The sequence below is a fragment of the Paenibacillus marinisediminis genome (assembly GCF_054343325.1).
Map to the genome: position 1 here is coordinate 115,343 of NZ_JBTGUH010000006.1, position 57,671 is coordinate 173,013.

At 44.9% G+C, this 57,671-nt stretch carries 61 protein-coding genes and 1 other annotated feature (1 of these 62 cut by a window edge); of the genes, 31 read left to right on the forward strand and 30 right to left on the reverse strand.

The window, feature by feature from the left end; all coding sequences use genetic code 11:
* The 5 genes from ACXX53_RS14830 to ACXX53_RS14850 all read right to left on the reverse strand — a co-directional run.
* Positions 1-363, reverse strand: partial view of a glycosyltransferase family 2 protein gene (locus ACXX53_RS14830; protein ID WP_458569437.1) — the 5' portion only. Its footprint begins 1,050 nt before the window's first position; only the first 363 of its 1,413 coding nucleotides appear in the window; the start codon lies at positions 361-363; its stop codon lies off the left edge, out of view.
* Positions 364-376: 13 nt separating this feature from the next.
* Positions 377-1,387 carry a HEAT repeat domain-containing protein gene (locus ACXX53_RS14835; protein ID WP_458569438.1) on the reverse strand — a complete coding sequence of 337 codons (1,011 nt, stop codon included), beginning with the start codon at positions 1,385-1,387 and terminating at the stop codon, positions 377-379.
* A complete protein-coding gene (locus ACXX53_RS14840; protein WP_458569439.1) occupies positions 1,381-2,313 on the reverse strand; it encodes a response regulator transcription factor in 933 nt (310 codons plus the stop codon). Before ACXX53_RS14840 ends, ACXX53_RS14835 begins: the two co-directional genes overlap by 7 nt.
* A gap of 289 nt (positions 2,314-2,602) precedes the next feature.
* Entirely contained in the window at positions 2,603-3,580 is a 978-nt protein-coding gene (locus ACXX53_RS14845; protein ID WP_458569440.1) for a ring-cleaving dioxygenase, read from the reverse strand.
* 198 nt (positions 3,581-3,778) lie between these two features.
* Entirely contained in the window at positions 3,779-4,465 is a 687-nt protein-coding gene (locus tag ACXX53_RS14850; RefSeq protein ID WP_458569441.1) for a YdeI/OmpD-associated family protein, read from the reverse strand.
* A gap of 201 nt (positions 4,466-4,666) precedes the next feature.
* On the opposite strand from ACXX53_RS14850, the gene ACXX53_RS14855 reads away from it, so the two are divergent.
* Entirely contained in the window at positions 4,667-5,296 is a 630-nt protein-coding gene (locus ACXX53_RS14855; protein WP_458569442.1) for a uridine kinase family protein, read from the forward strand.
* 68 nt (positions 5,297-5,364) lie between these two features.
* Here the strand turns inward: ACXX53_RS14855 and metG are convergent, their stop codons facing one another.
* From metG to ACXX53_RS14890, 7 genes are all read right to left on the reverse strand, one after another.
* Positions 5,365-7,017, reverse strand: coding sequence for a methionine--tRNA ligase (gene metG / locus ACXX53_RS14860; RefSeq protein WP_458569443.1), 1,653 nt, complete (start codon positions 7,015-7,017; stop codon positions 5,365-5,367).
* Between the two features lie 47 nt (positions 7,018-7,064).
* Positions 7,065-7,327 (reverse strand) — a binding site (T-box leader).
* A 32-nt stretch (positions 7,328-7,359) separates the two neighbouring features.
* Positions 7,360-8,262: a phosphotransferase family protein gene (locus tag ACXX53_RS14865; RefSeq protein ID WP_458569444.1), complete on the reverse strand. Its 903-nt coding sequence runs from the start codon at positions 8,260-8,262 to the stop codon at positions 7,360-7,362.
* Between the two features lie 318 nt (positions 8,263-8,580).
* Positions 8,581-9,420: a TIGR02452 family protein gene (locus ACXX53_RS14870; protein WP_458569445.1), complete on the reverse strand. Its 840-nt coding sequence runs from the start codon at positions 9,418-9,420 to the stop codon at positions 8,581-8,583.
* A 44-nt stretch (positions 9,421-9,464) separates the two neighbouring features.
* The gene (locus ACXX53_RS14875; protein ID WP_458569446.1) at positions 9,465-10,025 is read right to left on the reverse strand and encodes an NADAR family protein; all 561 of its coding nucleotides are present in this window, start codon (positions 10,023-10,025) and stop codon (positions 9,465-9,467) included.
* A 19-nt stretch (positions 10,026-10,044) separates the two neighbouring features.
* Positions 10,045-11,052, reverse strand: coding sequence for an AAA family ATPase (locus ACXX53_RS14880; protein ID WP_458569447.1), 1,008 nt, complete (start codon positions 11,050-11,052; stop codon positions 10,045-10,047).
* A complete protein-coding gene (gene pnuC / locus ACXX53_RS14885) occupies positions 11,049-11,732 on the reverse strand; it encodes a nicotinamide riboside transporter PnuC (protein WP_458569448.1) in 684 nt (227 codons plus the stop codon). The genes ACXX53_RS14880 and pnuC overlap by 4 nt, the downstream gene beginning before the upstream one ends.
* Positions 11,729-12,622: an NUDIX hydrolase gene (locus tag ACXX53_RS14890; protein ID WP_458569449.1), complete on the reverse strand. Its 894-nt coding sequence runs from the start codon at positions 12,620-12,622 to the stop codon at positions 11,729-11,731. The genes pnuC and ACXX53_RS14890 overlap by 4 nt, the downstream gene beginning before the upstream one ends.
* Positions 12,623-12,874: 252 nt before the next feature.
* Here ACXX53_RS14890 and ACXX53_RS14895 point away from each other — a divergent pair, with 252 nt between their 5' ends.
* The 3 genes from ACXX53_RS14895 to ACXX53_RS14905 are packed head-to-tail and all read left to right on the forward strand — an operon-like array spanning position 12,875 to position 16,634.
* Complete coding sequence (locus tag ACXX53_RS14895) at positions 12,875-14,428, forward strand: spore germination protein (protein ID WP_458569450.1); 1,554 nt, start codon at positions 12,875-12,877, stop codon at positions 14,426-14,428.
* The gene (locus ACXX53_RS14900) at positions 14,425-15,525 is read left to right on the forward strand and encodes a GerAB/ArcD/ProY family transporter (protein WP_458569451.1); all 1,101 of its coding nucleotides are present in this window, start codon (positions 14,425-14,427) and stop codon (positions 15,523-15,525) included. Before ACXX53_RS14895 ends, ACXX53_RS14900 begins: the two co-directional genes overlap by 4 nt.
* Entirely contained in the window at positions 15,522-16,634 is a 1,113-nt protein-coding gene (locus ACXX53_RS14905; RefSeq protein WP_458569452.1) for a Ger(x)C family spore germination protein, read from the forward strand. Before ACXX53_RS14900 ends, ACXX53_RS14905 begins: the two co-directional genes overlap by 4 nt.
* Before the next feature lie 452 nt (positions 16,635-17,086).
* On the opposite strand, the gene ACXX53_RS14910 is transcribed toward ACXX53_RS14905, so the two are convergent.
* Positions 17,087-17,428 carry a zinc ribbon domain-containing protein YjdM gene (locus ACXX53_RS14910; protein WP_458569453.1) on the reverse strand — a complete coding sequence of 114 codons (342 nt, stop codon included), beginning with the start codon at positions 17,426-17,428 and terminating at the stop codon, positions 17,087-17,089.
* Between the two features lie 213 nt (positions 17,429-17,641).
* Here ACXX53_RS14910 and ACXX53_RS14915 point away from each other — a divergent pair, with 213 nt between their 5' ends.
* The 3 genes from ACXX53_RS14915 (at position 17,642) to ACXX53_RS14925 (ending at position 20,438) form a co-directional block, all read left to right on the forward strand.
* A complete protein-coding gene (locus ACXX53_RS14915) occupies positions 17,642-18,931 on the forward strand; it encodes an SPFH domain-containing protein (protein ID WP_458569454.1) in 1,290 nt (429 codons plus the stop codon).
* 16 nt (positions 18,932-18,947) lie between these two features.
* A complete protein-coding gene (locus ACXX53_RS14920) occupies positions 18,948-19,691 on the forward strand; it encodes a hypothetical protein (RefSeq protein ID WP_458569455.1) in 744 nt (247 codons plus the stop codon).
* Positions 19,692-19,955: 264 nt separating this feature from the next.
* Positions 19,956-20,438, forward strand: coding sequence for a hypothetical protein (locus tag ACXX53_RS14925; protein ID WP_458569456.1), 483 nt, complete (start codon positions 19,956-19,958; stop codon positions 20,436-20,438).
* Between the two features lie 76 nt (positions 20,439-20,514).
* Here the strand turns inward: ACXX53_RS14925 and ACXX53_RS14930 are convergent, their stop codons facing one another.
* Positions 20,515-21,261, reverse strand: coding sequence for a class I SAM-dependent methyltransferase (locus tag ACXX53_RS14930; RefSeq protein ID WP_458569457.1), 747 nt, complete (start codon positions 21,259-21,261; stop codon positions 20,515-20,517).
* A 394-nt stretch (positions 21,262-21,655) separates the two neighbouring features.
* On the opposite strand from ACXX53_RS14930, the gene ACXX53_RS14935 reads away from it, so the two are divergent.
* The 3 genes from ACXX53_RS14935 (at position 21,656) to ACXX53_RS14945 (ending at position 23,601) form a co-directional block, all read left to right on the forward strand.
* On the forward strand, positions 21,656-22,234 hold the full coding sequence (locus ACXX53_RS14935) for a methyltransferase family protein (RefSeq protein ID WP_458569458.1): 579 nt from the start codon (positions 21,656-21,658) through the stop codon (positions 22,232-22,234).
* Between the two features lie 19 nt (positions 22,235-22,253).
* On the forward strand, positions 22,254-22,769 hold the full coding sequence (locus ACXX53_RS14940) for a hypothetical protein (protein WP_458569459.1): 516 nt from the start codon (positions 22,254-22,256) through the stop codon (positions 22,767-22,769).
* 202 nt (positions 22,770-22,971) lie between these two features.
* Positions 22,972-23,601 carry a GNAT family N-acetyltransferase gene (locus ACXX53_RS14945; protein ID WP_458569460.1) on the forward strand — a complete coding sequence of 210 codons (630 nt, stop codon included), beginning with the start codon at positions 22,972-22,974 and terminating at the stop codon, positions 23,599-23,601.
* A gap of 81 nt (positions 23,602-23,682) precedes the next feature.
* Here ACXX53_RS14945 and ACXX53_RS14950 read toward each other — a convergent pair whose 3' ends face one another.
* On the reverse strand, positions 23,683-23,922 hold the full coding sequence (locus tag ACXX53_RS14950) for a helix-turn-helix domain-containing protein (protein WP_458569461.1): 240 nt from the start codon (positions 23,920-23,922) through the stop codon (positions 23,683-23,685).
* Positions 23,923-23,937: 15 nt separating this feature from the next.
* Positions 23,938-24,426: a DUF2975 domain-containing protein gene (locus ACXX53_RS14955; protein ID WP_458569462.1), complete on the reverse strand. Its 489-nt coding sequence runs from the start codon at positions 24,424-24,426 to the stop codon at positions 23,938-23,940.
* Between the two features lie 152 nt (positions 24,427-24,578).
* Here ACXX53_RS14955 and ACXX53_RS14960 point away from each other — a divergent pair, with 152 nt between their 5' ends.
* Positions 24,579-25,277: a Dph6-related ATP pyrophosphatase gene (locus tag ACXX53_RS14960; protein WP_458569463.1), complete on the forward strand. Its 699-nt coding sequence runs from the start codon at positions 24,579-24,581 to the stop codon at positions 25,275-25,277.
* A 51-nt stretch (positions 25,278-25,328) separates the two neighbouring features.
* On the opposite strand, the gene ACXX53_RS14965 is transcribed toward ACXX53_RS14960, so the two are convergent.
* The 3 genes from ACXX53_RS14965 to ACXX53_RS14975 form a co-directional block, all read right to left on the reverse strand.
* Positions 25,329-26,927, reverse strand: coding sequence for a hypothetical protein (locus tag ACXX53_RS14965; RefSeq protein WP_458569464.1), 1,599 nt, complete (start codon positions 26,925-26,927; stop codon positions 25,329-25,331).
* Positions 26,920-27,633, reverse strand: coding sequence for an ABC transporter ATP-binding protein (locus tag ACXX53_RS14970; RefSeq protein WP_458569465.1), 714 nt, complete (start codon positions 27,631-27,633; stop codon positions 26,920-26,922). The genes ACXX53_RS14965 and ACXX53_RS14970 overlap by 8 nt, the downstream gene beginning before the upstream one ends.
* 248 nt (positions 27,634-27,881) lie before the next feature.
* A complete protein-coding gene (locus ACXX53_RS14975; RefSeq protein ID WP_458569466.1) occupies positions 27,882-28,694 on the reverse strand; it encodes a GNAT family N-acetyltransferase in 813 nt (270 codons plus the stop codon).
* A gap of 143 nt (positions 28,695-28,837) precedes the next feature.
* On the opposite strand from ACXX53_RS14975, the gene ACXX53_RS14980 reads away from it, so the two are divergent.
* Entirely contained in the window at positions 28,838-29,191 is a 354-nt protein-coding gene (locus ACXX53_RS14980) for a VOC family protein (protein WP_458569467.1), read from the forward strand.
* 303 nt (positions 29,192-29,494) lie between these two features.
* On the opposite strand, the gene ACXX53_RS14985 is transcribed toward ACXX53_RS14980, so the two are convergent.
* The 3 genes from ACXX53_RS14985 to ACXX53_RS14995 all read right to left on the reverse strand — a co-directional run bounded on the left by ACXX53_RS14985 (position 29,495) and on the right by ACXX53_RS14995 (position 31,627).
* Positions 29,495-30,448, reverse strand: coding sequence for an aminoglycoside phosphotransferase family protein (locus ACXX53_RS14985; RefSeq protein WP_458569468.1), 954 nt, complete (start codon positions 30,446-30,448; stop codon positions 29,495-29,497).
* 88 nt (positions 30,449-30,536) lie between these two features.
* A complete protein-coding gene (locus ACXX53_RS14990; RefSeq protein WP_458569469.1) occupies positions 30,537-31,169 on the reverse strand; it encodes a hypothetical protein in 633 nt (210 codons plus the stop codon).
* Positions 31,166-31,627 (reverse strand): hypothetical protein, encoded by a 462-nt coding sequence (locus tag ACXX53_RS14995; protein WP_458569470.1) that lies wholly within the window; start codon positions 31,625-31,627, stop codon positions 31,166-31,168. The genes ACXX53_RS14990 and ACXX53_RS14995 overlap by 4 nt, the downstream gene beginning before the upstream one ends.
* A gap of 406 nt (positions 31,628-32,033) precedes the next feature.
* Here ACXX53_RS14995 and ACXX53_RS15000 point away from each other — a divergent pair, with 406 nt between their 5' ends.
* Positions 32,034-32,891, forward strand: coding sequence for a class II fructose-bisphosphate aldolase (locus ACXX53_RS15000; protein ID WP_458569471.1), 858 nt, complete (start codon positions 32,034-32,036; stop codon positions 32,889-32,891).
* Positions 32,892-32,986: 95 nt separating this feature from the next.
* On the opposite strand, the gene ACXX53_RS15005 is transcribed toward ACXX53_RS15000, so the two are convergent.
* A complete protein-coding gene (locus tag ACXX53_RS15005) occupies positions 32,987-34,162 on the reverse strand; it encodes an MFS transporter (RefSeq protein WP_458569472.1) in 1,176 nt (391 codons plus the stop codon).
* A 122-nt stretch (positions 34,163-34,284) separates the two neighbouring features.
* Here ACXX53_RS15005 and ACXX53_RS15010 point away from each other — a divergent pair, with 122 nt between their 5' ends.
* The 6 genes from ACXX53_RS15010 (at position 34,285) to ACXX53_RS15035 (ending at position 40,350) form a co-directional block, all read left to right on the forward strand.
* The gene (locus ACXX53_RS15010; protein ID WP_458569473.1) at positions 34,285-34,974 is read left to right on the forward strand and encodes a response regulator; all 690 of its coding nucleotides are present in this window, start codon (positions 34,285-34,287) and stop codon (positions 34,972-34,974) included.
* Positions 34,971-35,975 carry a sensor histidine kinase gene (locus ACXX53_RS15015; protein WP_458569474.1) on the forward strand — a complete coding sequence of 335 codons (1,005 nt, stop codon included), beginning with the start codon at positions 34,971-34,973 and terminating at the stop codon, positions 35,973-35,975. Before ACXX53_RS15010 ends, ACXX53_RS15015 begins: the two co-directional genes overlap by 4 nt.
* Positions 35,976-36,074: 99 nt before the next feature.
* On the forward strand, positions 36,075-36,836 hold the full coding sequence (locus tag ACXX53_RS15020; protein WP_458569475.1) for an ABC transporter ATP-binding protein: 762 nt from the start codon (positions 36,075-36,077) through the stop codon (positions 36,834-36,836).
* Positions 36,826-38,772 (forward strand): ABC transporter permease, encoded by a 1,947-nt coding sequence (locus tag ACXX53_RS15025; RefSeq protein ID WP_458569476.1) that lies wholly within the window; start codon positions 36,826-36,828, stop codon positions 38,770-38,772. The genes ACXX53_RS15020 and ACXX53_RS15025 overlap by 11 nt, the downstream gene beginning before the upstream one ends.
* Before the next feature lie 117 nt (positions 38,773-38,889).
* Entirely contained in the window at positions 38,890-39,411 is a 522-nt protein-coding gene (locus ACXX53_RS15030; RefSeq protein ID WP_458569477.1) for a GNAT family N-acetyltransferase, read from the forward strand.
* 48 nt (positions 39,412-39,459) lie between these two features.
* Positions 39,460-40,350: a GNAT family N-acetyltransferase gene (locus tag ACXX53_RS15035; RefSeq protein WP_458569478.1), complete on the forward strand. Its 891-nt coding sequence runs from the start codon at positions 39,460-39,462 to the stop codon at positions 40,348-40,350.
* Positions 40,351-40,557: 207 nt separating this feature from the next.
* On the opposite strand, the gene ACXX53_RS15040 is transcribed toward ACXX53_RS15035, so the two are convergent.
* The 3 genes from ACXX53_RS15040 to ACXX53_RS15050 all read right to left on the reverse strand — a co-directional run bounded on the left by ACXX53_RS15040 (position 40,558) and on the right by ACXX53_RS15050 (position 42,178).
* On the reverse strand, positions 40,558-40,710 hold the full coding sequence (locus ACXX53_RS15040) for a hypothetical protein (RefSeq protein ID WP_458569479.1): 153 nt from the start codon (positions 40,708-40,710) through the stop codon (positions 40,558-40,560).
* Positions 40,711-40,872: 162 nt separating this feature from the next.
* A complete protein-coding gene (locus ACXX53_RS15045) occupies positions 40,873-41,028 on the reverse strand; it encodes a hypothetical protein (protein WP_458569480.1) in 156 nt (51 codons plus the stop codon).
* Between the two features lie 136 nt (positions 41,029-41,164).
* Positions 41,165-42,178 carry a hypothetical protein gene (locus ACXX53_RS15050; RefSeq protein ID WP_458569481.1) on the reverse strand — a complete coding sequence of 338 codons (1,014 nt, stop codon included), beginning with the start codon at positions 42,176-42,178 and terminating at the stop codon, positions 41,165-41,167.
* 371 nt (positions 42,179-42,549) lie between these two features.
* On the opposite strand from ACXX53_RS15050, the gene ACXX53_RS15055 reads away from it, so the two are divergent.
* A complete protein-coding gene (locus tag ACXX53_RS15055; RefSeq protein ID WP_458569482.1) occupies positions 42,550-43,740 on the forward strand; it encodes a coenzyme F420-0:L-glutamate ligase in 1,191 nt (396 codons plus the stop codon).
* A 107-nt stretch (positions 43,741-43,847) separates the two neighbouring features.
* Here the strand turns inward: ACXX53_RS15055 and ACXX53_RS15060 are convergent, their stop codons facing one another.
* Positions 43,848-44,153, reverse strand: a complete 306-nt coding sequence (locus ACXX53_RS15060; protein ID WP_458569483.1) for an alpha/beta-type small acid-soluble spore protein — start codon at positions 44,151-44,153, stop codon at positions 43,848-43,850.
* 192 nt (positions 44,154-44,345) lie between these two features.
* Here ACXX53_RS15060 and ACXX53_RS15065 point away from each other — a divergent pair, with 192 nt between their 5' ends.
* Positions 44,346-46,208: a hypothetical protein gene (locus ACXX53_RS15065; protein ID WP_458569484.1), complete on the forward strand. Its 1,863-nt coding sequence runs from the start codon at positions 44,346-44,348 to the stop codon at positions 46,206-46,208.
* Between the two features lie 200 nt (positions 46,209-46,408).
* On the opposite strand, the gene ACXX53_RS15070 is transcribed toward ACXX53_RS15065, so the two are convergent.
* On the reverse strand, positions 46,409-46,963 hold the full coding sequence (locus ACXX53_RS15070) for a hypothetical protein (RefSeq protein WP_458569485.1): 555 nt from the start codon (positions 46,961-46,963) through the stop codon (positions 46,409-46,411).
* Positions 46,964-47,437: 474 nt separating this feature from the next.
* Here ACXX53_RS15070 and ACXX53_RS15075 point away from each other — a divergent pair, with 474 nt between their 5' ends.
* The 5 genes from ACXX53_RS15075 to ACXX53_RS15095 all read left to right on the forward strand — a co-directional run bounded on the left by ACXX53_RS15075 (position 47,438) and on the right by ACXX53_RS15095 (position 51,024).
* Positions 47,438-47,791, forward strand: coding sequence for a DUF4181 domain-containing protein (locus ACXX53_RS15075; protein ID WP_458569486.1), 354 nt, complete (start codon positions 47,438-47,440; stop codon positions 47,789-47,791).
* Positions 47,792-47,906: 115 nt separating this feature from the next.
* Positions 47,907-48,377 (forward strand): DUF523 domain-containing protein, encoded by a 471-nt coding sequence (locus ACXX53_RS15080; protein WP_458569487.1) that lies wholly within the window; start codon positions 47,907-47,909, stop codon positions 48,375-48,377.
* A gap of 237 nt (positions 48,378-48,614) precedes the next feature.
* Positions 48,615-49,148 carry a cupin domain-containing protein gene (locus ACXX53_RS15085; protein ID WP_458569488.1) on the forward strand — a complete coding sequence of 178 codons (534 nt, stop codon included), beginning with the start codon at positions 48,615-48,617 and terminating at the stop codon, positions 49,146-49,148.
* A gap of 281 nt (positions 49,149-49,429) precedes the next feature.
* Entirely contained in the window at positions 49,430-49,837 is a 408-nt protein-coding gene (locus ACXX53_RS15090) for a hypothetical protein (RefSeq protein ID WP_458569489.1), read from the forward strand.
* A gap of 338 nt (positions 49,838-50,175) precedes the next feature.
* Positions 50,176-51,024, forward strand: coding sequence for a GNAT family N-acetyltransferase (locus tag ACXX53_RS15095; protein WP_458569490.1), 849 nt, complete (start codon positions 50,176-50,178; stop codon positions 51,022-51,024).
* 263 nt (positions 51,025-51,287) lie between these two features.
* Here the strand turns inward: ACXX53_RS15095 and ACXX53_RS15100 are convergent, their stop codons facing one another.
* Positions 51,288-51,827, reverse strand: coding sequence for a GNAT family N-acetyltransferase (locus ACXX53_RS15100; protein WP_458569491.1), 540 nt, complete (start codon positions 51,825-51,827; stop codon positions 51,288-51,290).
* 275 nt (positions 51,828-52,102) lie between these two features.
* Here ACXX53_RS15100 and ACXX53_RS15105 point away from each other — a divergent pair, with 275 nt between their 5' ends.
* The 5 genes from ACXX53_RS15105 to ACXX53_RS15125 all read left to right on the forward strand — a co-directional run bounded on the left by ACXX53_RS15105 (position 52,103) and on the right by ACXX53_RS15125 (position 56,094).
* The gene (locus ACXX53_RS15105; protein WP_458569492.1) at positions 52,103-52,507 is read left to right on the forward strand and encodes an iron chaperone; all 405 of its coding nucleotides are present in this window, start codon (positions 52,103-52,105) and stop codon (positions 52,505-52,507) included.
* A gap of 196 nt (positions 52,508-52,703) precedes the next feature.
* Entirely contained in the window at positions 52,704-53,384 is a 681-nt protein-coding gene (locus ACXX53_RS15110) for a response regulator transcription factor (protein WP_458569493.1), read from the forward strand.
* Between the two features lie 91 nt (positions 53,385-53,475).
* Positions 53,476-54,399: an ABC transporter ATP-binding protein gene (locus ACXX53_RS15115; RefSeq protein ID WP_458569494.1), complete on the forward strand. Its 924-nt coding sequence runs from the start codon at positions 53,476-53,478 to the stop codon at positions 54,397-54,399.
* The gene (locus tag ACXX53_RS15120) at positions 54,392-55,189 is read left to right on the forward strand and encodes an ABC transporter permease (RefSeq protein ID WP_458569495.1); all 798 of its coding nucleotides are present in this window, start codon (positions 54,392-54,394) and stop codon (positions 55,187-55,189) included. Before ACXX53_RS15115 ends, ACXX53_RS15120 begins: the two co-directional genes overlap by 8 nt.
* Positions 55,190-55,200: 11 nt before the next feature.
* Positions 55,201-56,094, forward strand: coding sequence for a sensor histidine kinase (locus ACXX53_RS15125; RefSeq protein WP_458569496.1), 894 nt, complete (start codon positions 55,201-55,203; stop codon positions 56,092-56,094).
* Between the two features lie 65 nt (positions 56,095-56,159).
* Here the strand turns inward: ACXX53_RS15125 and ACXX53_RS15130 are convergent, their stop codons facing one another.
* Positions 56,160-57,635: a protein adenylyltransferase SelO gene (locus ACXX53_RS15130; RefSeq protein ID WP_458569497.1), complete on the reverse strand. Its 1,476-nt coding sequence runs from the start codon at positions 57,633-57,635 to the stop codon at positions 56,160-56,162.
* Between the last annotated feature and the right edge of the window lie 36 nt (positions 57,636-57,671).

The following is a 57,671-nucleotide window of genomic DNA, read 5'->3' on the forward strand; positions in this document are numbered from 1 at the left end:
CATCTCTGGATTCACCTGAACCATCTGAAAATGATCCACCATCTTCTCTAACGTGCTGTCTGTTGAGCCATCATTAATCACAATGACCTCGATCTGCGGATAGGTTAAGCTCAGCAGAGATCGAACGCTGCCTATAACCCCTAACTCTTCGTTATACGCTGGGATCAGGATAGACACCGGCTTGGTATACGTAATCTCATTAAGTTCTTTATGCGCAAGATAGCTGTTCAGCTTGTGTTCTCTAAACATAGAGAGTGCCGCGAATAGAATCATGACTAGATAAAACAGGCTGACACCCATTGTATAGACCACGACGAACATGCTGAAAAAATATAAAATAGTTTGCCAAATCGTTTCGATCATAGGTTGTTCACCCTCAACTGTTGAATTCTAGTTGCGTTAGCTCACCCAAGATCTGCTCCCCATCCTTGGAGCTCGACAGCGCTTGAGCCGCTTGATTGCGAACCCACCAAGATGGATCCTTCATAAGCATAGCTAGATATGACATAGCTTCCGACGTTCCTACGGAACCTAGCAGCTTGGCGACCATCATGCGCTCTTCCCATTGAGGAGACGTGACGAATGAGGTATAGCGCATCACATTGTCCGTGTAGCCAAGATTGGCAACGGCCTTGAGTATTCGAATGCGCTGCTCTGCTTGATCCGTATCAGGCTGATCAAACACGAGATTCTCCAGAATCGGTATATACTCATACTTCATCTGAATACTCACCATGTCGATTAAGCTGTATTGAAAGTCAGCAGGCAGGTTGGCAAACTGGTTCATCGTTTCTCGAAACTGAACATCTGACATCATGGCCGTCAGCTGGCGGTATTCAGAAGGAGATACCGCTGCAGGCGACTGCAAGATATAGGATAAATAGTCAGGGTGACGAGTACTTACTACTATTTTGCACATCAGCGCATACTCTTCACTCGATACACGCTTGGGCCGCTCCATCATCTCCGCCAGTTCTGTGGTGAGCGTGTCCATCCTATATTCTAAGATCGAATACAGCGCGTTCATTCGATAGCTCCACTTCTTGCTCTTCAGAAGCCGCCGATAATGCGCGGTAAAGTACATTTCAGTAAATGACTTTACCCTCTGCTGAATCTCTTCCCCCTGTACTACTCTTAAGTAGCGATTCAACAGCTGCTCCATAGCCTGCAAGGAAGCCTTGGAATCCGGAACAATCAGCCGTGATGACTCGCCATGCACCAGATATTGATATAACAGCGTGCTATTACGCTCCGCGAAGGATTGGTTATAGGCATTCTGTCTGTTATCCAACCATTTGAGAACGGTGATGTAACAGAATATAGCAAGTGTCAGGATCAGCAGTGCAGATATGCATACACTTAATATGGCGATCTCTCTGCTTACCATGACGCTAACCTCTTGATCATGCGCTTGACCTTCGCCTGCAGCAGCTTGATGTTAAACGGCTTCGCGATATAATCATCGGCTCCATTTTCAAGCGTATATATGGTTTCATTCTCTGTATTGCGGCTGCCCAGCATAAAGATCAGGTATTTATCTGAATTCGGCATCTGGCGCAGGTCCTTTAGAACCTCCATCCCATCCCGCTGGGGCAATATGTCGCTCAGAAATATAATCTGCGTATGAGATGAATAATAGCGATTGGAGCTAATGAAGCTGCTGCCGTCATTAAAGGTTTGAATATCGAAAGTCGTATTGTCGAGTTGAAGCCCCTCGATGAGATTGGTTACGATATTCTGCGTGATGACATCATCATCAATGATCGTGACCCTGATCTGTCTCGTATCCGGCGCCGCTTCAATAACACCTTGTTCCAGATGAAAGGCTTCTTTCTCCATAGCGAGCTCCAGCGCTCGATTGATGGAGTCCATGATGTCTTTATACGTCGTGTTCGGATTGCGAACGGCGACCATTCCGCCTATACACTGAACTCTCGATAGCGGCTCCTCTTCTCGCAATAATGCCATCTGAATTCTCTTCATAAAATACGCCGCTTCTGTTTCGCCTGTATGCATCAATACTAGAATGAACTGCTGATTATTCTCTGTTTCAAATAGAAGATCCGTCTTCCGAAGCTGACCAGATAAGAATAGTCCTAGGCGGCTGAATACGTCATGATACGCGCTTGGCTGCTCTTGATTCTCACGGACTGCAATACGAATAACCGAGAATGTCTCCCTCGATCTCGGCAAATCTGCTAGATTCCATGCTAGGAACAGCTCTAGAAAGTCCTTATGACAGGCTCCTGTTTGCTCATGGATCAGTATGGATCTGAGGTTATTGTCATTGTTGTTATCAACTGTATGCTTCATGCAAATGCACCACCAAATGTAAGTAAGTGATCGTGATCGTAATCAAATCATTAGTGCCAGTTATTGTTACATTATACATCACGACACATCTCGACACCATTCGTCAAGCGGAAAGAGGCTGTCCCGGAAGTCATGAGAATGACATCGGAACAGCCCCCGTATAATTTCTTGTGAGCATTCAATATACCATGGAGAAACTCTATCTGCCACTGGATATCAAAGGAGATGTTCTAGCCATAACATCCACATATGGGATATGGAACAGCCCCTTCTAATGCTTAAACATTCGTTATTCTTTCACATATTCTTTAGTGCTGCGCACCGTATCGATTGGACGGACCAATTGTTCAATCTGCGCACGCTTCGGCTCTAGGAATGGAGGGAGTGACAGCTTCTCGCCGAGTGTTTCGTAAGGCTCATCTCCCATAAAACCCGGTCCGTCAGTTGCAAATTCAAACAGAATCTGCGGCGCCACCCGCGCGTACAGGGATTCGAAGAAATGACGATTCACATACCCGGAGTTCGGGAATCCGAAGCTGTCGAGACGATCCGTCCACTCATCCAGCACTTGGCGATCCTCTACACGGAATGCCGCATGGTGAACGGTGCCGAAGCCTTGCTGCGCCTGAGGCAGAACCGCATTATGCTCAACGATGACTTGTGCGCCATTTCCCCCTTCGCCTACTTCAAACAGATGGAACGGTCCAGTCTGATCGATTTCTCTAAACAATAGCACTTTCTCCAGCATTTCCTTGAAATATTCGAAGTTCGCGATCCGCACAAAGACGGGTCCCAAGCCAGTAATTGCATGTTCTAGTGGAATCGGCCCCTTCTGCCATGGAGTACCCGAAGGTACGCCCTTGTTGTTCTCGTCTGAAATCAATTGATATTGCTGGTCATCAAAATCAACGAAAGACAGCGTCTTTTTGCCGAATTGCTCTTGAATGCCGTCATGCTTCACACCTAGACGAGTAAAGCGCGCCTCCCAGTAATCTAACGCCGCGTCTGCCGGTACTCGGAAGGAAGTCTTGGAGATCTCGTTCGTGCCATGGACACCCTTCGGAATGCCGGGGAAGTCGAAGAACGTCATGTCCGTACCTGCGCTGCCTTTATCATCCGCGAAAAATAAGTGATACGTCTGGATATCATCCTGGTTGACCGTTTTCTTCACTAACCGCATCCCTAACACATGCGTGAAGAAATCATAGTTCTTCTCTGCGCTGCTCGTGATCGCTGTGACGTGGTGAACACCTTTCAAATGGTTCATAGAACACACCTCCGTTATATAGTTGAGTCTGTATATATGACTTATTATCTCTAAATATAATATCTTTATTTCGAGATAAATATACCACGGTCCTAACTAACTGTCAATAAGTAAGTAACTCAGAGCTTCATGGACGTAAAAAGCTCGCAATAGACGTACTTCGACGTCCATGCGAGCCTGATGTTTAACAACAGCTGATCATTTATTTCTTCTATATAGATCCATGGATTTATATCCTTCGCCCAAAATGGTCTCCATCTCCAGCAGACGTTTCTCCTGCGTCTCTGCCCGCTTCGCGCTGTACACATACCGTGCCCAATCTTTCTGATAGCCGAATGTCAATTCGTTGTACATGCGCAATACTTCCTCATTGCGGCTCAAATACTGCTTAATATCGTCAACATGTACGATATAATCATCCACGCATTGGCTCGCCTTCGAGCTCGCCGCCTTCTTCGCTTTCTTAGGCTCACACTTCAGCCCTATAACCGTAAACACTTCATTAAAGCTCACCATTCGCGAAAACTTAATGCTGCTCTCCAGCACATAGCCTTCATCATCGATCGGTACCTTCTGAAAGAAGCTGTCGCGGTCGATGTACTGCTCATATTGTTTATTATTTTTCTTCGGATAAGCAAAGAATAGATATCCCTTGTCCTTGAGCAACTGGTTGTCCACGACGAAGCGCAATCGTTCCGCATATTCCTCCAGACTAAATATGAACATAAAGATAAGGTCATACTGCTCTTTCTGAATAGATGCGTCAAATTCCATTCCTTCAAAGTCTTGAACATCGTCAGGGAGATTCAGAATCGCCTTCGTTGGATATTTATTTAAACTTAACTTTTCTATGATCGTCTTTGTGTTCGCCTCACTCACGTCCATCACTCCTTGGGTTGACCGTTTCAGATCTGCCGCAATTCATCGTATAACTGCAGAATCCGATAGGTCGTGCTACATTTGTATAGTTGACATCATATCTCATTATTATAAATTCTACATAATCCGCAGTAAACCGCTCGATAGCGGCAACAGGAGATTAGTGGATTGCTTTGCCTCTCTATTAATGAACTAGGAGTGAGACTTGTGAAACCTATAGAGCATGGTCATCGGACACTTGCAGCAGAAAGAGCGGTACAGGACATCCTATTCGCAATCAACCAACGTATTAGTCCCGCTGTTAGCACATTGGTTGTGGCGTTAGATGGAGGAAGCGGCGCAGGAAAATCTACGTTGGCTGCAGCAGTGACCTCCACTATACCTGTCGAGACAACCGTCATCTCATGTGACGACTTCTTCTCAGCCTCTATAACTGATACAGAATGGGATACCTATACTCCCGAGCAAAAATGCAGACGGTGCATCGATTGGCAGCGCCTGCGCAGTGAATTGTTAGTGCCTTTGCTAGCTGGTCAAGCAGCGAAATACCACCCTTATTCAATGGATTCAGAGGATAGCCTGGCATCTCATTGGATAAGAAAATCTCCCGCAAAGGTGATCATTCTCGACGGGATCTACAGCGGCCTCCCTGAACTGTCTGACATCGTTGATCTCTCCATCCTTGTGAATGTGAGACCCGAAGTCCGATATGAGAGACATAACCTGCGAGAAGGCAGTGATGATGCGGCATGGCATGCAAGATGGGACCCAGCTGAGGACTACTATTTCGCCATGATACGCCCTTCCGAGACCTTTGATCTGGTAGTCCATACTTAAAAATGACACCTGCAGCGTATAAAGCGACCACCATCTAGGCCACGCCTTAGGTGGTCGCTCTAACGATTCTATGGCCGTCTTTGCTTCTCTAGCTGTTTGGTCTCTTCCTCGATCCGACTCACATCGATACGCTCAAACAGCAGCTCCAAGCTCTGGATCAGCCGATCAGCCGGAACTGCAGCAAGCTTCCAAACCGGTTGGTCAAGAGTCAAGAATGTTCTGATCTTCTCACAGGAAAATGGAACAAACGGCTGCAGCAAGTTAGCCAGATTCGCGATGATCTGCACACATGTATACAAAGTAGCGCCGCAAGCTTCTCGATCCGCCTTAATCTGCACCCAGGGCTGCTGTTCGTCAAAGTATTTGTTGGCTTGGCGAATGAAGGCAAATATGTGCTCAATCGCTCCCTTCAGATGTCCTCCTTCGATTAGCGCTCCTGACTCTGCATACACCTTCTCAATCTCCTCTTTCCACGCTTCGCTAAGATCGCCTTCGGGAACACGTCCCTCATACGACTTCTCAATGAAAGCCAGCGTTCGGTTCACGAAGTTCCCATAGGCGCCCAGCAGCTCTCCGTTGTGGCTATAGATAAACTCTCTCCAAGAGAAGTCGGTATCCCGCTTCTCCGGTCCGTTCGCGATCAGGAAGTATCGAATCGAATCCGGATGATAACGAGCCAGCAGGTCTGGCACCCATACCGCCCAATTGCGGCTTGTCGAGAACTTCTTCCCCTCCAGGGTCATATATTCGCATGAAATGATCCGATCGGGCAGATGAAGCCCCCCTGCACCCAAGAGCACAGCCGGCCATATGAGTGAATGAAATGGGATATTGTCCTTACCGTGCACGTAGTAAGCTGTGATCTGCTTCGGTTGTTCATGTTCATCCACCCAGAAGGACTCCCAGCTTCCACCTGTCTCAGCAGCCCACTGTTTACTGGCTGACAGATACCCGCTAACTGCCTCAACCCATACGTAGATCTTCTTCCCTTCGAACCCTGCCACCGGAACATCGACACCCCATGTCAGATCTCTCGTCGCAGCGCGATCTTGGAGCCCTTCTTCCAAGTACCGCTCCGTTAACTGCACCGCATTGTCTCTCCATCCCTGAGCCTTCTCTGCATATTCGGTCAATTCAGCTTGGAACCGCGACAGCGCCAAGTAATAATGCTCCGTCGGACGCTCAACAGGCGGATTGCCGCATATCTTGCATGTCTTATCCGTTAAGTCCGCTGGGTCGAGAAGCGTCGAGCAATAATCGCATTGATCTCCGCGGGCACGATTCCCGCACACCGGACAGGTGCCTTCGACGTATCGATCAGGCAAGAACCTTTCATCCGTTTCGCAATACGTTTGCTGTATCGTTTTCTTGTACAAATGCCCATTGTCTAGCAGACTCAGAAACAACTCCTGAACAACTTGATGATGAAAGGGTTGATCCGTGCGTGTGTACAGATCATAAGTGAATCCCAGCTTCTCGAAGCACTCGGAGAATTCCTGATGATATCGACCTGCGATATCTCCCGGAGTAACCCCCTCCTGAATCGCTTGCACGGCAACTGGCGTACCGTGACAGTCGCTGCCCGATACATAGAGCACCTTCTCTCCTTTCGCCCGATAATATCGCGCCAGCACATCTCCCGGAAGTAAGCTTGCCAATCGTCCTAGATGTAAGGATCCGTTTGCGTAAGGCCATGCCCCGCCAATAAAAATATTCGCCATCGTAAAGCCCTCCTTTTTTTTATGAAAAAACAAAAAAGCCCTCATCCCAAAGGGACGAGAGCTGTGCTCACGCGGTACCACCCAACTTTATCAATGCCTTGCGGCATTCATCTTTTCAGGTACGACGCGCTTGCGTTTATACCCTAGCACAGTAACGGATGCAGGTTCCGGCGCAGCCTACAACCGCATAGCGGCTTCGATGCGCAGCTCAGAGACCATATTCCCACGGTTATTCTTTACCCCGTTTCACCAACTGGGGCTCTCTGTAGAAAGACATCGCCATGGTACTCTTTCTCTTCTTCGCTTTTGTCGTAATTGTATTACTGGATAATATAGCTTATTTCATTTCCGAAAGTCAATGACATTAGGCCTAACCGCTCTCCACAGCGTGGACACACTTTCCTGAAGAAACTCCTGATTCTTCTCGATTCCCCGCCTTTTACACCAATCCACCGCACCGAATGCATCATAGAAATTGTAAAATGGCAGCACCGCTTCCAGCTCAACCATCGGACGTATCGACTCATATCCCTGAATGTAAGGCAGTCTCGTGCTCGGGTCCGCTTCCCATATGTATCGATTGACTTTCGTAAAGTCGATTTCCGTTGATCCGCCTCTTGCGCTCTCGTAATCAATAATCCCTGCGACTACGTTATCGTTCACAAGAATATTGCCCAGTCGAAAGTCCATATGAACGGCACGAGGGCCGTCAGGCGCAGGCAGCGCCTTGTACACGCCGTCAAAATGAACCACGCATCTCTCGTACAATTCAGGATCCAGGATTTCCTTGCACGGCTCTTTCCATGTTTCAAATTTATCTTGAATGTACGCTCTCCAATCATTCGGATCCAATAAGGTGTAACCTTCAGCCGTATAATAGCCGTAACCCGGCATGGCGACCTCATGAAGCATGGCGTGGTACATCCCGATCTGGTATGCGAGCTTATGATCCACGGCACCTGAACATGGAACACCTTCAATGGCCGATAGCAGCATGGCGCCTGTAGTTGTGTCGTCGCCACCCCACATGTCCAATACTCTCGGAACGGGGATGACCTCTTGCAGCAGATTCAGCATCTGATATTCTCGAATGAGCTTGTCCTTGTTATACGGAATCTTGGCGTACACCGCTTCTTGATTGATAAGAGTTAGCTTATACACCTCAGAACTGAAGGACTCCGGCACACCTTCAATATGAAGTACATTGAGCTTAAAATGTTCAATTACCTTCGAGATGGAATTCATCAGGCGCCTCCTTAAATGGGTCATAACGATACGGCACAAAGGAGCTATCCCCTAGTGGTATCTTTACCACTCGGACATGCTCCTTCTCCAGGCTGACGGGTTGGAATCTACATCAGCAGCCTTATCTAAATGCACTTCGTACAGTTAATTCTACTTGAAATAATGGATCTGGGGGAGATAACTGCATTTTCTACAGCTAAAAGTGAAGAAAATAGGCAATCATCGCCCCGATACCTATAAATAACTGCACCATTTACAGTTAGCTTCCCTCCACTATGCCATACATCCACATTAACGGTATGAAATGCAGCTAGTTGCCTACGCAGTTACTTCGATCTTCCTCTGGAATGCGCGAATCGCGCCTTGGTCTCTCGAGCGATCCAAGATCGCGAAGACGATGCTGTCGAACAGACTTGCGTAGTTCTCATCATACAGCAGCTCACTCCAATATTGTGCTACCGTATCAGGATCATTGCCGAATACGCCGCAGCCATATGCGCCTAAAATAAGATTCCGGTCTCCTCTAGCAGCAAACAGCTCCAGTACTTTCCTCATTCGGTTCTTCATCACTTCAAGCGCTAGATCAGGATTCTCCCGCTTCTGTAGAACTTGCCCATAATTCACGGCTGGTGCCGTTAAGACGGAAGCCGTCACTGGCTCCGCAAGCAATCTCATCGCGTCATTGCGGATAAACACCACATCGGGCGAATAGATCATATGATCCGTATACATCATCGTTCTGCAGGCGCGATTGGCATTGTAATATTGTTCATGCTGCAGCTGTGTGTCATAGAGACCGCTCGCGATCGCAAGGCTTTCCTCCTGAGCAAGGGCGCCGTTCAAGAATCCCCCGCCCGGATTCTTCGCGCTGGCGAAGTTCAACACGCCGATCCGACGGTGCCCCTGACCGTTCATATCTAAGATTGCCTGCAGCGTGGAGGTACTCGCGATGGTTACATGTGCCCGCTTATCACCTGCGCGAGCATCTATCTGTCCAACAAGCTCATCAGCTTGCTCAGGCGTGATTAGTTCACTCGCTTGAAGAGAGGCTTGGTGCAACTGCTCAATATCTACCTTGCTGCCATCCACCATATAATACCCCTGCTTCATCCACTGCACGGTTTGTTCGGCAATCGTTCTGCGTTCATCTCGATTCATTCGTTCTCAACTCCTTCTGCTCACTGTTGCGTAACTAACTGCATCTATTCGACGCTCCCCGCTCCCAATAGCATCTGCCTAGCATCCATCAAGGCGAATCCTAATAGATTCTGACCCTTCCACAACATCGGGTTCTCAATCGACTCATGGTCCGCAGCCATTCCGATTCCCCATATCCGATCAACTGGACTCGCCTCAACCAGCACCCGATTTTTCGTGCCTAATAAGAAGTCCCTAAGCTGCATGTCTTGTGAAAATTTCGCATAGTTGCCGCGTACGACAATATCATATCGGTGTTGGTCCCACAGCTCAGCGTCGAATCCACGCACTTGTCTCCCCAAGGCTTTAATCCGCTTAGGATCATGGGAAGCTATGATCTGATTGTATATGTCATGATCCTGAAACAGCCTTGCCTTCTCAGCCATCATATATTGTTCCGCACTGCTGTAGGTGACTCCATCGAGGGTGAATCGGCATTTCCACCATTGGCTCAAGCAGCTCTTCGTGACGCTCCCATCGGCAGATGGACGATGCCCCCAGAAGAACAAGAACTTCAGCTTCATTCCCCGCTGGTAATCTTGCTGCAATTCATGCAGGAGATACATTCCGCATCCCTCCCTTTACTCATCTATTACTTCCAAAATAATTGCTATAAGGCGTATAGTCAGCCAGCACTTCATCCACCTTGCGCATGCGTTCCTCCAGACTGCCCCGCAGCGTGATGTATGGAATGCGCCGCTCCTTCAGATCCGCGATAATCTGTTTATGGAATACGTGGCGCTTCTGATCGCCGCTGCGGTCCCATGTATCGTCATATGGAATATCGTCATCACATAGGAAGAATAGGTCGTATCGCTTTGCATTTTCCAATGCCAATCGGGTTAACAGCTCCGGCGCCTGACCGTGATAATCGAGAGCAAACATATACGTTGTGATCGCATTCGTATCAACAAACAGATAGCGATTCGCTTCAAGTAACGCCTTCTCTTCCCGCTCGATATGCCCAACTGCGATCTCGTCGAATGCCGCTAGGCCAATTCTTCGATCCACCTGATGCTCTGTCCAGTAATCCCGGCCATACTCACTAGCGAAGGTTGTCTCGTACCGCGCAGCCAGCGCTTCTGTTATCGTCGACTTCCCGGTGGACATCGCCCCTACGAACACCACCTTCGTGATGAGATCGCGGTATACGATATCACTTATATAAGACCGATGCTCATAGGGATTCGAACGGATCATTGTAGCAGAAATGGGCACCTGCGCCCGTGGTTCATCTACTCTTCTATCTATCGCCCCTAACGCTAGACTCATATGCTCGCCATAGAACTCACTGGAGTAGAAGTGTGTGACCTGTTCGCCATTTAACAGCCCAAGAATATATTGCTCTTCTCTAATCTCATGCTCTCTATCATTCGAATAACCGTCTGGTCCGTCCCAAGCTTCGATCACTCTTGCCGTCGGGTACAGCTTGCGAATCCAATTCGCCCGGATGTGAAGCGGAATCGTGGTTACTTCTGTATCGTAAATGACGACAATCAGTTCATCGACTTCCTTCAGCGCCGTCTCGATCATGAATTGATGGCCCTTGTGCAACGGTGCAAACTTCCCTAATGTTAAACCTAGTGTCTTCATAACGCCGCCTCCCTAGCACCCTTGCTCCAATTGTAGTATCCATAGATCGCATTGATTAAGTAGGCGCTCCACATCACGATCATCAGCATGCCGTCTGGACTGCCATCGATCGTTCGAATGATCCACAACAGCACGGTAAATATATTCAGAATGATATAGACCAACCATTGCTCCTTATATCGTCTGACCATTAGAAATGTGGCGATGATCGAGAGAATGGTCGTTGTTGCATCAATATACGGTGAATTCTGAGTTGGAATGAAGGATAGCCCGAAGCCGAGTCCAGCGCTGCCGATCACACACGCTAGGATGACCATGAGCACGCCTCTGATGTTCATTTGCCGCATAGTCAGCTTGCCGCCCTGTTGATTCTTCTTCCACATGATGAACCCGATCACATTCATCGGAACGAAGAACAGCAGATTCAGCATCACTTCGCCGAACAGTCCGTTCGTATACGACAGATAGGCATAGCCGAATGTATTGTACATACCGAACACATACGTCATCAGGTTGCCCTTAGCCGCTAACATGACACACCATACACCTGTGAAGAATACCGTGAATCCAAACAGCGAGTCCTTCGTCAACACCGTCAATACAATAGCTACGCTGGAGAACAGCGCTAACCATACCATTTCATACAGATTCCAGCCTCTCCAGCTCCATCTCTCCTTCATCCTAATCCCTCCATATTCCGTTTGAATAATCGCGAAGGTCGATGCCCTGCATGCTGCGTGTACTGATCTGTCTCGATGACGAGCTCCGCGATCTTGCGTCTGAAGTTTGCCTTCAATAACTCTTTATCCAATATGATCTCGTATACCTTCTGAAGCTCCGTTAATGTAAACAGCGCAGGCATAAGATTGAACGCGATATTCGTGTACTCTACCTTCCCCCGTAGTCGCTCGATGGCATAGGCAATGATCTTGGCATGGTCAAATGCAATCTGGCTCGATGCCGCCACGGCATAATCGGTCGTTACGGTAAATTCATCAGCTGTCTTCGTGCATACGATCTCTGCTTCGAGTCGAATGTCGCCATGGGAAAGGTTTAAGAGCCAGGTCGATTGCTTAACGCTTCCCACTGGCAGCATCTCCTTCACTTCACGCAGGAGCTTATATTGAACATCGAACCATGCGACGTCCGAGGCATCATCGCCTGCCTGAATCGTAAGCTTGCTGCTGTCCACCAGCGCCAGGTAAGAGCAAGAGATGACCCACGTTCTCGGATCGCGGCCAGGGTCACTGAACGTGTACAGCTGCTCCAGATATACATCGCTAACCCCGGTCTCCTCCGCAAGCTCCCGCTGGGCAGCCTGTTCCGTCGTCTCGTGGGGTTTAACGAACCCTCCGGCAAGCGCCCACTGTCCGATGTAGGGATGCTCGCCGCGCTTAATCATGAGCAGCTTCAAGCTCTTCTCCGGCAGCTTCCGATAGTTGTCTTCCTCCTCGCTAGAAACAGCGAACACCGCTATGTCAGTGGCAACGGAGGGGCGCTCGTAGTCTCCAGCATCATATTGCTTCAGGAATTCCGCTTCCGTTAGCCCTTGTTTATTAAGTGGTTCCATGGCAAGCACCTCTTATTTTCATTTTGATATTATCAATTGGTTAATAACAATGTAACATATGATCATTCACCAATCAAGCCAAATTTTTCTAAGTATCCAGTTGAATGATGAGGCAACAAAAAAACGCCCAGCATACCGCTTGGCGCCCTATCGGACTAACCCCTGATATAAGGTATTATTCCACCCCATTCTGGAAAACCTTGATGGTATCATTCAAAATCTAACAGAAAAGCCAAGGCAGGGTGATTACTTATGTTTTCTTTAATAAAACGTTTAATGGGAGAACGCAATACAAAGTATCAAACGCCTAAGGATCCCAGCTCTTCTCAGGAGATCGTTCCTATCAGCTCCAAACTTACCGCTAACTTAAACCGCCTTGAGCAATTGTTCAATCTAACTCCAGAATTGGTCATTCGTCGGATCCAAGCCGACCAAGCAGGAACTTCAGCAGCACTCGTATACTTGGACAACATGGTCGATATACAGGAGATTAACAATAACATCCTTCGTGAACTGATGCACGGAGCGACAGAACAGCAGATTCAATCACCCCAAGTCAGCTTGGGCAGCATTCGTATGGCATCGGATTGGAATAAAGTCGAAGATGCCATTCTGCAAGGGAATAGTGTGCTATTTATCGATGGACAATCCAATGCCACTATCTATGCTACGAAGGGAGGTCCCCAAAGGAGCGTCGAAGATTCTAAGATTGAAGCATCTCTTCGAGGGGCTCATATCGGCTTTGTCGAATCAGGGAGCCAAAATATCGCGTTGATTCGAAGATATATCCCTAACCGAGAGCTAAAGATCAAAGAACTTACCGTAGGTCGACGCGGCAAAACGAAAGTCTCGATCTTATATTTGGCAGATGTAGCTGATCCCAAGCTGCTCGAGGAACTTGAATTGAGAATTAATCAAGTTGATACCGATGCCATTACCAATACAGGCGAATTAGCTGAATTCATCGAGGATAACCCGTATTCACCTTTTCCTCAGCTCTTGTTAACAGAGAGACCTGACACATCCGCAGCCAATATTCTGGAAGGCAAATTCATTGTTGTTGTAGACCGATCTCCCACGGTAATGGTTGCTCCTGCAAGCTTTATCTCTTTCTTTCAAAGTGTGGATGATTACAATAGCCGATGGCTTATTGCTTCATTTATTCGAGTTCTCCGTTTCTTTGCTTTAGGAGTTGCTCTGTTCTTGCCTGCAACGTATATTGCGTTGATCTCATATAATTACGAGGTAATTCCGTTGCAGTTCATTCTATCGATTGCCCAGACAAGAGCGGTTGTTCCATTCCCGCCATTCTTTGAGGCTATTCTAATGGAAATTACGATCGAAATGATGAGAGAAGCGAGCATTCGACTGCCTACTGCCATCGGTCAAACCATTGGCATAGTAGGAGGTATCGTTATCGGTCAGGCTGCTGTGCAAGCAGGACTTGTCAGCAATATTATGGTCATTATCGTTGCTACTACAGCGATCGCATCCTTTATTATTCCTAACTATGATATGGGTGCGGCAATTCGGCTTCTTCGGTTCCCTATGATGATATTAGCTTCCATGTTTGGAATTGTGGGGATTGTTACGGGAGCAATCATCTTGACTGTACATTTCGTATCTCTTGAATCGTTGGGGACCCCTTATGGAAGCCCTTTGGCACCGTGGAGAATTGCTAATATGAAGGATGCATTTATTCGTCTACCTATATGGAAGATGAGTAAGCGTCCTGAAAGTAAAGGCAACCTGCAATCCGTCAGACAGAACAGTCAGAACAGTCAGCGAGGTGAAGAGAACTCTTGAAAAAATATGGGCTTAGTGATATCACTTTCATGCAATTTGTCTTTATCATACACGGGACCCAAGTGGGAATTGGAATATTTGCTCTTCCCAAGTATCTGGCTGAACAAGCTGGAACAGATGGTTGGATATCCCTTGTCCTTGGCTGGCTCATTAACGTAATTGCCGGTATCATCATTGTGCTGATATTTAGAAGATATCCCGATGATACACTAGCGGATCTGATGATCCGCTTATTCGGCAAGTTTATCGGAAAGGTGCTCCTCATTCCATTTATCCTTTACTTTGCATTTTTCACCTATAACTTACTCACATTGACGATGCTATACATTAAACAATGGTTTCTGCCTCTCACTCCCGATTATCTGGTCATGATCTTATTGACAATTCCTGGTTTTTTTATAGCTGGAAAAGGGATTCGTATATTAGGTCGGTATTGTGAGCTGGTTTTTTACATGTTCATCCTGATGTTCTTATTCTTGCTGGTTCCTTTGAAGGACAGCCACTGGATTAATCTGCTTCCGTTCGTCAAGGAAGGTTGGGGACCTATATTAAAAGGAGCGCAAGCGGCTACCTATTCCTTCCTCGGCTTCGAGGTCATATTTTTCATATACCCATTGCTGCAGACAAAACATCTCGCTATTCGCGGAGTCGTCATTGCCAATACCATCACAATTATCGTATATCTGGCAGTCACCTTGACTTGCTTTGCCTTTTTTAGTCCTGACGAGATCACATCCTATAATCAGCCTGTGTTCAACTTGTTGAAAAATATCGAATTTCACTTTCTCGAGCGTTTTGACATGGTTTTTTTGGCTATATATTTGTTCGTAGTTACGACATCTTGGATTCCATATATGATGGGAATGGCCATTAATACTGCTCATTTACTTGGGAAAAAAGATTCTAGTTCTTTCGGTGCTCTATTGTTGCTGCTGATCATCATACTCATCTACTTCCTTCATCCTTCATGGCATAAGACAGACCAAGCGATCACGTTCATTAGTAAGGCAGGGCTTGGGGTCGCCTATGTATTTCCACTCCTGCTTTACTTATATATAAGTGTGCTTAATTCCTTACAACGGAGTGAATCCCAGTGAAGCGTGTTTGCTTATATAGTCTACTGTTGTCACTTTTCCTCCTTGCTGGCTGTACAGATCGAATTGATATTGAAGATATATCACTATCCTTATTATTAGGAATAGACCTCGATGATGAGAACAACCTTATTATTTCATCATCGAGTCCTGTCTTTCATAAGGAAGCCATTGAGAAGCAAGAGACGACTGTCGTTAAGGCCATCTCGATCAGACAATCAAGACAAGAATTCGATTCCACCATCACAGCCTTGACGAGTCGAGGCAAGGTTCAAGTTATACTCATTGGCAAGCGAGTGTTTGAGCATGAGGATTGGTTCAATCTCCTGGATACCGTTTATAGGGATGGCAGGAACCCATCATTGTCCACTGTTGTCATGGTAGATGGTCGCGTTGCGGACATCTTCTCACTTAAACCTAAAGACAAACCGCGTCTCCCTGTATATTTGATGAACCTAATTAATTCTTCCCTTAAAGTAAACATTACCGTTAAAACATCACTTCAAAAGCTTCGTCGTCAATATATGGATAAAGGGGTAACTCCCAGCATAACTGCGTTTAAGCCAGATAGTGATGTTAAAATAACGGGCACAGCATTATTGGATGAATCGGGCATATATAAAATGACCCTCAATCCTAATCAAAATATGCTCTTACGAATCTTACGGCATGAAACGGATGGCTTGTTCACGTTTACCATTACTCTGCCAGATCAACATAATAAGGGTTTATTCCACGAAAATAGATTAAGCTTCTACCCCGAAAAGATCAGTGTCAAGACAAAGACAGATTACGTGGATGACCGATTTACATTCAATGTTGGAGTAAAGATGAAAATTATCGTGAATGAGCGCCTATTCGACTTTGAAGACAAGAATGGCATTCATGAGTTGGAACAACAAATTCAAGACGAACTCAAGAAGAACTTTGAGTTGCTGATTAAGAAGATTCAAGCCGCAGAGATCGATCCGATTGGATTTGGCCCGTTTGCAAGAGCCTATGAATATGCGCAATGGAAAAAAGTGCAGGATGATTGGGGTGCGGCTTTATCTAAGGCAGATGTCCATGTGAACGTAAAGGTAGCGATCAACGGTATGGGAACAATCAAGTAGCAAAAAAGGGGCTGCCCCTTAGTCATTTTTTAGCATCTCAGCGGACACACGAGCCGTTATTTGTGGCGAAAACCACTAATTCGCCATACTAGCGGACTGTAGAGCCGTTATTTGACCCGAATAAGCAGTTTAGTGCCAGTTTTGAAGCAAATAGCGTCTTCTGTGTCCGCAAACCTCCCCAAAACAACCCGAAATCATGAAATAACGGCCCCTGTGTCCGTTTAGTCGGGCTATGCGGTCTTTATGATCATGCTGCCACGCTATGGTGCCACCCAATGATGCAATCAGCTTATCGCCCACTGTTTCCTGGCACAAAGCGCACTAAAAAACCGCTGATCCAGTCTCATCGACTAGTTAAGCGGTTTTTTAGTGGTGTAGAAACAAAGAAGGGTTGTTTTAGGACAACCCCTTATCTATTTTAACCTTGCGATTCCATCGCTTGCATACGATTCCTATACCTTTTTCACAAATTCTGACTTCAGCTTCATAGCTCCGAATCCATCAATCTTGCAGTCAATATCGTGATCCCCATCAACCAGGCGGATATTTCTCACTTTCGTGCCTATTTTAAGGGTCGAAGAGCTTCCCTTTACTTTAAGATCTTTGATAACCGTTACGGTATCGCCGTCATTCAAGACGTTGCCGTTCGCGTCACGGACAACCTTGATATCTTCATGATGATCGCTGTCAGCTTCCGGACTCCACTCATGCGCACATTCTGGGCAAACCAACAAGCTTCCATCTTCGTATGTGTATTCTGAACTGCATTGCGGACAATTAGGTAAATTAGACATGTGATTAATTCCTCCATTCTTTACTGTTAATTCTAGCATATACGAAATATTTATTCGTTTCCTTTTTATAGGAATATAATACTGTGCCTACTGAACTGGCCTACTTCAAAAATTGTTTCTCTGAATACCCCATATTTGAGTCGAAATATAAACTGTGTCGTATTACAATATATTGCATAGGAAAATTATAGAATTGCGAGAGGAGTTATCCGCATGGCAATCATAGATGTCGTCAAATTCAATGGCCCTGCAGGTGTTCTGGCCTGGAAATACCCAAGCGAGGAGCTATCTACATGGACACAGCTCATCGTCAACGAGTCTCAAGAAGCAATCCTCTTTAAAGGAGGTAAAGCGCTGGATTCGTTCGGTGCTGGACGACACACCTTATCTACTCAGAATATACCGCTTCTATCTTCCTTCGTTAATCTACCGTTCGGGGGCAAGTCGCCATTTGCTGCTGAGGTTTGGTTTATTAATAAAGCTCATTCACTAGATATCAAATGGGGTACGCCATCCCCTATCCAATTACAGGACCCTAAGTATCAGCTCCCCGTCTCGGTAAGAGGATTCGGTCAATATGGCGTGCAGATCGAGAATGCGCGGCAGTTTCTCATTAAGTTGAACGGCACACTTCGTGTATTTGATTATGACACATTAGGGAAACACTTTAACGGCATTCTCCTGATGAACATCAATAAGTACATATCAAGCTACCTTGTACATAAGAAGATTAGCATCTTGGACATTAATGCGTATGTCGAAGATATCTCGAAGCATATGCAGGAAAGCGTAGGGCCTGTATTCGCAGAGTATGGCATTCGACTCCTCAACTTCAATGTGCTCTCTATCAACGTCCCTGATGACGACCCTGCCACTATCCGGCTGAAAGATGCGCTGGCTAAGCGTGCGGAGATGGATATTCTCGGCTATACCTATCAGCAGGAACGAACGTTTGACACGCTCGAAGGAGCAGCTAAGAGTCCTGGCACTGGTTCTTCCATGATGGATGCAGGAATCGGGGCGGCAATGGGCTTCGGCATGGCGCAACCGATCGGCGGCATGTTCTCGCAATTAGCGAACCAGATGACCACATCCAATGCGCAGCGCACCTGTGCCAAGTGTCAGACAGTAAACCATTCTGACGCCCGTTTCTGTTCGGCCTGCGGGAACTCCTTGGCGGTCGAATCAACCGCCGCGAATGCGCTTACCTGCAATAACTGCGGTCAGTCAATGTCACCGAACTCTAAGTTCTGTCCGCACTGCGGCGATGCTTATCATGCATGTCCGAATTGCAAAGCTGATAATCCGAAGGATGCACGCAGCTGCACTCGTTGCGGAGCTTCATTAGGTATCCCATGCCCTCAATGCAGTGCAATGGTAGCGCCTAATGCTAAATTCTGCCCAGAATGCGGATCAAGCACGACTTTACAATGCGGGCAATGTCAGACTGAGGTGCAGCCAGGACAGAAGTTCTGCTTAGAATGTGGACATAGGTTGATTTAATAGGGAGGGAAATAGAGTGAATCGATTCCGTCATTCAGGACTAGTAACTGCCTTATTCGCTTTTGTATTGCTCATTACTCTGTCTTTATTCTTAGCTCTCGGTTTACCAACATTGTTTCAGCCACATTGGTGGATATCACTTGCTTCACTGTTGTTAGTTGAACTGACCGCATATATCTATTCGATGTTCTGGGCTCGCAATAATAATCAAGTGAATCAGCAAGTTCCGGGCTATCTTGCAATCGGCACCGTGATTGGATTGTACGCCGCAGTCGTGATTGCGAATATCTTGCTGTTCTGGCTGGTATGGGAAACGCCCATTATCGTGTATCTCACGATTCAGATCATAACAGCCGCTCTTGCCGCAATCGGAGTCATCATTGCCATCATGACTCGGAACTATATCAATGATCAAGATACGGAAGTCAAGAATCAGACCGAGTTGATGCAGCAGATTGAGCTGATCGTATCCTCTGTGGCATACGAGCTGTCAGAGCTTAATCACACCGAACTCGCGGACATCAAACGCAAGGTTATACGCTTGGAAGAACAAGTGAAGTACAGCGATCCTGTCAGTCATCCATCTATAGTTCCCTTAGAAGAGAGCATGCTGTGGCAAGCCACTGAGCTTCAACGATGTGTGCTGAATATACGGAACAACAATCAAGGCGACTATCAGACGGAGCTGCCATATAGATTGATCCAAGATATTCTCAGTGACTTGAACAAACGCAATCAGCAGCTGTTGACTCTAAAGTAAGGGGGAGATTCCATGGGTCCAGATAATAAACCTGCAATTAGTAACTTAGCTGTTATTCTATGGCTCATATTCTGTTTTCCAATAGGGATACCTCTCCTTCTTATACGCTTATTGAGACATCTGAATTATACACATCTAAAGATAATGGATATTAAGATATTAGCGAACTTTCTCCTCGTTATTTTTCTAATTCTTAGTTTCCCCATAGCGACGGGTTTTGTTCAGTATCTGCAAGAGACTGATCAGGGTCCATGGGGATATATTATGATTTGGCTGCTTTTTGGATTACCCTGCTTCTTGTGCTACTACTTGGCATACCGTATGAACAAAGGATTAACCGGACGATTTAAACAATATCATTCTCTTATCTATACGCAGCGTGTAACCTATATCCCTGAGATCTCGGAATATGTGAAGAAGAGGCATGCCGTAGTCGTCAATGAGCTCAGACGCATGGCCTATCTTCGGCAGCTACCAGATGTCATAATTGATCCTTCATCCATGTACGTGCAAGTAAGGGGAGCACAACGAATGGAGGATCATTCGGAGTGGATAGACGATCTTCAGGGTACAATCGAGGCTGCTTTCACCGCGGTCTTTACAGAACCACAAGCTGCGGCACCGAAAGCCGCAGAACCACAGCTGCCTAAGACGATATCCTGCTATGGATGCGGTTCTAAGACTCAGTTGAAGCCAGGTGAGCAAAAGGAATGCGAGTATTGCGGCTCATTACTGCATTATACATAAACCGAACACCTATGGATTAGCAAGAAGAGGGATGCTGGAGCTAACGCTCCGACATCCCTCTATGTTCGACCACCTATTATGTTCGCGCGACAATCATAAAGCGTTTGGAATTCGTTCGAATCCCCTTGTTCGTTGAATGATCCTTGATGAATTGATCCAGTACAGCAAAGTCATCTTCTCGACTGCCGAAGTCTGGAACGATCGGCGTGTGCTTCAATAGAAACAAGAGATCCTCGTACGTCTCGTAATATTCCGCAGCATCATATTCGTACGACTGAATCTCGCGAAATCCCGCTTCATGCAGCTCGATCATATACTTCTTCATGAGTGCCCCGTCTTCAACCGTTATTCGTCTTCTTCCAAATGCTTGGACGAGATTCAGCTTATCATGCTCACTCACTTGCTGTGTCAGGAACACTCCGCCATCTACTAAGACACGAGCTGCTTCTGATGCGGAGAATGGCGAGTGCCGGCAAGATACGACGTTGAAGAATCTCTCTGGGAACACGAGCTCGCTGGCGTCCATCTGCAGGATGCGTACATTCGATACGCTGGACCTGCGCACATTGGCATGTGCGGCCTCAACCATTCCAGCCGAATTATCGACTCCTACTAGCAGCATGGCGGCATCCGCTATAGACAGCAGCGCTTCCCCGCCGCCAGTTCCGATATCGAGCAAGATGTCCGACTTCTTGCATCTGCGGGATACTTCTTGTTGGAAGTTCCACGCCGCTCCTTCCGATATGCACTTCACTTTGCTGAAGTTCCACCCATTCAATTTTCCGACGCGGTCATAAAAGGCTCTGTATTCTACTTCATTCATCTATTCTCAATCCTCTCCATGAAATAAACAAAGCCAAAGGACTATAGTGCTGCCGAATAGGAGCCGATGATTGTTCATCAGTCCCGTTATTCAGGCAACCCTCGATATCCCTTGGCTAGAAATATAAGGGATGACAACCGACACCATTCAACGTTATAGTTTTCATAGGATCAAAAGGGCAGAGAACCCCCTTGATAGCTGGTACGCGTGTTATCCAGCCCGAAAACTATATACCTCGAACGATACGGAACGACATCCCATTCACCTCATTAGAAAAGATTATATATAGTATATTGGCAAGCGTAGCGTTATACAAGCGCTTTTTGCGTGACTGCACGGCTTGTGGATTAATCATAGCTATAGAATCTCATTTTATTCAATGGAGGGTTTGAACATGCTGCTTATATCCGGGTTGATCGTCTGGTGTCTCTTCTATGGAAGCTACATGCTCAAGATGCTGCTGCAGAGACAGAAAGGGATATCGACCAATCGAATGGGCAAAGGCACAAAGGAGCGCAAGACTTTTATCATTGAGTCCGTACTTAAAGCTGCTACATATGCATTAGCCGCCGTACAGATCATTAGTATCCTACTTGATACATCTCTCGTCTCTAATCCGACTGTTCGTTGGGCGGGTATTGGCATTGCACTGCTAGGGACAATCGTGTTCATCACCGCGATGTCGACCATGAAGAGCAGCTGGCGTGCTGGCGTTGATGAAACGCAGCAGACGAATATGATCACTACCGGCATCTATCGTTTTAGTCGCAATCCCGCATTCTTAGGCTTTGATCTGTTATACATCGGTCTAGGATTAGCTTATTCCAATATCGCGCTTATACTGTTGAGTGTGCTTACTATCGTTATGCTTCATCTTCAGATCTTGGAGGAAGAAAGATTTCTCCCCAAGGCCTTCGGGAACGAGTACATAGAGTATAAACATAAAACGGGGCGTTACTTTTGGCTAATATAAACAGGAGGCAGTCATGCATATGAATCGCGTAATGATAGTAGGCAGCGCAGGCAGCGGCAAGAGCTACTTATCGAAGAGGATCGCAGAGATTACAGGATACCCACTCACCCACCTTGATAATGAATTTTGGCAGCCCGGCTGGGTTCAGCTCCCGAAAGATCAGTGGATCGAGAAGCAAAAGTCGATGGTTTCGCAGGAAAAATGGGTGATTGACGGGTATTACGGCTCAACCATGAACATTCGCGCTGAAGCTGCGGACACGATCATATATCTGAATACCAATAGGCTGCTCTGCATGCTCAGAGTATTAAAGCGTCATGGCAAGAAACGATCCGACCTGCCGGATTACTGTGTGGAGAAGATGGACCTGGAGATGATTTCATTTTTGAAGTACATATGGACTTTCCCTAAGAAAAGCAGGTCCAAAATATTAGATTTACATCAACAGCACCCTGACAAACACTTGATCATTATGAATAGTAAGAAGGAAGTCGATCATTGGATAGAGCAGCTGAGGGATGAATTTGCTCATTAGCTCGACATGGATTACTTTGCATTAGAACATCATGATATGAAATGTGGAGGGTCTTATGGATAAGGTTAAAAAGATAATGGAGTGTGAGTCTGCTTATACGAGATGCTTCTCACACGTTGATGAGAATGAGGAATACATAACATATAGAGACCATCTCCTCCCCGATATGTATGACCACAACTATACTAGAATAAGAGAGCACATGAGTGAAACCAACCTAACGGATCTCATTGAACAAGAAATCATGCGGAGTCGTAGAGATGGTCATGATTATTGCAAGCTCATTATGGATGACCTCCCCAGTGAACAATATCTCTCCGCTCTCGCACATCAACCGGAGGTCACTAGATACGGTCATTACGTTTATAAGAAGCTGGGCAGTCCCGATTGGCATATAAATGATAACTGCTCAATCGTAAAGGTCGATAGTCGGGACATGCTCGAACATATCCTGCAGCTTGACTTGATTACCGATCAGCCATTGTATGGAGAAGATTTTTGCAGAAGACGGGTGCAAAGACGTGGACAGGTATATCTGTCTACTGCCGAATTAGATTCATATGTATGCTGTCTTGGTGATGACCCAATTGGCAATTGCGATCTATTTATCCATAACGGCACGGCTAAGATTGAAGACTTTGCAGTTACACCGTCACAGCAGCGCCAAGGATATGGAACGAGCATATTAAAGCATTTAATAGATACAGCTATTCTCTCTGGAGTAGATATGATCTATCTGACCGCTGATGAAGACGATACGGCTAAACATATGTATGAGAAGCTTGGGTTTGAAAAAACATGTGAAACTTACAGCTTGTTATTCCAATTATAAGCTCCATTCGACCTTCATACAGCAAATAAAACTGACCCTTGGAGGTCAGTTTTTTATAATTCAACGGAGAATGAGCAGCTATCACTCCGTATTCACTATACTCTCTTCTTGGTCGTCATCCTCAACATACTCCAATATATCTCCCGGCTGGCAATCTAAGATTCTACATATGGCATCAAGTGTCGAGAATCGCACAGCCTTGGCTTTATTGGTCTTCAATATCGAGAGGTTCGCCATCGTTATATCTAATCGTTTGGATAGCTCCGTAGAGCTAATCTTTCGTTTTGCCATCATCACATCAAGATTCACTATAATTGCCACAACCATCATTCCCTCTTATATAGTCTGATCATTTTCATCCTTGATTATTGCAGCCTGCTCAAACAATTGTGCCAAAGTTAAGCTGAAAAAGCCAATAGCTAATGAGACGAATGTAACGATGATCATAGGGAAAATAGTCAATGCATATAGGTACATGTCGTGAGCGAACACCAGATATAAGGAGCATCCGTTAAACAGGACAATTTCGCTAAACGCACAGATCGAGATCACTCTCAGCGCTTTAACCGTATCGAAGGAGAAAGGCGTATTCTTCACTGCTATGCCGCTAAGCTTCTTTAACTTAAATAACGCAATCATATACGGCACTGCACATAAATAGATACAGCTTGTTATGGCAATGACCAACCCTTGGTCTAATATAGAAAATGCGCTTTTGAGAAATGCAGTTAATACCAATGGCACGGCTGCAAGTGCGAGCAATGACAAAACTATGCCGCATACTACGATGATGTTCATGATTCTCGAACTCAACTTATTGTTCATATTGTCTGGCCTCAGCTTTCTACTGAAATGAATACACCCTTATTGTAGTTACGAATTTATCGTTTGTCAATAAATATTATTCTATAAACAATAATTATTTATACTTTCATTAGTGATACAATATAATGAATGAAGCAGAGGAGAAGATAGCTATGGATGAGAATATAGATTGGCGAAATGGGACTGTCGGGCGTAAATTTATCGCTTCTTATAGTGGAGGAAAGGACAGCACGTTAGCTCTATATAAAGCTATGAAGGTTGGCGAAGCGATCGGACTGATCGTCATGTTGGAGGAAGAAGGCAAACGTTCCAGATCCCACGGTATGACTCCCGATCTAATTCAAGCCCAAGCAGAAGCAATAGGTCTGCCTGTATACACTGCAGCTTCTAGCTGGGATGATTACGAAGCCAATTTCATGCGTCTATTGGGACAAGCGAAGCAGCAGGGCGCGGAAGTGCTGGTAACCGGAGATTTGGATGTGCCTGCCCATGGATGCTGGCATGATCAAGTGACGAAGAATGCTGGATTAAAGCTCGGGATGCCTCTATGGGAAGTGGATCATCGTGAAGTGGTTGAGGAATTTATCAATCTAGGATTCGTAACGATCGTTGTAACTGTGAATTTATCATTAGGAATGCGAGAAGACGATCTGGGGCGAACCTTAACCCATGAATATGTAAAGGAACTTGAAGCACGCGGCATTGATCCATGTGGAGAAGGCGGCGAGTTCCATACCACTGTAATAGATGGACCTATCTTTCACAATCCTATATCTGTTCGCAAATGTGAGATTGTTAAGGATGGACAATATGCATTTATGCCGTTGGAACTCGAACATCACCCTAACTAAAGGAAACATAGAGGGCACCCTTTGACCTTGGGGTGCCCTCTACCTCTATTTTTAGAGAGCCTGAAACAGCTGCTCCCCCTTGGTCTGAATATATCGATACAACACGATACAAACCACTGCCATAAGCAGTCCGATGCTTAACAAGACGAGATCCCCATTTACATTGGACAGAAGAAGAGCCAATCCAATGCATATCACTAGAGTTATGAAGCTTATAAGCATGGATACAAGGACAGATGCACTCTGTTTGATCACCGCAACCTCGCTCGTCCACTCTAGTTTAGGAAGCTTCAAGTTGACCAGCACGCCCATTATTGCTGAAAAACAAGCAAATATCAATGGGATAACAAGCAGCAGCATGCTTTCTATCCATCCTGTGCCGAGCGATATCATGAGCATGACACTGCTGATAATCAAGATCGGCAATGTAATGGTGAGGTTCACCGCAACCTTGCTGAGCAGGATCGTTGATTTTGGTACAGGTGAGCTTTTGAGTATCCATAGATTATTGCCTTCTAGAGAAATAGAGCTCGACGTCGTGCAGCTTATGGCTACAAACATCGAAACGACCAGCGGCGCCAGCTTGTTCAGGTATTCGGACAATTGCGGGATTTCCATCAGTTCCCCGAGTTCTCCCGAGCCTATAAACAATAAGGAGATCGACATCACGAGCAGCAGAACCATTCCAATACTCGTATTCAGCACATATAAGGAAGAGCTAAAATAGCGGCGCAGCTCCTTCATATACAGCGCACGGAATGGCGATGATGTGTTAAGATGCTTGATAACATATTTTCCGCTTGCATGAGAGGTCGTTAATCCCGTGTGTATAGCTTTATATCTGGTGCCAAGTACGGTGACAAACAGCATAAACGCAAGCACGGATGTGACAATAAACAATAGGAGTGGAACGACCTGATACGAGCAAACAGCTTCGACGTACAGAGCTGCAAAAGGATACAGCTTGAATATCATATCCGCCAGCTGCGCGCCCATATCAGCAAGCACCTGCTCGTTCCCATCCATGCGCATGGAAACAACCATAAACCCTATGATAAAGGCAAAGGTTAAGATGATGCTGATGATTCGACTCGCTCTAAATCGAGAGGAGATCCAGCTAATCAGTGAGCCAATGATGGTTGCGGCGATGATCGGCAATAACGGGATAACGAAGAGCGTGATGAGATAAAACAGAAAGTATAACGCTTCAGGGTTCACTCTAATCGCATATACCGCACCAGCTGGCACCATCACCATTAACGTAAAAAATAAATTCAGTATATAGAGCTGAAGAACACGGCTCGCTACGACATGACTCGTCTTGATCGGCAGCGACATCACCAGATCATAGTCCTTAAAGTTGAATAATACTCCGCTTGCCTTGTAGATCGTTGTAAAGAATCCAATAATAGAAGTTGCCACCATCATAATAGCAAGGAGCAGATCTATCCGACCTATTTGTTCAAAGGACAGCGCCATCATGTAGCTGTATCCGAATGAAACCGCCGCAATCATAGCCACGCCAATCAGAATGCCGATGCTTAGGAGAAGCAGCTTGCGTCTTTCCTTTACGTCGCGCGTATGCAGCGCCTTATTCAATCCAAATGAGGACAGCAGCTGCAGCTTCGTTAATCTCCATATATTAATCATGGTCTATCAACTCCAGGAACACATCTTCAAGGCTGTTGTTACCCTTTACTTCCGCTGTCTTGCCGTGAGTGATCAATTTTCCCGCCTTGATGATCGCGATCTTATTGCAGAGCTTCTCCGCCACATCCAGTACATGAGTGGAGAAGAAGATGGCACTACCATTGCTGCACAGATCTGCCATGACCGTCTTCAGCATGTGAGCCGCCTTCGGATCAAGTCCTACAAAGGGCTCATCCAGTACCAGCAGCTTTGGTTTATGAATGAGAGCCGAGATGATCGCCAGCTTCTGCTTCATACCATGAGAATACGAGGAGATCATATCCCCCAGATTGGCAGTAATCTGAAAGTCATCGCCATATTTTTTAATAAGTGATTCACGATCGGCCTTGGATACGTTATAGAGGTCGCCTATAAAATTCAAGTACTGAATGCCGGTCAGATGTTCGTAGATATCCGGGTTATCCGGAATGTACGCAGTAATCGCTTTGCAAGCTACTGGATCTTTCTTAATCGAGATGCCGTCAATTTCGATATCCCCTTCTTCAAAGTCAAGGACACCAACTACAGCTCGGATGGTTGTCGTCTTTCCTGCGCCGTTATGACCGATAAAGCCGTAGATGTCGCCGCTTTCGACCACTAGATTCAAGTCATCTACAGCCTTTTTACCACCCTTATAGCGCTTGGAAAAATGTTTTATGGTAAGCATCTTCCGTCACCCTTTCCATGCGTATTCGCAACTTATCATCTGTTTCATATCCTTTTACCTATAGGCTGTTCTAGTAGAACAACTATAATACGTATAGCCTATTCAGAACGTTCAATTGCTCAAGCTAACGACGAAAAAATAGCCCGTTATACCACCTATCATAATCAAGCCACCCCCTAGGAGGGAGTGGCTTGGTTGAGGCAGGCTATGCGTTTCATGATAAGTCTACGAAGAACCTCTGCAAATAATTAAGAATAATCAGAATCAGCTCCATGGCTAGAGCGATCGATATGAATATAGTAGGTATCATAGGATCCATGCAATATGTATCCAAGCTTTTGTGCTAGAGCGGCAGATACAGCGTTAGCCGCATCATAACTTGGATATATTCCTCTATCTAGACAGTCTACTATCAATGCAGAAGTCGCTGCTGTCGCTAATCCTAATCGCCGATGCTCAGGATGTGTCGCAAGTTCAATCTCGATTCCATGATCATAGATGCTGTAACTGGATGCACCACATACGACTTGTCCTTCGTGCAATATACAATATCCTATCCCTCTATGTAGATAATCTTCTATTGAATTAAATTGCCCTGTAAAGTCTTCTGATAGCTTGTGCAAAGAAGGATCACTTGCTATAGAATGATCAATCTTTCTAAGTTCATATCCTTCTGGCAAGGCAGAGAGGAAGGATTGAATGTGCTTGCGATCGAGATGTGCGGGGTCTTTTTTGAACGCATAACGGACAAGTTTCTCAATAGAATGCTTATGCTGGTAATGAACAGCTTCTATTCGTTCTTTCCATTCATCGGAGTCAACGATCACCAAGCTATCTTCTGGCAGATGAAGCAGCAATTCTTCTGCAGCCTCTGCATTAGGATCCCCCGCATAAAATATACATACGCCGACTATAACCTGGGCAACTGTAGGGTTGGAAAGGTCATCCACCCACGCTGTTCCCATATGTCCTTGAAGACTGGACAGCATAATCATTGTAGGCATATGCTCAAACATCGGAATCAACTTTCTCCTGAGATGAATATCTGCTTCATATATCATGTAATCACTTCTTCCTATATTGGATGCCTGGTTCAATAATACCAAATGTTGCATTGGATGTATTTGTTATAATTAATAAATCTACATTGCCTCCAGAAAGTAATGTGATTCGAATTCTAATCATTATGTAACAGAAGGGATAGATGAGGATGATATTTGCAGGAGTTTGCTTGATAACTGACGATGTTCCAAAATTAGCAGAGTTCTATAAATTAATTTTGAAGACAACATCCGATTGCGACGATACGATCCATCAAGAAATTCGAACAAACGGCGCCGCGCTGGCGATATTCAATAACGGAGAGGTCAAGGAAACTCGAAATGAGAATATGTCCATTGCATTTGAAGTGGAAAATGTAGATGAGGAATACGATAGGTTGAAATCGTTAGGTGTACATTTTATTGAACCTCCTACAACAAGACCTTGGGGATGCCGCTCGATGATGTTCACAGATCCCGATGGTAATCATGTTGTGTTTAGAAGTCGTTCCCTATGAAAATGTAACCGATGGAGCTAAACCGAAGGGGCTGTCTTGCGGTGACAGCAAAGCCGGATGACCCACACTTGAACGGACACAGGGGCCGCTATTTGCTTCAAAACTAGCACTAAACTGCTTATTCAGGTCAAATAACGGCTCTACTGTCCGCTAGTATGACGAATTAGTGGTGTTTACTGCAAATAGCGGCTCCTGTGTCCGCTCCCGGCCCTGGTAGAAAAAATCTACTTTCGGGACAGCCCCTTTTGATATTTCAGCTGTGTTAGATGCAGCCTTCTACTTATTTTGTATCACCGTTCTGGCTTAATCATGGTATAAATCCTTGTGCTGACTGTACCACTTAGGTACGATTAATTGAAAGTTGTTGTGATCATCCATGACTTTATGTATCTTCATCAGCATGATATCCAGTTCCTCCGGATTCACCTTTAAGACCCAGACGACCGATGAAATTAACGTCATAGCTAGGTAGAGCGAGTATAGCTTCCAGAATCGTTCGTCAGGCTCGCTGTGATTATGGTATCCCTGAATCTGGCCGACAGAGAACGGCACGCTCACCTCCGCGCTAAAGATACCTACCTTTACAAACTCATGAATAGGATCTCCCCAGTCGCACCTGTTGAAATCAATGATGCCTGACAGCATCCCATCCTTGACGATCAGATTGCCGATATGATAATCATCATGTTGGAATAGATTCGGTCTATCCTTCATGATGTCCAGGTTATGATCTATAAAAGATAGCAGCTTTTCTTCATGATCGATCGCAACTCCACACTTGGCGTATTCGATTCGATATCGCTGATGCTTAGTAGCCGTCCTCTCGTGCCAAGGCTTCATGTCATCAGGGCAGGTCACCTGATGGATCTTCTGCAGCTCCTTACCCGCTTCAATGCCAATGCTATATTGCTCTTGATCAGATAAGCGCGGCAGCTCTTCCGATGCTTCACTGCCTTCTATATAAGAGACGATCATGTACCCGAGTTCTTGCTTGGGCAGGATTCCGATCTCAATAGGTCTAGAGCAGCTCACACCCTGATTCGCCATCATGACGAGACGGTTGAATTCCAATCTCTTTCCTTCATCTTGATCGATACTATAGGTTCTGAGTATGTATTGCGGTTGACCATCGCTGCCATATACGACGTACTTCCCGTCACTTGAGTATCCCTTATCAATGGGTTCAATCTTGATGCTGTCCCTTAGCATAGAAATCCTCATGCGGAACTGCTCATATAGATTCATGACATCACTCACGGCTAACCCTTCCTTCTCAAATATCTAGCCGAATCATACGCTGATTCGGCTAGAAGCAGTTATAAGTTATATCACTGCCTACAGCAGCTTATATCGTCCATTGATCGTGAATGATGCCTACCAACGCATAGCCACCCTCGATCTTCTCGAATACGAGACGGAGACTTCGCCAGTCTATACCTTGCAAGCTCGGATCAATACCCTTGATATGGTATTCTACGAAGTCGTGGCTGTCCTTCGGATAAGCTTCACTTACGTTGTTGATCGTATTGCCTTCCTGGAGTACCTTATTCATCGCAATGCCCGCATTCTTCATATAATCCGCATCGTACACGAACCGCTTATGGTAATCTGCATATGTCATCTCGATCGGTTCACCAGAGCCATCGAATGCCCCCCACTTGCGTACCGCAGCGTCGCTCATCGCATCCTTTAATTCATCCTTGGACAACACGATATCGGTCTCTATGTTAACGTAAGCGTAAGGAGAGAATCGAACTCCCTTATCAGGATGAGCCAGAGCCGCGACCCCCTCCATATTGCCATCATGAAGCATCGCAACAACGGTTGCTGCCGCTTCCTGCGGCGTCGATGGCAGCTCTGTCTTGGATGCCGACTCCTGCTGCTGCGGTTTCGCAGCCTCAGTCGCTCCATTGCATGCAGTAACCAGTAATAATACAGCTGTCAGGACGATGGCTCCCACATTTCTGAAGCTACTCATAGTTCAGTTCCCCTCCCTGTTCCATGACTAATAGTACGTCGAGTGATCGACCAATCTATTCCCGCATAGATCAATCCCGCGATTCCAAATATAATGATGGAGCTGCCCGCGAACAATTCGTATTCCTGCACGAACCATGGTTTGTAGAGCATATGAAACAATCTCCATCCGCCCGCAGCCCACACCGCGGCAATAATCAGACCGAATAGGATGAATGATGCACGTACCTGAGGAATCCGGCGAATCAGCCACGACAATGGCAACTGAACGACCGGATATAGGAACGCTGTTGGTAGATATATAACCACAAAAATGGCAAACTTATATCCTATATTGCGGAGGCCCATATACTCAGTTGTCGTGATCTTGTACCCCTCGACATATTCCAGCCCTATCGCCGCCCCAGTAATCAATAGCGTACATAGCATCCATAGGATGAGATGTGAGACAATCCGCACAGCAATACCTCCAGATCCATTTTATGTGATAGACGCTGGGAAGCAGTGAAAGGTTCCGATAAAATAAGGTATCGTATATTCAAAGTAAAGGAAGTCGTTGTTCTCAAATTTACCATATATCATGTATAATTCCACATAGTCATTGGAAAGTTAATCAGTGTATACTGATACAATTACTTGCAGGCTGGACCACCTATGGATGAAGTAACAATATGATATACCCGATCTGTAATTTAAGAACGAAACATATTCGTCGATAAATTCCAGATACACCATCCTGCAATTATGTTAAAATAGCTTTAGTCATACTTGCGCTAATACATATTAGCGGTGCCATTCTCGTTATTGTTCATGACAATGAGGAGAAACCATTATCAGAAAAAAGGTACAAATAGGAGGAGTAACAATGGCATTAGAGTCAATGAAAGACATGTTAAACAAAGCAGCACAAGGTCATTATGCTGTTGGTCAATTCAACATCAATAACCTGGAGTGGACTCAAGCAGTCTTGGCTGCTGCTCAAGAAGAGCAATCCCCAGTAATCCTTGGTGTATCTGAAGGTGCAGCTCGTTACATGGGCGGATTCAAAGTCATCACTGCATTCGTTAGCGCTCTTATCGAAGAAATGAAGATCACTGTTCCAGTTGCTATTCATCTGGACCATGGCTCCAGCTTTGACAAATGTAAAGCAGCAATCGACGCTGGCTTCACATCCGTTATGATCGATGCTTCCCACCATCCATTCGAAGAGAACATTGAAACAACTAAGAAAGTTGTTGACTATGCACACAGCAAAGGCGTTTCTGTAGAAGCTGAACTTGGTACAGTTGGCGGACAAGAAGACGATGTTGTAGCTGACGGCGTTATCTACGCTGACACTCAAGAGTGCGTTGAGCTTGTTAAACGTACAGGTATCGATTGCCTGGCTCCAGCTCTTGGTTCCGTTCATGGTCCTTACAAAGGTGAACCTAACCTTGGCTTCAAAGAAATGGAAGAAATCGGTAAAGCTACTGGTATGCCTTTGGTACTTCATGGCGGAACAGGTATCCCAACTGAGCAAATCAAGAAATCCATTTCCTTGGGTACTGCTAAGATCAACGTAAACACAGAGAACCAAATCGAGTTTACGAAAAAAGTTCGCGAAGCACTTGCTGCTGATCCTGAGCAATACGATCCTCGTAAATTCATCGGTCCTGGCCGTGACGCGATCAAAGCTACAGTTATCGGCAAGATCCGTGAATTCGGTTCTAACAACAAAGCTTAATTGTTCGATCACATAAGTAATAAATATAACGACCTTCTCCAGCGTACAAGCTAGAGAAGGTCGTTTTTTCATGCTATGGGGCGGCTTATTGAGCTCTACCCCGCCTGACTGCTGGATACAGCGCGGTTCGTCTTCTCGGACATGAAGGCCATCAATAACAAGAATGCCAACAAGAAGAATGGGAACCATGCGATATTCACATACTGTGCGATTAAGCCGAATATAGGCGGCATGAAGGTAGCTCCGATATAGGCGCAACCCATCTGAATGCCCATAACCGACTGCGACGTCTCGCTTCCGAAGTTCTTCGGTGTCTGGTGCAGCATACTAGGGAAGATCGGTGCGCATCCTAGTCCGATCATCATGAATGCTATAGGATTCATCGCATTCCCGAACGGCAGCAGCAATAAGACGATACCGACCGCTATACCGCCTAGACCGAGGCGGACCATCGCGACGTTATCGAGCTTCGCCGAGATGAATCCGGAAGCCATCCGGCCCAGCGTAATCCCGAGATAAAATAGCGAGATCCACTTCGCTGCTGTTTCCGGACTAATCCCTCGATGGATAACCAAGAAACTGCTTCCCCATAGACCCGCCGTAGATTCTAACGCGCAATAGCAGAAGAACGCGATCAAGGCGGGCTTTATCCCTCTGATCTTCAAGATATCCTTCTTCTTCATGACTACTGGCGCAGAAGCTTCATCCGCTGCCGCCTCTGGGGCAGCCTTCTTCCATAAAGGTAAAGTCATGAACAAGATCATAACCAGAATGACTTGGATAATCCCAATCGTCAAATAGCCCAAGCTCCAGCTGCGGTCATTCATCAGGTAGAACGACATGATAGCCGGCCCAGCCGTAGCGCCAATGCCCCAGAAGCTGTGCAGCCAATTCATATGCTTCGCTTTATAATGCAAGGCCACAAAGTTGTTGAGCGCCGCATCGATGGAGCCCGCTCCTAGGCCAAGCGGGATCGCCATGAGGCACAGCCAGATGAACGACGGTGCGAAGGCGAATCCCAATAGGGCGACAGCCGTCATCAGTACACTAACGGCTGTAACGAGTCCCGTTCCCCAGCGTCGAATGACCGTTTCACTGAAGAAGCTGGATATAATCGTGCCGCAGGATATAATCATAGAAATGATGCCCGCATACGATACGGGAGCGCCTAGCTCATGCCTCATAACGGGCCATACTGAGCCCAACAGTGAATCCGGCAAGCCAAGGCTGATGAAGGAAATATAAATAATAACTAACAGTAAGGTCATCATAATACGCTTCTCTCTTCTCTTATGTAATCTTCTACTTATCTCATAGTGCCTTGCTCTATAGCCAACCCCGCGACTTTCCTATACAATCGTATCATATATGAAAGTAAAGTGCGGTGAACTTAATGTTTAAACTCTTGTTAATAGAAGATGATGCAACTCTCTTTCAAGAGGTCAGAGATAGATTAACGCAATGGTCTTATGATGTGTACGGCATTCAAGACTTTAGCAAGGTCGTTCAGGAATTTGCCGAGATTAAACCGGACTTGGTCATTATCGACATTCAGTTGCCCAAGTTCGATGGATTCCACTGGTGCCGCATGATTCGCACGCATTCGAACGTGCCGATTATATTCCTGTCGTCGCGCGACCATCCTACAGACATCGTCATGTCCATGCAGCTTGGCGCCGATGACTATATCCAGAAGCCGTTTCACTTCGATGTGCTTATCGCTAAGATCCAGGCGACCCTGCGGCGCGTCTACAACTATAGTGCGGATAAGATTGAGCTCAAAACCTGGTGCGGAGCAACCGTCGACTATGAGCGCAATATGATCACCAATGAGGCTGGCTCTATCGAGCTGACCAAGAATGAGATCTACATCTTGAAGCAGTTGATCGAGAAGAAGAACAAGGTCGTAACCCGTGAGGAGCTCATTAACAGCTTGTGGAATGATCAGCGCTTTATAAGTGACAATACCCTAACGGTAAATGTGAATCGACTACGCAAGAAGCTGGATGAGCTGAACTTAGGTGCCTGCATCGAAACCAAGGTCGGGCAAGGCTATATGGCCACGGAGCAGCTGCCGCTATGATTAGGAAGTTTATCGTAGAAAGACGCAGTTGGATTCTGTTCTATGCCATCATGCATTTATTTATTGTCTTCGTTGCGTATATCGATCCCACTATCCCGCTCCCATCCATTCTCTATCTTGTGTTCTTGTCGCTGTTAGCCTTTATTGTATTCTTGATTATTCGTTATCATGCCGAAACCAAGTTCTACAGCAGTTTAGAAGAACGGGAAGATGATCTCGATCTATCGAGTATCGCCGGTGCAGAACGTCCCTTTGAACGAATCGTGGAAGAGAGTATGACGAATCAGATCGAGCTTCTGAAGCAGGATGCCTCACAGCATCTGTTAACCCTAGAACAGGAGAAGGATGATCTGCTGGCTTGGATTCATGAGGTGAAGACACCGCTCACAGCCATGCGTCTCATTATCGATCGATTGCCGAATGAAGAGCTGAAGTCGCAGATGACCTTCGAATGGCTGCGCATTCACCTCCTGCTGGATCAGCAGCTTCATCAGAAACGTATCTCATTTATTGAAAATGATCTGTATATGGAGAACATACAGCTGGAAGAGATCATCTATAGTGAAATCAAAACGCTGCAATCCTGGTGTATCCCGAAAGGCATTGGCTTTGACATCAATCTCGAGATAGCGGAAGTGATCAGTGATACGAAATGGCTGGCCTTTATCATCAGACAGCTGCTAACCAACGCCGTGAAGTATAGCCAAGCCTCGGATATTACCATCAACAGTTATCGACGGGACGATCATACGATTCTAGAGGTCACAGATTGCGGCCGCGGCATCGATCCCAAGGATCTTCCGCGCATCTTTCAAAGAGGCTTTACTTCAACGTCTGTCCATCAGGACACCGCTGCAACAGGCATGGGATTATATCTAGCCCATAAGGCAGCAACGTCGTTATCCATACGGATCGATGTGGCCTCTGAGCTAGGAACAGGGTCTACGTTCACCCTAACCTTCCCACAACCGAATGCTTTCGTCCGTATCACGAGCGTGTGACAACAATGTCACATGCTTGTGTTATTTGTATGGTCAATCGAAGGATAAAGATTCGGAACAACTCTATAATGAATGTATTCACAAGAGGGAGTGATCCGCATGATGATCCTAGAAGCGAATAAGATACATAAAAGCTATGGCAATAAATCCAATAAACAAGCCGTGTTAAGCGGACTCGATATCAGCATTATGAAAGGAGAATTCGTCAGCATTATGGGTCCTTCCGGATCGGGGAAGACGACCCTGCTGAACGTCCTCTCCTCCATCGATCAGGTCAGCGACGGCACGATCGTAATTGAAGGCAAAGAAATCTCTCGCATGAAGGAGAAGCAGCTAGCTGAATTTCGCAAGCGTCACTTGGGGTTCATTTTCCAAGAGTACAATCTGTTAGATACCCTGACGGTGAAGGAGAATATCCTGTTGCCGCTATCCGTTACCAAAACACCCAAGAAGACCGCCAATCAGAAATTTGAGGCCGTCGCTCGAGAGCTTGGAATAGTTGAGCTTGCGAATAAATACCCTAATGAAATATCCGGCGGCCAGAAGCAGCGCACCTCTGCGGCACGCGCCTTTATCCATGACCCCAGCATCATATTTGCAGATGAACCAACTGGAGCGCTTGATTCCAAGTCTGCTTCCGATCTATTGAATAAACTAAGTGAAATGAATCGGACGAGAAACGCAACGATTGCGATGGTCACTCACGACCCTGTCGCGGCCAGCTATTGCAGTAGAGTCATCTTCATTAAAGATGGTCAGATCTTTACGCAACTGAATCGAGGAGAGGAATCAAGACAAGCCTTCTTCGCTGACATCATGAAGACACAAGGTGTGTTGGGCGGTGTGCAGAATGAGCATTAGTCACCTCCTATTTCGCAATCTAAGGAAAAATCTAAAGAATTACTATCTGTACGTGTTTTCATTAGCCTTTGGTTCTGCACTTTATTTTGCATTTGTGACGCTGCAGTATGATCCTGCCATGGATGAAATAAAAGGTTCCATCAAAGGAGCAGCAGCGATTCAGGCTGCGTCTGTCCTGCTCGTCGCTATTGTCTCCATCTTTCTGTTATATGCGAATAACATCTTTATTAAGCGACGCAGTAAAGAGATCGGCCTGTTTCAGCTCATCGGCATGACCAAGAGTAAGATATTTGGAATTCTTACAGCAGAGAACTTTATTCTATACTTTGGTTCGCTTGTGGTCGGGATACTGGCTGGATTCTCTGTGTCTCGATTAATTATGATGATGCTGCTTCAAACGATTGGGGTAGAGGTGGCTACAGAGCTTCATTTCTCTACCAATGCCTTGATTCAGACTTTGATTGTGTTCTTCGCCATCTACATCCTGATCATGATTATGAATTATCGGTTCATACGAAGACAGACTATCCTATCCTTGTTTAAGGCGAACTCCGTAACGGAGGACAGAGTGAAGAAGATGTCCATCCTGGAGATGTTCATAGGGGCAGCTGGAATTATCCTTATCATAGTCGGCTATGTGGTCTCGTCCCAGCTATTTGGCGGCAAATTCGTTTCCATGAAGGCACTATCCCTCGCGATGATGTTCATTCTGGGATCGGTTATTATCGGGACTTACATCTTCTATAAAGGATCCGTTAGCTTTATCTTCAACCTCATTCGCAAGAAGAAGAGCGGCTACTTATCTATTAAGGAAGTATTGTCCCTGTCATCCATTATGTTTCGCATGAAGTCGAACGCTGTGCTGTTAACCATTATTACAACCGTGTCCGCACTTGCGATCGGCCTGCTGTCCCTAAGCTATATCTCCTATTATTCAGCTGAGAAGTCGGCCAAGCTGAATGTGGCAGCAGATTTCTCCATTGTAGATAAACAGGACGCAAACAAGTTTGAACAAGCCTTAACCGACAATAACATTGAATATACCGACAAACGGATTGATGTTGTGCAGGCAGACTTTAATGTTGAGAACATACTCGGAGCCAAGATGGAAGATGCGAGCTTTGATTCGAGTATTATGACTATGCCAGTCATTAGTGATCAGGCAATGGAAGGTATCGACCTGTCTGCAGATGAGACACTCTTCACGAGTTCCAGCGGGTGGGTAAAGGACCTTATGAAAATGAAAAGCAGCGGAACCGTTGAGCTCAAGGGGTTGAAAGAAGTCATTCCGCTCAATTATAAAGAACTCGACCGCGATGCCCCTGTCTCCTATTACTTCACTAGCGGCGGCTTGCCTGTTGGGATTGTGGATGAATCGGTATTCGAACGTATTCAGCAGGACCTAGATCCAGCTATTCAGAAGGACTCTTCCGTCTATATCGGAATTGATATTACGAATAAAGGTGAGATCGAGCAAGCCAATGCCATCTTCAATGACTTGGGTTATGGTGAGAGCTTTGATCATGATTCTCAGCTTGGCATGAGCAACTTTCAGAAGCAGAACATGGGACTCATCATGTTTATCGTGGCATTTCTTGGGCTAACCTTCCTGGTCACATCCGGCTGTATTCTCTACTTCAAGCAGATGGATGAAAGTGAGACCGAGAAGTCCAGCTACACGATTCTAAGAAAGCTCGGCTTCACACAGAGCGATCTATTAAAGGGAATTCAGATCAAGCAAGTGTTCAACTTTGGGATTCCATTGATTATCGGGCTATCACACAGCTACTTTGCCGTTAAATCGGGCTGGTTCCTGTTCGGTACCGAGCTGTGGACGCCGATGATCCTCGTCATGCTGCTGTACACCGCATTGTATTCGATATTTGGCATACTGTCTGTCTATTATTATAAAAAGGTGATCAAGCAATCACTATAAGAGAAGCCCAAGCTTCAGGACATGCGTTCTGGGGCTTGGGCTCTATCTATCTCTCATTATTTTCTATATTATTGAGATATAGGTATGGAATGATAGCAGGATAGGGAGATGTGTACCTTGCAGATAGAAACTAGTCGATTGGTGATTAGACCTTTTACGGAAACGGATCTGCCACAGTTTGAACAGCTGCTTCATATCCCTGAAGTACCGGGTTGGCAGATGCAATTAACCGATTCGGAGGGCTTTCTTAGATGGCATATATCCAACTACATAGCGATGGATATTATCCATGGGATCATTTGCTTCGGAATCTTCGATAAGATTAGCGGCAAGGTATTAGGGGCTGTCGGAGCAGGAGAACATGATGATCTGCATGAAACCGAAATATTCTATAATTTGTTGCCGACCGCAAGGGGTAATGGTTATGCTGCTGAAGCGGCTAGAGCTATAACAACTTGGGCGTTAGCTAACTACGATATTCCATATATCATCGGCACCGCTTCTATCGATAACATACCTTCACAGAAAGTATTAGAAGCATGCGGCTATGAATTGATCAATGTACAGACCCTGTTGGTTCACATCTCGAACCAAAAGTATGACTTCAAGTATTACAGATACTACAATGAGGTGAAATGAATATGAACCTGCAACAAGCAGTCGATTATTACAAAGGCGAGGTATTCTATGAAATACAACATCTCAGGTCATGAATATGATTACACGATAAACGTTAGGGATAACGAGCATGCTAGAGCAAGCTTTAACCGACTTGCCGAAGAAACATTTGGTCTCCAATTTGAATCCTGGTATCAGAATGGATATTGGGGTGACAGTTACGTCCCACACGCTTTATTGGACGGAGATGCTGTGGTATCTAACATTTCGGTTAATGTGATCGATACGACATGGAACGGCCAGAAGAAGAGGTATGTTCAACTTGGAACAGTTATGACTGCCGCTTCGCATCGTCAACAAGGATTAAGTAGTTGGCTGATGAATAGGGTCTTAAGCGAATGGAGCGACAAGTGTGACGCTATCTATTTATTTGCCAATGATAGTGTCATTGATTACTATCCTAGATTCGGGTTTGAACGAGCAACGGAGTATCAATATACCATGGAGATCCATCATCAAGAAGCTGCAGTAAGAAAACTCGATATGTCAGCGGCAGAAGATGTTAGCTTATTGCTCAACACCTATAAGCTCTCCAACCCTTATTCTGCACTGCCCCTGGAGAATAGTGCTGGTTTGCTTATGTTTTACTGCTCTCAATATATGAGAGAACATATCTATTATGTTGAACCGTATGAAGCCGTAGTCGTAGCTGAGCATGATGGAGAACGTGTCATTTGTTATGATATTTTCTCAGGAGGAAATGGTCGGTTAGAAGATCTTCTTCGCGCAATAGCTACAGATCATACGAAGACAGCCGTTCTTGGCTTTACGCCAAAGCAGGCTTCGAACTTCAGTGTTGAAGAATGGCATGAAGAAGGGACAACCCTTTTCCTATTAAGAGGCAAAGAGAATCTGTTTAATAGCAACAAGCTCATGTTTCCACTGCTATCTCATGCATAGAATGTTTGCCACTTTGGATATCGAGCGGCGATTTTACCCTGAGCAATTGCTTTCTCTTCAGGACATTCAAGCAAGTGGACACTCATCCCCGCACGATTCAGGTTCCTGAAGACTGGAGCAGCGTGCTGTCTGAATAAAGGGCGCTCTTGTTCCATCATCAGATCCATTATGCTGCCCCATGCTCCACGATCTGATCAAACAATTCTTCTACTTGTTCGACTTTCTTTGATCCAACGGTCTAATCACCTCCGAAAAGAACGGATGTTTCAGTCGATTCTCCTTCGTCGTTCGGATAATCCCAATCTTCGCGAGCTCTCTCTCCACAGCTTCCTTGCTGTTTCCAATCCATTTCATTTTCAAAAAACATTCCTCCAGCTATCCCTTTGTTACAATTATAGGAAGGATGCGCTGTTTATAGACCTATGCTTTAAGGTGAATGCTTCATTATCCCTAAATGTGAATGTTTCGTGAACATAAAAAATAGGGCTCGTTAGAGCCCTATTACCTACTTGATTCATCTATTTATTTGGTTCGAATAATTAACTCGCGGCGTGTTCCTCCAACAAATGAAAAAGAACCTCTTTGTTCTCTAGGCACGGATGTAGGTACGATTCCGATAGACGCCAACATTTTCTCTATTTCTTTTTTGGAGTTCTCTTGTTTTTTCTTAGGGGTCATCAGAATCACCCTTTCGCAGAATCCATATATTTCATATATTGTTTTCTCTCCTCATTATAGTCGATCATGTCAATTTGTGTCTACCACCCTCTATCCCGAATCCCCCCTCTTCCATCCTATGTCTAGTAAAATTACACTATGCCGGACTCTGCCTACTGGACAACATACCCACGATCTTTTCGCTTATCTCCTTCTCTACTCTGGCGATTTCCTCATCATAACTTCGAACTTCCAAGATCGAAGCATCGAATATCACCAAGTACAGATAATTCAGTCCCTGATCGTCTTTAAGTACGCGTCCCATATAGAGCCGATCCTTCTTTTCGCCAGCCTTTTTATACATAAAGGTAAACAACCGTGTTTCAAGTAATATCGATCGCAATATCCCCGTGCGCTTTATGCTATCCAGCTTAATATGATCTTCTGGATCAATAATGGTACTGAAGTCATAGCTCTCACCGAACTCTTCTTCAAGCAATCTAACGCCTAAGTCTAAATAAGCATACGATATCGCATCTTCTTCACTAAACTGATGATCTCTTCCAGCAAGCAGCATCCCTTGTTCGATAATAAAGAGTGTCATGGGCACTCTATGATCAACATCTAACGCCCTCTTTGCTTTTCTGAATTGAGCTAACAGGTTGGCGTCGAGTTCATAATAGGCCTGTCCCATTGCATTGAGATTGACTTGGTCACATACTTCTCCGAATTCATATTCTACCTTAATCTTTACCTTGTTGCGGATATGCTTTTCTTCAAATTGAAAGAGCTGTATCCCTTGGATATTACGATGGCGCTTCAAGAATGTAGCAAAATAATTGCGCAGCAGGTCTTTCTGACGGTAGCGGTAATACTCTCGATTGAGTAAGGTAGCTTGCAACAGTTCATCCTCTAAAGCTTTTCTCGCCTCTTCTGCTTCAGCTCGATACTTGTCCAGGGCTAGTCTAATAAAGAATGAAGCCACAAGCCACACTCCAATGGCAACCAAGGTAATAAAATAGATCGGGATCTTGAATTCATAGAAGATCTCCAGCTTTTCCGCTAGTATTCCTGGAGAAGGTCCATAGTTATTATATAAACCGAGTGAAGCGAGAACTACAAAGACAACAGCTGGGATCAAATATACAAATACAATTTCCCACTTCTTCAAACCCTCTCACCTCGATCTGCTTTCTAATTCCTAAGCGCATGTGCCCCATTCAGCTGAAACCACTTTTAATTATTCGTCCATCTTCCATAATCCTCCTTCTTTTTGTTCTTATGTATCAGGTCAGCTAAAATGGGGTTAACGCACTTATCGAATATGAAAATACTGAATATCATAGATTAGGGAGCGTCGTGACAAGCCATGGATATTCTGATTGAGCACATTGATGTTACGTCTACCAAGGTGGAATTTTAAGGTTGTATTATTTCTGTTTATAGCTAATATCAACTAGATTAATTTTACTTATGGCACTATTTCGATGTATAGTACAGATAGATAATATGGACATTATGCTGTGATAAGGAGCGATTGCATTGGAGAGAGTAGTTGGAACGGTTGTTAGAGGTCTTCGTTGCCCGATCATCAACCAAGGGGACAATATAGAAGAAATCGTAGTAGACAGTGTGCTGAAGGCTGCAGAAGTCGAGGGCTTTCAACTGAATGATAAAGATATTGTTACGGTCACGGAATCAATCGTTGCCCGCGCTCAAGGAAATTATGCAACGATCGACCATATTGCAAAGGATGTTCAATCCAAATTCGGAGATGAGACGATTGGCGTCATATTCCCGATCTTAAGCCGCAATCGCTTTGCGATCTGTCTGCGCGGTATTGCTAAAGGAGCTAAGAAGATCGTTCTCATGCTCAGCTACCCATCGGATGAAGTGGGTAACCACTTGGTAAGCATCGACATGCTTGATGAAAAGGGCGTAAATCCTTGGACAGATGTGTTAACAGAAGCACAATTCCGTGGTTACTTCGGTCATAACAAACATACATTCACGGGTGTCGATTATATTGACTACTATAAATCCTTGATCGAAGAATACGGTGTTGAATGTGAAGTCATCTTCTCGAACAACCCTAAAACCATCTTAAATTACACTAAAAATGTACTCACTTGCGATATTCACACTAGATTCAGAACGAAGAGAATATTAAAAGAAAACGGCGGCGAAAAAATCTATAGCCTCGATAACATACTATCTGAGTCTGTTGACGGCAGCGGATGCAACGAAGCTTATGGTCTGTTGGGATCCAATAAATCAACAGAAAATACCGTTAAGCTGTTCCCACGTAATTGCCAGCCAATCGTGGATAAGATTCAGCATAGCCTTCAAGAAAAGACAGGCAAACTCGTCGAAGTCATGATCTACGGAGATGGAGCATTTAAAGATCCAGTAGGTCAAATATGGGAGCTCGCGGATCCAGTTGTATCACCGGCTTATACCGCAGGTCTCGATGGAACACCGAATGAGATCAAGTTGAAATATCTTGCGGACAACAACTTTGCGGGGCTAAGAGGCGAAGAGCTTCAACAAGCGATTACCCAATATATTGATAATAAGAAGTCGGACCTCGTAGGATCGATGGAATCCCAAGGGACTACACCGAGAAGACTTACGGACCTGATCGGCTCTCTATCCGATCTGACTTCTGGAAGCGGAGATAAAGGTACACCGATTATTTATATCCAAGGCTATTTTGATAACTATACCAAATAATTGTATAAATGAAAATATTTAATATTGAGCTGTCTAATAAGTCATAAGGATTGACTGATGGACAGCTCTTTATTTTGCTATCCGAGATATGAATGATGTACTGATGGTTATAGGCGGCTTCCCTTATCCGTCTGATCTGGATTGGACAGCTGCTCTTGAGCTAAGCGGATCATCTCACGCACCATCGTGCCGCCGATCTTGCCACCGATCTGCCCCGCCGATTCCGTGGTCAATTCACCATTACCTTCCGGTTGCAGCGGTATATTCAGTTCTTTGGCCACTTCGAACTTCACATCATCCGGTCGATTTGGGTTAACAGCATAGCCTTCTTTTCTCATCACATCTGCCTTAAATGCCTGCACCGCCTGCTCTACCCCCGGCACCGCATATTTTCGATTTCTTCTCCTTGCCATCTGGTTTGCCCCCTCGGTGTCATTTTCATTAGCATGCCCCTTGAAGGAGCAATTATAAAGGAATTAACCGTTAGACTGATGTTGAAGTATTAAGCTGTCGAGCAGGATAGCGCAACTATTACCCCCTGTTGGAGTCAAATATTGGATAGGAAACTAAAAGAAAATAAGAGTTAATCGTGCAAGGAGGTAACGATGGCCTACTCACGTTTAATTGTTTTGGTAATGGCGTTTGAAGTGCTTATCACGGTTTTAGTCGGAGTTGGCGTTTATTTTGGATTTTCCGTATTTCCTTATACTCAGTCACTGCTAACGACAACTGGTACTGCCGTACAGACAGCCGGTATTACCGCAACCATCCCATTGTATATGCCGTCGCTTACGGATCTGAAGATCCCATACACGTATCTTCAAGCGGGGGTACAGTCTTGGGGAATCACGGCATTTCTTGTATCTGCGGCTGTAATGGGATTGCAAAGCTTTGTCAGGGGCATGTACCTTGGGGGTCTCAAAGGGTGGATTCTGAACCGTAAGATAGTCCCTCTATTCGCGTGTGGACGCAGGTATTTCGGCAATATGATAGTATGGACTATTTTTCAAAGCATGATGGGCGTGTTGATTGTTTTCCTCGCTTCAATCTTTTCCCTGATCGGGATCATATCGATGATTGCTTTACTATTTTACACGCTAACGCCATATCTGATTGTCCTCCAAAATATATCTTTTCGTGATGCATTGGCAAAAGCGCCTCGTATGTTTCGTCGCTATTTCGGCACATTGCTGCCGCTTGGGCTATTAGCCATGCTTTGCACGCTAGTTATCAGCCAATTCCGATCGCTAACACCCCCTTGGGGATACGCGGTACCGTTGCTCACTTACGCATGTATTGGAACCTTGCTGATCGGGGCGTTAATGAGGCAGCTGTCAGCGAAGCTAGCGCAAGACGGTGAACAGGTTCCAGATCTGCCATACGGCGAGATCCGCGCTCGCAGGACAGTAAACGCTATGATTGTGCTGCTCGTCCCAATACTAGTCTGGGTGGGTATTTTTGCAGCTTCTGGCAGGCACCTTAGTGCGTTTGAATTTGGTAATAAGAAGCAGCTCGACGGTATCTCCTTTAATACGAATTTCTCTGACGTATTTTATGCTTCAGATCAAATGTATACAGCTTACGCATGGCAGACAGGTGATTACCGACTTGCCATGAACCTTCCAGACTTGTCAGACGAGCAGAAGCCAGCGGAACTGCGTGGGATAGCCGACATCACGTGGCAGGTAGATGAAGAAATTCGCACTTCTTTTAAGAATTCAACCCATATCTACGTGGAGCCTATCATGCACAAGAGCCGGTTAATGTATCGACTTGTTCGGGAGACAGCTAACGATGGCAGTTATTACTACTCCAGTATGAACGGCTCTGCTTCGATCATGCCTGGAGGAGAGCGGCCGCGTGATCCATTATCCATTCAAATAATGGTTAGTGGAGACGGTAAGCATATTTTTGTAATGCAATACCCAACGCGCTTTGATATCTCACAGGTATTCCGTGTTTCGGATGACGGGCGGTATTTGATCCCGAAGACGAGCCCAGTGAATCCAATGGATTTCAACACTTACTGGTTTACCGCGGAGCAGAGTACGGAGAATCTGTTCGAATTGCTTGCCGCCAAAAACAAAACGAATTACATAGCGACGATTAACCGAGCTTACCTGGCGCTTGCTTGTGCCATGCAGGAAGGAGACGGGCGCATGGTCGTCGATCTGCTGGAGACGATGCGGCGTGCTGGCGTAAACGTGAAAGCTCCCGACTGGGATGAGGTGACGTGGACAGATACCTTACAATCCCGATATAAAGGTGCCAGCGTGCAGAGGACCCTTGAGCTGATGACAAAGGCTGGAGTTCAGAATGCGTATGTAGGAAAAGAACTAACAGATAAAAGCGATGAAAAGATCGGGGTTTATCAATTCGAGGTGCCGTTCCCAGACGGAATGCTGCCAATCACATATCAGGAATCTAAGGTAGACGGCAAGTTGTTGTCCGTCAGTGTAATGGAATAGAGCAAAAAGAGCAGCTCAGGTGTACCTACTAAGCCTCCAATTGCCGAACTAATAAAGTAACCGTAAAGAGAACTAATTAGTTCTCCTTACGGTTTTATTTTGCAAACAATATTCATAGAAGTTAAATATCATGTGAGGTTAAATCAAAATTATATTAAATCAATTTTCACATGAATCATAGCACTCTAAAGATACATCACTCAGAACGAGGCGACATCGGGATCAGCGGTATGAGATTGCTTCGGAAATAGGAATTGTGTGGTGTAGGGTGAATATTGACCATGCAATCGAAAAGCTTTTTCAATTTCAGCTGCAGCACGACGTGCATCTTCTACGGTTCGCTTGCCAGTAACGATGTCGTTCATCAAGTTTAAAGCCATAAAATTCGCCGCTTCTTGGTCGCACTTAGCAGTAGCTTCACCAGCCGTACGGTCCGGATATAAGCTACCATCAAACTGTGCTATGTCATTAAAAAATTGAACAGGGACTTTATAATCAATGGTTTGTGCTAAATAATCAAGATGGGGAGTCGGAGAGTTATGAGGTACTGTATGAAGATGAACCGTCGTCCGCTTCCAAGGAGCATTGTTATACCACGTAATTTTAGTCATGCATGCATCATTCGGTAAACCATATTTATTGATTAACAAATGAACCGTATTTTTTTGTTCCTCAGGCCAATTCGCCAAAATTTGATCTATAACCGGATGAACAGGGGGATGCTGACGATAATATCCTCTCAATCCACTATACATTTTACAGAAACCTCCCTCTAACAGATGTAATAATATATACTGGTCATCTGTCCATAGTTACAAGAGAATTCTTATCTCAATATTAAGGCGATAAGTTTGAAAATTATTATGGAAAGTATAACCCACGATAGCATAATGAGAAGGGATTGACCGCGATGCAGAGGATTAAGTTGATGTATAAACAATTCTTAAGGGAACCTTTATGGTTTAAGCTTCTAATCTCTTCAACTTTGCTTATTACGATAATATTTAGCAGTTCATTTTTTTCGTATAATGGTTATTACCAAAGTATTGCTAAATTAGCGGCCGCTATTTTTTTCTCTGTATATGGCGTAAAATTCCGTAAAAACACACTAATTTCTGTTATCTTTTTTGTAGTTGCAATTATTTGTATTTATTTGTCATGGGACTATTTCAGCCAAGCACGTCATTAAGCTAAAGGGTACGATAACATGTATTCTTAGGGGGGGGTTAATGGTGGCTACAATTGCAATTGGATTTATATCTATAATCCTCGCTCTTTCTGATTTGATTTTAAGAAAATGGATTGCTGGTACTAAAAAAGTGGAACTTCCTGATGAGGGTAAAAAAGTTGAAAAATGGGGTAAGATAATACTTGCAACCATTGGTATTATTACTGTAATTATTTTTCTTGATCTAGATATCTTAGATGCCGATGCTATGAAGTGGTTTTGGATGGTAGTTATAATAACAGCATTTGGATTTCAGTCATTTATTGATTGGAAATATCTAAAGGGTTCGAAACTATATATCGTTTCACTTATTAATCTAATCCTAGGCGTAATTTTAGTTTATTTTCTTCTCTAATATAACGGGAAACGAGTTCAATAACAAAAGGGCTGTCGAGTGGCAGCCCTTTATTCCGCTACAAGGAATTTAGTAAAATAAAGAAATAAGATAAACTAAGTTTGAGGTGATATAAATGATATTAGTGAGCTCTTGTCTAGCAGGCCTAGAGGTAAGATATAACGGTACGCATTGTTTAGATAAAACGATACGCCAGCTGGTAGAAGAAAACCAAGCAATATCTGTATGCCCGGAATTACTCGGGGGATTTCTAACTCCAAGAGAGCCGGCTGAGATCGTTGGAGGTAATGGGGCAGATGTCCTTGATGGTAGGGCAAAAGTGGTCGAGAAATCGGGAAGAGACGTTACAGAACAGTATATAAAAGGAGCCTATGCTACTCTAAGAAAAGCTCAAGAGGTCGATGCAACACTAGTTATTCTTAAGGAGTTTAGTCCCTCTTGCGGAAGTTCGATGATTTATAATGGTGAATTTATAGATAAGAAAATTGTCGGAAACGGAGTGACAACTGCTCTACTTAAACGAAACGGAATTCAAGTCGTTTCAGAAGAGAGACTCACTGATTTTCTTGATGGCAACTTTAAATAGTTAACGGGAATAAGGACGGAGCAGTATGCCGCGGCAGCTGCTCCCTATTTTTATTGAAATAACGGGTAGATAGTTCAATAACTATAAATACATGTGAAAAAGATTGGATGTCAATTGTTTAGGATTTGGTGATGTCATTGTTTTTAGCTCTTAGGCTCTTGCCCATTTTCCAAACCTTTAGATAGGCAAGTGCATAGAATTGAAACAAACAATGAAATCCTGGGAGGAGAATGAATATTGTACCGTAATTCATACTATCCATATCAATGGCATAATCCTAAGCATGATTATAGGAATAACATCAATTGGAGTAATAACTGGAATTGTCATTATTACAATGGGATCAACACCAACTGGTATTCTTATAGATTAGCAGATCATGGGCAAAGACCCTTTGTAGTGAATATTGACCAAGCTACTAAGCAAAATAATACTTACCGCACCGCTTTGTGGACAGGGAAACACCTTCAAGTGACCTTAATGAGTATTAATGTTGGAGATGACATTGGATTAGAAGTTCATCCCACAACGGATCAATTCATACGTATTGAAGAAGGTCAGGGACTTGTTCAGATGGGTGTAAGTAAAGATAATTTGAATTTTCAAGAAATGGCCTATGATGGCTATGCAATTATGGTACCTGCTGGAACATGGCACAATGTTACCAATACGGGGAATACCCCCCTTAAAATATACGCCATCTATGCGCCGCCTGAGCATCCATATGGTACGGTTCATGTAACAAAAGCTGATGCCATGTCCGCTGAATAAAGCCCCATCATTCAGGAGGACGCTCTACTATGAAGTTTAATCGCAGGACAAACAAAATCAACTCATTGAAAAAATTACTGCTATATCAGCAAGAAATGGTTACTCGTGGTTAAACTAACGGGACACCATAGCTTATTAAATAACTAAGACACGGCTGCCGGCATGGATCGACAGCCGTGTTGTGCTAACTGGTAGTTTAGTTGAATAAAAGCTGTAACATTCGTGAGGAGTTCCACGTCTCATATTCAATTGATGGATTTGGTAAAGGGGGACTTTACAATTTGATAAGAAGGATGATTATTTATGTTGTAATATGTAGTTTCGCTTTGTTGATTGGTTGCGATAAAGGACCCACCAAGCAGATTTCAGAACAGCATATTGAGACTACAACAATTGGAAATCCAACTGCACAAGAAGTTTTAAGAATGGATTCGAATGCTAATATCTTCATGTATAAAGACACCATTTATAATGCAGGAGTTTCTTGGGTAGACGAGTTAGAATTAACCAAAGACATACAAGTAACTGAAATCAGTCACCAAAGTAATAATGATAAAGATTTTAAAAACGGAACAGCAAATAAACTTGAAGTCGGAACAAAGATATTCCGTGTCAAAGAGCGAAATGACATACTGATAGCTGAAACAGAAAAAGGAGACATTAGATTTTATCAATTAGTTGAAGGATAATAATACAGATTCATGAGACACGATAGTGTTAAGGAGCTTGCAACGTGGTAGCTCCTTTTTCATTTGCTGAAGTATGTGCCGGTTAACCAATAATGCCAAAAAAGGACGATCCCTAACCTAAAAAAGACATGGATACATGATAGTCTATAAAAATAAACATAAGTCTATTACTTTCTCTGTATAAATTGTATGTTATATAAGCGACCGCGGCGCAAAAATCAGGATTTAAGTTGTAATTGCTATCAGTATCCTAATGCGTTGGATGTAAGCCTATGCGAAATATAGATAATAGATATAATTTTACAATGCCTCATTAAAAACGGAGGAGTCGAAGACTGATGAATACAACAGGTATTCGGTACGAACGCTTCAGTGAAAAAGATTATACTGCCGCAAGAGAATTATTAAGCTATGACGTCAACGCTGGTGAAAACATCCTTCGGGTGCTTGCTGAAGAGCCTGACTTATTTATTACCGCGTTCATTGAGGATAAGCTTGTTGCGATCGCCCAAGTGAACGAGCCTGCATCTCAGTCCTACTTAACTGTGTTTATCGCTCCACAGTTTCGCAGACAAGGAATCGGTTCTGCAATGGTAAAGTATGCTGAAGCCCAATTGCGGACAGGCGGAACCCAAAGAGTCAGGAGTTCCTTTCGTGCCGGTCATCACTCCTCTCTTGCGTTTGCGTGCAAGCTCGGCTATGACCAATATTTTTCATCGGCTTTAATGCAGCGAACTGACGATCCTTTTCCCCTGGAGGAGCTTCCGGTGAGACTATATACGGACGAAGACTATCTTGCCAGTCAGTTGCTGTATGCCACAGCTTTTCATGAAATGCGCGTCCGTGTCGGGTGCTTTCCCGATTCTGTGATTGCCGAGCCCAGTGAAAAAGAACGAAGAGCATGGTTAGAGGATGCGGAAGACCGTTTTGTCTACGAAATAAATGGAGAAATCGTCGCTTATGGCCACCTTTCCGGCAATGAACTCAGCAGTATTTGCGTCCGTTCAGACTTTCAAGGGCATGGGATCGGAAGAAAGTTTGCGATGTATTTATGTAACGAGATCTATCAGCGTGGCGGTGCGAACGTCGACCTTTGGTGTGTTGTCGGGAATTATGCCAGAAATCTGTATGACAGCCTTGGCTTTAAAGAAAAGTATATTATGCAATTTATGCGGAAAACGCTGTAATTCTTGTCGTTTCAGACAGCGCGAAGGACCAGTTGGTGTTGAACTAGAAGAAACGTTTGTTGAATAGTCAGGGAGCAGATTACTGAGGTAGCTGTTCCCTGTTTTCATTGAAGTAATGGGCAGGTTAGTTGAACAAGATAAGTGGAGGTTTTATGTCGCATTTGACACATTATGTGCAGTAAACAATGAAGAAAAAACCACTCATAGTATTTATATATGAGTGGAGTTAATTTAACAAATCAGCTGCCAATAGAGTAATAACACTAATCATTTGGATTTAGAATAGCTAACACCTGATGATCTTCCCAAATACCATTAATTTTAACATTTTTTATTGCTATTCCTTCCTTATGAAAACCTGCTTTTTCTAAAACTCTTATAGACCCGATGTTGTGCGGCTGTACTCCAGCTTCAATTCTATGCAAGTTAAGGGTTTCAAAAGCATATTTGACGATTGACTTAGCTGATTCTGTGGCAAAACCTTTGCCATTATGCTCTTGATCTAAGAAGTATCCAATGAGAGCACTTTGAAGATTTCCACGCATAACTTGGAATAAGCTGATGGTGCCAATGAGTTTATGATCATTTTCTTTATAGATGCCAAAATAGTATTCAATATCTTTTTGTTTGTTTTGTTCCCGTTTTACTATTAACTCTTGCTGTGCTTCTAAAGACCAGTAATTAGCAGGACGAGTCATTGAGTAATTCGAAAAAAATGAGCGATTTTTATTTTGCAAAAGCAGTAATTCCTCAGCATCCGAGAGAATAAATGGTCTAAGAAAAATATTTTCACTTTTAAGCATTTAATCTACCTTTCATTATTTAATACTTGTCATTATATCAGCAAAATATGCCGTTGGAGAAATATACCGCAAATTGGTTGATGCGCAGTGCGACGATATTGTGTAATAAGCTGTTTCTATATTGGAGTCAGTCTAATACATTATTTTGACTAGACAACGGGGACGACAAGGCATGCCTCCGATGGGAGCTTTGACGCTTAAGAAGATGTCGAGTATGATCGGAATAAAGATTGAGACACTAGGACTATGAATAAGGTTTATGAAAGGAAGCATCCATGGAACGGAATAATATCACATATGCGTCAATTGATGATTACATTTCACAATTTCCATCCGAGGTTCAGGAAATACTTGGAACGTTACGAAAAGTTATCAAAGAGTCGGCACCAGGCGCACAGGAAAAGATCAGTTATCAAATGCCTACATTCGTGCTCCATGGGAATCTGGTACATTTTGCAGCCCATAAGCATCATATCGGATTCTATCCCGCTCCAAGTGGAATTGATGCATTTAAAGCTGAATTGTCTGAATATAAAGGGGCAAAGGGATCCGTACAATTTCCTATAGATAAGCCGCTTCCTTATGCTTTAATAAGCAGGATCGTTCAGTATAGAGTCGCTGAGAATATAGAGAAGGCAGAAAAGAAATTAACAAAGAGTCATCAAAAACAAAGTACTTAGTATTAGATCAACAATAGTATTTAGCATTTTATAATTGTCCCCTTCCGCCAAAGCGGCTAAGGGGATTTTTGCTTTCCTCAATCTTCTATTTACACTATGTAACAGGTAATATATATATTGGATAGGTATAATCAGGAAAATAGCGGATCTCTAAGATACAGATAACCGAACAGAGAGAAAGGATGCTGTGAGCATAGTGGATACAATTCTAATCATCGAAGATCAAGAGGATGTCAATCTCATGCTGGCAGAAGCATTGATCAGCGCTGGCTATAACGTGAGATCATCCTATACCGGTGTAGATGGGATAGATGAGATCAAGAATAACTCGTTTGATCTCATCTTGCTCGATATTATGCTCCCATACAAGAGCGGAGATGAAATACTGAAGGAAATGCGAAAATTTTCTGAAACACCCGTCATCATCATTTCTGCAAAGGATATGGTCGGCACGAAGATTGACCTGTTGAAGCTGGGTGCGGATGACTATATTACCAAGCCCTTTGATCTGGGAGAAGTTGTCGCAAGGGTGGAATCCAACCTGCGCCGTTCTCATAAGCAGCTGCAAGAAAGCAAGGTATTTCGTTATAAGGATCTAGCGCTGGATGACAATACAAAGCGTGTTACGGTTGGCGATACTGAAATGGAACTGACCGCTAAAGAGTACATGATATTGGAGCTGCTGCTTAAGCATGACGGCAAGGTGTTTACCAAAGCGAACCTGTATGAATCAGTCTGGAACGAGGAGTATCTCGGTGACGATAATGCGGTTAAGACTCATATGAGCAATCTGCGCAATAAGCTCAAGAAAGCGAACCCGAATGAGGAGTATATCGAAACCGTATGGGGCCTGGGATATCGATTATATAAAGTATAAATTATCGGTTTCCTGACCTTTGTAATGCTCTCCTTAACCTTTTCTAAACCAATGGAAATTACACTAATGTCAGAAAGGAGAGGTGAGCAATATGAAACAATACGTTGTGAAAACAGCCCATCTTACGAAAAGCTACCACGGTTCCTATGCACTGCGTGATGTGTCGATCACGATGGAACCCGGCAAGATATACGGTCTAATCGGACAAAACGGCGCTGGGAAAACAACGCTGATGCGCCTTCTAGCCGGGCTATCCTTCCCTACTGAAGGCAGCATAGAGCTGTTCGGCCATAGTGGCGAGCGTGCGCTGCAGGGCGAGAGAAAGCGGCTGGGCTGTATGATCGAGCATCCGGGCTTCGCCCCTTATCTGACGGCGAAAGAAAATCTGACGCTGCACCGCATGATGCGCGGAGTTCCCAACAAGGAAATAGAACGTGAATTGTTAGAACTGGTCGGTCTTACGGATACAGGAAACAAGAAGGCCAAGAACTTCTCGCTTGGGATGAAGCAGCGTCTAGGTATTGCGATCGCACTGCTAGGCAACCCTGAGCTGCTGATCTTGGACGAACCGATCAATGGACTTGACCCATTGGGCGTCATTGAAGTGCGCAATCTACTGAAGAAGCTGTGCGAAGAACGACAGATGACTATCCTAATCTCAAGCCATAACTTGCCGGAACTCTATCAGACCGTAACGGACTATATCATCATCCATAAAGGCGAGATCAAACAGACACTCACCCTCGAACAGCTCGATGAGAACTGCAAGCACTACATCTATATTAGCTGCGATCAGCCGGAGAAGCTGACGAGCATATTGGAGATGCAGTTGGGTACGACCAACTATAAGGTCATGCCAGACAAAACGATTAAGCTATATGATTATTTGGATCGACAAGAACTAGTGGCCAGGACGATCTATGACAATGGGATTGTTGCTACCAAACTGTCTATTGAGGGCGATACGCTAGAAAACTACTTTATCTCGGTTATTGGAGGTGGTCAGCATGTTTAATCTGATCAGAGCGGACCTCTATAAGCTGCGCAAATCAACTTCTATAAAGATATTGTTGGGAATTACGACTTTAAGTGCAATTCTGATGGCAATCATGGCGTATCTGATCCCTCAGGGCAAGATTGAGGCCAGCAAGGCCGGAATCGGGTTCATATTCTCTGATATCAATGTGATCAGCATACTCGGCGCTGTTGTCACAGGTATTATAATCAGCAGTGATTTCGATAACAAAACGATCCACAATGCGATTGCGAGCGGCTGCAGCAGAGTTGCCGTAATCATGAGCAAAGCAGCCGTACTCTCCTTAACCATAGCACTCATCCTGCTTCCTTATGCGATCGTCACGTGGATAGCTCTTGGCTCAGGCAATGAATTCAGTATGGGTTCCGTGGCCGTGGGCTTCCTCCATACGCTAACATCAGAGGCTGGCACCGCCTTCTCAGCTTCAGACATATGGAAGCTGTTAGGTATCACATTGACCTTGATTACCCTATATGTGGCACAAGTCAGTATCTGTATACCGCTTGCCTTTATGCTTAAGAAGCCCGTGCTCATCATTCCTATTTACTATGGATTCACCATTCTATGTGCTCAGTTAATGGGATCAAGCGGCGGCGCTTCCTTGTTTGACCGTATATTTTCCGTAACGCCGTATGGAGGAGACTATGCCTTTATGACACTGGATACGGACATCGGAATGCTGTTACAGGCATTAGCGGTTAGCCTTGTGTTTATAATCGTGATGGTTGCCATCGTATATGGAGCATTTAGAAGAACAGAGATCAAATAACTCAAGGGCTGGTGAACGCGTTGACCATTGCGGTTGGCATTCTAATCATGGTAACTATGCTGCTCGTTACGTATAACGTCTTGCTTCAACTGCAATTGCGCAGCATCAACCGCCAATTGGTTAAACGAATGGCGGAGCATACGCGTCAGCCCGTCAGCTTAGAGTTAATTAATCGAGAGCTTAATATGTTGGCCATTAATATCAATAAGTGCCTTAAGACGGAGGAAACCCTCCGTCTTCACAGCATTCGCGAGGAGAAGAACTTCAAGGAGCTAATCGCCAATATATCGCATGATCTACGTACACCGCTTACTGCAATCAAGGGCTATCAGCAGCTTATAGCACAAGGTGGGCTGGATGAAGATCAGCGTAAGAAGCTTCACATTGCACAGAAGCACGCTGATGAACTGGGACGGTTGATTGAGCACTTTTTCGAATACTCCTATCTTCTGAATGCGGAGTCTGAGCTTAATATCGAACGAATAAACCTAACCAATCTTGTGGCTGAGTGCCTCGCAGCGTCCGTTACTACATTGGAAACATGCAATCTTGTTGTACATCTGGAGGAGGCACCACCGCTATTCGTCCATGCTGATAAAGAAATGGTCACGAGGATTATTCATAATCTTATTCGCAACTGTGTTCAACACTCTAGTGGAGATATTAAGGTTCGCTTACTGGCTGCCGATAAGGCGGTCATTTCGTTTTGCAATCCTGTGAAACATGCCTCCGCCATTGATGTAAAGCGGCTGTTTGACCGGTTCTATACAGGCGATACATCTAGAAAGAGCAGTACAGGTTTGGGCCTATCTATCATCAGGCTATTAGCGGAACAGATGGGCGGCAGCACAAGCGCATCCTTACAAGACGGATTCCTCGAGATATGCGTCGAGTTTCCGCTATAACTAAAGCACAGCGCAAAAAAAGAACGAGAGCTGCTCGCAGTTCTCGTTCTTCCGTATGCCCTGCATCAAGTACCGCAGAATGTTCGGTAAGGATTGCACGATGGCTCAGGCAGCGTGGAATATTCCGCTTGTTCCGGAGTGTGTGCGTAGGGACGCGCAAGAACAGCCAGAAGCCGCTCCATCACGCTGTAGTCCCCTCGTTCCACTGCCGCCTCCAGCGCTTCTTCCACCCGATGGTTGCGCGGGATTACCGCGGGATTGCTGTTTCGCATCAGCTGGTGAGACGCGTCACTAGATTCCTGCTGCCTGCCTAGTCTCGCCTGCCACTGCTCATGCCATTGAGCATATTCCGCCTTGCCATGCAGAGCATTGTCCTCAGGCTTATCAAATGTTAATGCTCGGAACGTATTGGTGAAGTCCGCACGATACTTCTGCATCATGCTAAGAAGATCCTCAATAAGGGATTCATCCTGCGGCTCTTCATGGAATAACCCTAGTTTAGCCCTCATTCCTGCGAGCCAATTGCGGTTATACAGCTCAGCAAACTCGGAGATCGCATCCTCGGCCATCTCGATAGCTTGCTCCTCATTGTCATGCAGCAGAGGCAGCAGCGTCTCCGCATATCTCGCAAGATTCCAAGCAGCAATAGGCGGTTGATTGCCGTAAGCATAGCGGCCTTGAACGTCAATGGAACTGAACACCGTATCTTCATCATAGGTATCCATGAATGCACATGGGCCATAATCAATAGTTTCTCCGCTAAGGGCCATATTATCGGTATTCATCACCCCGTGAATAAAGCCAACGAGCTGCCACTTGGCAATCAGCTCGGCTTGACGCTTGATCACTTCCCGCAGGAGGGCAAGATAGCGGTTCTCACCAAGATCAGCCTCTGGAAAATGTCTCTGCAGCGTGTAATCAGCCAAAGCTCGGAGATCCTCAACAGTACCCCATTTTGCTGCATATTGAAAGGTTCCAACGCGCAGATGACTGGCGGCTACACGAGTCAGAACCGCACCAGGAAGCTCCGTTTCGCGGAAGACGGGTTCACCCGTCGATACAACCGCTAGGCTTCGAGTGGTCGCAATACCCAGCGCATGCATGGCTTCGCTCATGATGTACTCACGCAGCATCGGTCCAAGCGCCGCACGACCATCTCCCCGGCGGGAATATGGCGTCACTCCCGGACCTTTAAGCTGAATATCATACCGTTCACCTCTAGGCGTGATCTGCTCACCAAGCAGCAGCGCCCGGCCATCGCCTAACATGGTAAAATGCCCGAACTGGTGCCCCGCATAAGCTTGCGCAAGCGGCGAGGCTCCATCTGGAATCTGGTTGCCGGCAAATATCGCCGTGCCGTCAGTACTGTGCAGCGCTTGAACGTTCAACCCCAAGGATGCTGCCAAGGGTTCATTCAGCTTGACTAGCTTCGGTGCCCGTACTGGTGTTGGGTTGAGCCTAGTATAAAATGATTCCGGCAGACGGGCATAACTGTTGTCGAAGTTCCATCCCATATCTGTTATCGCGTTCTTCTCAGTCATCGTATCTCCTTATTTCGAACAGGAATTATGATTGTA

Excerpts from the sequence above, each read along its gene's own strand:
- ACXX53_RS14835 (WP_458569438.1), bottom strand. The coding sequence starts at position 1,387 with ATGGTAAGCAGAGAGATCGCCATATTAAGTGTATGCATATCTGCACTG.
- ACXX53_RS14840 (WP_458569439.1), bottom strand. The coding sequence starts at position 2,313 with ATGAAGCATACAGTTGATAACAACAATGACAATAACCTCAGATCCATA.
- ACXX53_RS14845 (WP_458569440.1), bottom strand. The coding sequence starts at position 3,580 with ATGAACCATTTGAAAGGTGTTCACCACGTCACAGCGATCACGAGCAGC.
- ACXX53_RS14850 (WP_458569441.1), bottom strand. The coding sequence starts at position 4,465 with ATGGACGTGAGTGAGGCGAACACAAAGACGATCATAGAAAAGTTAAGT.
- metG (WP_458569443.1), bottom strand. The coding sequence starts at position 7,017 with ATGGCGAATATTTTTATTGGCGGGGCATGGCCTTACGCAAACGGATCC.
- ACXX53_RS14865 (WP_458569444.1), bottom strand. The coding sequence starts at position 8,262 with ATGAATTCCATCTCGAAGGTAATTGAACATTTTAAGCTCAATGTACTT.
- ACXX53_RS14870 (WP_458569445.1), bottom strand. The coding sequence starts at position 9,420 with ATGAATCGAGATGAACGCAGAACGATTGCCGAACAAACCGTGCAGTGG.
- ACXX53_RS14875 (WP_458569446.1), bottom strand. The coding sequence starts at position 10,025 with ATGTATCTCCTGCATGAATTGCAGCAAGATTACCAGCGGGGAATGAAG.
- ACXX53_RS14880 (WP_458569447.1), bottom strand. The coding sequence starts at position 11,052 with ATGAAGACACTAGGTTTAACATTAGGGAAGTTTGCACCGTTGCACAAG.
- pnuC (WP_458569448.1), bottom strand. The coding sequence starts at position 11,732 with ATGAAGGAGAGATGGAGCTGGAGAGGCTGGAATCTGTATGAAATGGTA.
- ACXX53_RS14890 (WP_458569449.1), bottom strand. The coding sequence starts at position 12,622 with ATGGAACCACTTAATAAACAAGGGCTAACGGAAGCGGAATTCCTGAAG.
- ACXX53_RS14895 (WP_458569450.1), top strand. The coding sequence starts at position 12,875 with ATGTTTTCTTTAATAAAACGTTTAATGGGAGAACGCAATACAAAGTAT.
- ACXX53_RS14910 (WP_458569453.1), bottom strand. The coding sequence starts at position 17,428 with ATGTCTAATTTACCTAATTGTCCGCAATGCAGTTCAGAATACACATAC.
- ACXX53_RS14915 (WP_458569454.1), top strand. The coding sequence starts at position 17,642 with ATGGCAATCATAGATGTCGTCAAATTCAATGGCCCTGCAGGTGTTCTG.
- ACXX53_RS14925 (WP_458569456.1), top strand. The coding sequence starts at position 19,956 with ATGATTTGGCTGCTTTTTGGATTACCCTGCTTCTTGTGCTACTACTTG.
- ACXX53_RS14930 (WP_458569457.1), bottom strand. The coding sequence starts at position 21,261 with ATGAATGAAGTAGAATACAGAGCCTTTTATGACCGCGTCGGAAAATTG.
- ACXX53_RS14935 (WP_458569458.1), top strand. The coding sequence starts at position 21,656 with ATGCTGCTTATATCCGGGTTGATCGTCTGGTGTCTCTTCTATGGAAGC.
- ACXX53_RS14940 (WP_458569459.1), top strand. The coding sequence starts at position 22,254 with ATGAATCGCGTAATGATAGTAGGCAGCGCAGGCAGCGGCAAGAGCTAC.
- ACXX53_RS14945 (WP_458569460.1), top strand. The coding sequence starts at position 22,972 with ATGAGTGAAACCAACCTAACGGATCTCATTGAACAAGAAATCATGCGG.
- ACXX53_RS14955 (WP_458569462.1), bottom strand. The coding sequence starts at position 24,426 with ATGAACAATAAGTTGAGTTCGAGAATCATGAACATCATCGTAGTATGC.
- ACXX53_RS14960 (WP_458569463.1), top strand. The coding sequence starts at position 24,579 with ATGGATGAGAATATAGATTGGCGAAATGGGACTGTCGGGCGTAAATTT.
- ACXX53_RS14965 (WP_458569464.1), bottom strand. The coding sequence starts at position 26,927 with ATGATTAATATATGGAGATTAACGAAGCTGCAGCTGCTGTCCTCATTT.
- ACXX53_RS14970 (WP_458569465.1), bottom strand. The coding sequence starts at position 27,633 with ATGCTTACCATAAAACATTTTTCCAAGCGCTATAAGGGTGGTAAAAAG.
- ACXX53_RS14975 (WP_458569466.1), bottom strand. The coding sequence starts at position 28,694 with ATGATATATGAAGCAGATATTCATCTCAGGAGAAAGTTGATTCCGATG.
- ACXX53_RS14980 (WP_458569467.1), top strand. The coding sequence starts at position 28,838 with ATGAGGATGATATTTGCAGGAGTTTGCTTGATAACTGACGATGTTCCA.
- ACXX53_RS14990 (WP_458569469.1), bottom strand. The coding sequence starts at position 31,169 with ATGAGTAGCTTCAGAAATGTGGGAGCCATCGTCCTGACAGCTGTATTA.
- ACXX53_RS15000 (WP_458569471.1), top strand. The coding sequence starts at position 32,034 with ATGGCATTAGAGTCAATGAAAGACATGTTAAACAAAGCAGCACAAGGT.
- ACXX53_RS15005 (WP_458569472.1), bottom strand. The coding sequence starts at position 34,162 with ATGATGACCTTACTGTTAGTTATTATTTATATTTCCTTCATCAGCCTT.
- ACXX53_RS15010 (WP_458569473.1), top strand. The coding sequence starts at position 34,285 with ATGTTTAAACTCTTGTTAATAGAAGATGATGCAACTCTCTTTCAAGAG.
- ACXX53_RS15015 (WP_458569474.1), top strand. The coding sequence starts at position 34,971 with ATGATTAGGAAGTTTATCGTAGAAAGACGCAGTTGGATTCTGTTCTAT.
- ACXX53_RS15020 (WP_458569475.1), top strand. The coding sequence starts at position 36,075 with ATGATGATCCTAGAAGCGAATAAGATACATAAAAGCTATGGCAATAAA.
- ACXX53_RS15025 (WP_458569476.1), top strand. The coding sequence starts at position 36,826 with ATGAGCATTAGTCACCTCCTATTTCGCAATCTAAGGAAAAATCTAAAG.
- ACXX53_RS15035 (WP_458569478.1), top strand. The coding sequence starts at position 39,460 with ATGAAATACAACATCTCAGGTCATGAATATGATTACACGATAAACGTT.
- ACXX53_RS15045 (WP_458569480.1), bottom strand. The coding sequence starts at position 41,028 with ATGACCCCTAAGAAAAAACAAGAGAACTCCAAAAAAGAAATAGAGAAA.
- ACXX53_RS15060 (WP_458569483.1), bottom strand. The coding sequence starts at position 44,153 with ATGGCAAGGAGAAGAAATCGAAAATATGCGGTGCCGGGGGTAGAGCAG.
- ACXX53_RS15065 (WP_458569484.1), top strand. The coding sequence starts at position 44,346 with ATGGCCTACTCACGTTTAATTGTTTTGGTAATGGCGTTTGAAGTGCTT.
- ACXX53_RS15070 (WP_458569485.1), bottom strand. The coding sequence starts at position 46,963 with ATGTATAGTGGATTGAGAGGATATTATCGTCAGCATCCCCCTGTTCAT.
- ACXX53_RS15075 (WP_458569486.1), top strand. The coding sequence starts at position 47,438 with ATGGTGGCTACAATTGCAATTGGATTTATATCTATAATCCTCGCTCTT.
- ACXX53_RS15080 (WP_458569487.1), top strand. The coding sequence starts at position 47,907 with ATGATATTAGTGAGCTCTTGTCTAGCAGGCCTAGAGGTAAGATATAAC.
- ACXX53_RS15095 (WP_458569490.1), top strand. The coding sequence starts at position 50,176 with ATGAATACAACAGGTATTCGGTACGAACGCTTCAGTGAAAAAGATTAT.
- ACXX53_RS15100 (WP_458569491.1), bottom strand. The coding sequence starts at position 51,827 with ATGCTTAAAAGTGAAAATATTTTTCTTAGACCATTTATTCTCTCGGAT.
- ACXX53_RS15105 (WP_458569492.1), top strand. The coding sequence starts at position 52,103 with ATGGAACGGAATAATATCACATATGCGTCAATTGATGATTACATTTCA.
- ACXX53_RS15115 (WP_458569494.1), top strand. The coding sequence starts at position 53,476 with ATGAAACAATACGTTGTGAAAACAGCCCATCTTACGAAAAGCTACCAC.
- ACXX53_RS15120 (WP_458569495.1), top strand. The coding sequence starts at position 54,392 with ATGTTTAATCTGATCAGAGCGGACCTCTATAAGCTGCGCAAATCAACT.
- ACXX53_RS15130 (WP_458569497.1), bottom strand. The coding sequence starts at position 57,635 with ATGACTGAGAAGAACGCGATAACAGATATGGGATGGAACTTCGACAAC.